Genomic DNA, 43,893 nt, shown 5'->3' with positions numbered 1-43,893 from the left:
ACCATGGGCGAAGGCGTCGCCATCATGACCGGCGCCGTCACCGTCCCCACCGAGGACCAGGCGGTCACCCGGTGACCCCCGAGCTCGCCGGGGCGGCCACCGCGCAACCGGTCTCCACCGATGTCGAGGAACTGGTCGACCTGGCCCGCTCCTTGATCGTGCCCGGGGAACGTCGGATCCTCGGGATCACCGGGGCCCCCGGATCCGGCAAGTCGCGGTTCGCCGAACTGCTCGCCACCGTCCTCGGTCGCGACGCCGTATTCGTCCCCCTGGACGGGTTCCACCTCGCCGACCCGGAACTGCACCGGTTGGGACGGCACCCCCGCAAGGGGGCGCCGGACACGTTCGACGCCGCCGGGTACGTCGCCCTGCTGCAACGGCTGCGGGACCGGACCGACGAGGTCGTCTACGCCCCGCTGTTCGACCGCGGTCTGGAGGCGGCGATCGCCGGCAGCATCGCGGTCCCGGCCGAGGTCCCCCTCGTGGTGACCGAGGGGAACTACCTTCTCGTCGAGGCACCGGTCTGGGAGCGGGTGCCCGCCCTCCTCGACACCTGCTGGTTCGTCGACCCCGGCGAGGCGACCCGCATGGAACGGCTGATCGCCCGCCACGTCCGGTTCGGTCGTTCCCCCGAGGAGGCCCACGAGCGGTCCTGGGGTTCCGACCAGTCCAACGCCGAGGTCATCAACGCGACCCGACCGCGCGCCGACCGCATCGTCCAGCTCGGCCCCGACGACCGCCTCCGCTGAGCCCCGACCGCGGCTCGCCCCACCCCTTCCGTCCTTCCTGGAGCACCCATGACCAGCACCACGCTGAGCCCTGCCCGCGACCGTTCCTCCGACGACTCCCCCTGGGCCCCCCGCGACTGGACCGAGACCGACGACCGGGCGGTGACGACCGCCCGACTGCTCGCGATGGACGCCGTCGAGGCCGCGGGCCACGGACACCCCGGCACGGCGGTCGCCCTGGCCCCCGTGGGCCACGTCGTGTTCCAGCACCACCTGCGCCACGACCCCGCCGACCCGGAGTGGCGCGGACGCGACCGGTTCGTCCTGTCCTGCGGCCACACCAGCCTGACGCTCTACGTGCAGCTGTACCTGGCCGGGTACCCGATGAGCCTGGACGACATCAAGGCCTACCGGACGTTCGGCAGCCAGACCCCCGCCCACCCGGAGTGGCGGCACACCCCCGGCGTGGAGACCTCCACCGGCCCGCTCGGTCAGGGCCTGGCCATGGCCGTCGGGATGGCCATGGGGGCCCGGAAGGAACGCGGACTCCTCGACCCCGACGCTCCCGCCGGGACCAGCCCGTTCGACCACCGGATCATCGTCCTCGCCTCCGACGGCGACATGCAGGAGGGCGTCACCTCCGAGGCCAGCGCCTTCGCCGGTCACCAGAAGCTGGGCAGCCTGACCGTCGTGTTCGACGACAACCGGATCTCCATCGAGGGCAGCACCGCGCTGGCGACCAGCGAGGACACCGGGGCCCGCTACGCCGCCTACGGCTGGCACGTGCAGACCGTGGAACTCGCCCCCGACGGCGACGTCGACACCGCCGCCCTCTCCCGCGCCCTGGACGCGGCGGCCGCCGAGACCGAGCGGCCGTCGATCATCCTGCTGCGCAGCATCATCGCCTGGCCGGTGCCCGGTCGGCAGAACACCCCGGGTTCGCACGGTTCGCCGCTCGGGGCGGAGGCGGTCGCGCAGACCAAGACCCTCCTGGGAGCCGACCCCGCGGCCACGTTCGCGGTCGACACCGATCTCGTGGACGGGCTGCGCCAGGGAGCGCGCGAGCGCGGCGCGGCGGCCCACGCGCAGTGGCAGGAGCGGTTCGACGCCTGGGCCGAGCAGAACCCCGAACGGCTCGCCCTGCTGCGCCGGCTCGAGAGCGGGCTCGCCCCGGACTCCTTCGCGGCGGCCCGGCCCCGCTTCGAGACCGGCACCTCGCTCGCCACCCGCAAGGCGTTCGGTCGGGGCCTGCTCGCCGCCGCCGAGCACCTGCCCGAACTCTGGGGTGGTTCCGCCGACCTCGGGGACAGCAACAACACCGACATCGCGCCGACGTCGTTCCTGCCGGCCGGCAGCACCGAACCGACCGCCGACCCGGCCGGGCAGACCATCCACTGGGGCATCCGCGAGCACTTCGCCGGGGCGGCGCTCAACGGCATCGCCCTGTCGGGGTTGTCGCGCCCCTACGCCGGCACGTTCCTGGTGTTCTCCGACTACCTCCGACCCGCCATCCGGCTGGCGGCCCTCATGGAACTCCCGGCGATCTACGTGCTGACCCACGACTCGATCGGCCTGGGCGAGGACGGTCCCACCCACCAGCCCGTCGAGCACCTGGCGTCGCTGCGGGCGATGCCCGGTCTGGACGTCATCCGGCCCGGCGACGCCAACGAGACCGCGGTGGCGATGTGGAAGGTGCTGGCCGACCGGGGGCGTCCGGCCGCGTTCTCCCTCAGCCGGCAGGGCATGCCCGTGCTGCCGGAGGACGAGGACGGGTTCACGAGCAGCGCCGGCACCGAGCGCGGCGGCTACGTGCGCTGGGAGGGCGGCCCGGGCACCGAGCTGCAGCTGGTGCTCATCGCGACGGGCTCCGAGCTCCACATCGCGGTCGAGGCCGCCCGCAGCCTGGCCGAGGACGGCGTCCGGGTGCGCGTGGTGTCCATGCCGTGCCGGGAGTGGTTCGCCGAGCAGGACGCGGCCTACCGCGAATCGGTCCTGCCGGCGGCGGTGCGCGCCCGCGTCTCGGTCGAGGCGGCCAGCGCGCAGAGCTGGTACGACCTCATCGGCCTCGACGGTCGGGCCATCAGCGTGGAGGCGTTCGGCGCCTCGGCGTCGGCCGAGGAACTGTTCGAGCACTTCGGCGTCACCACCGCCAGGACGCTGGAGGCGGCCCGGGCCCTGCTCGCCTGACACCGGCCGGTTCCAGCCCGGCCCCACGGTCCGAGCGGCTGCCGACGACTCCAAGAAGCGGGTCGACGGCAGCCGTTCGCCGTTGCGTGGCAACGGCAACGGCGACGGCGACGGCGACGGCGACGGCGACGGTGACCGGCCGGGGGTGTCCGCTCAGAGCCGGGGGGTCAACCGACCCGCGACGAGGGTGAGCTGGTCGAGCGAGTCGACCACCAGGTCGGCGCCGACCAGGTCGGCGTCGTCGACGGTCCCCCGGACCGCGAGCACCCGGCAGCCCGCCGCGCGGGCCGAACGGATCCCGGCGGGGGCGTCCTCCACCGCGAGGCAGTCCGCGGCGTCGAGGCCGAGGGCCGCGGCCCCCGCGAGGTAGGGCTCGGGGTGGGGTTTGGGTTCGGTGACGTCGTCGCGGGTGACGGTGACCGCGGGCGCCGCCATCCCGGCGGCGGCGAGGCGGGCCCGCACCACCGAACGCCGCCCCGAGGTGACGAGAGCCACCCGCTCCGGGGGCAGGGCCGCGAGCAGGTCGACAGCACCAGGGGTGGGGACCACGTCGTCGACGTCGGTGTTCTCGAACTCCAGCACGCGGGCCAGCGCCACGTCGACCCGATCGGGTGGCAGCAGTTCCGCGAGCAGCGGTCGGGCCGGTCGACCGTGGTTGTCCTGCACCACGTCGAGGGGGAACCCGAACTCCATCGCCAGGCGGGCCCAGGCGCGCAGCACCGCCGGGGTCGAGTCGACGAGGGTGCCGTCGAGGTCGAACAGGAACCCGGAGAACTCCAACTGGAACAGCTCCGAGGCCGGGACCGGAGCCCGCAACCCCAGCGCCTGCCGGGCCCGGAACAGTTGTTGCGCCGGGGACAGCAGGACGTCGACCCGGACGTGCGGGACGAGGGGTCGTGCGGTCGAGGAAACGTTGCTGCGGAACGCGTCTCGCGAGGCACCACGCACCGCCCGGCGGGCGGCCAGGACGTCGTCGGGACCGTCGAGGTGCAGGACCGTCGGCTGGTGCGGGGCCAGCGCCGCGAGCAGCTCACGCCACTCGACCCCGCCGCGCAGCTCGGCGGTGAACGGGGCCACGAGCACCACGGGAACCCCGCCGGCCAGCACGTCAGCCGCGGTCGCCCGCAGGGCCGCGTAGCGGCCGCGACGGATCTCGGCCGCGACCGGCGAGGACAACCAGTGGTCCCCCGGCAGCACCGGGGCCAGCTCGTCCAGCAACGGGTTCGTGACGGTGTCGAGGTCGAGCAGAGCCGCCCCCACGCTGCGGGCCACGGCCCGGCCCAGCGTGGTCTTGCCGCTGCCGGCGGTCCCGGCCACGACCACCACTCGGGGCGGCGGAGTCGCGGGATCCGGAGGACGGGGCGGCGGGACGGCTTGACTTCCCTGCGGCATGACCCTGACTATAGCCGAGACAACGTTGTCCCGGCATCGTCCGGGACGAGGACCGGTCCCGGGACGAGGTGGAGCGATGGCCGGACGAGCCAGCATCAAGGACGTCGCCGCCGCGGCGGGCGTCAGCATCAAGACGGTCTCCCGGGTGGTCAACGGCGTCTCGACCGTCGACGCCGGGATGCGCGAGCGGGTCGAGCAGGCGGTCCGCGACCTGCACTACGTCCCCAACAGCACCGCCCGCTCCCTGAAGTCCGGGGCCGGCAACACCATCGGCGTGATCGTCGACTCGATCGACGACGTGTTCTTCTCCTCGCTCATCAGCGCGATCGAGGAGAGCGCCCTGTCCGCCGGGCTCGGCGTCGTCATCGGCAGCACCGGGCACGACCCGGACCGGGAACGCGACCAGGTGCTGCGGATGACCGCGCAGAACGTGCGCGGCATCATCCTCGCGCCGGTGAGCGACCGGCTCGACGCGCTGGAGCCCTACCGACCGGTCCTGCCCGTGGTGGCGGTCGACCGGAAACTGGCCGACCGCGACTCCGTCACCATCGACGACCACGGCGCGGCCCGCTCCGCCGTCGCCGAACTGCTGGCCGCCGGGCACCGCCGGATCGCGCTGCTCGGCTGGGACCCGGACTTCTCCACCTCCCAGGATCGTCGCCGCGGGTACGAGGACGCGCTGCGGGAGAAGGGGATCGAGGTCGACCCCGACCTTGTCCCCCTCGTCCCCTACCGGGACCCGCGACCGACGCAGGCGCTGCGTTCCGTCCTCGACCTCACCGCCCCCCCGACGGCGCTGTTCCTCGGCAACGCCCGCCTCGCCGCGGGAGCCATCGCGGCCACGCACACCCTCGGCCGGACGGACCTGGCCCTCATCTCCTTCGGCGACTTCCTGCTCGCCGACTCGGTCGACCCGTCGGTCAGCTGCATCGACCAGGACCCCTACGAGATCGGTGAGCTGGCCCTCCGGCGACTGCTGGAACTCCTCGAGGACCCGCAGTCCCCGGCGCGGCAGCACATCGTGCCCACCGCCTTCATCCCCCGCACCTCCCACACCCTCACCCCCCGCACCCTCACCCCCGAAGGACGAACGCGATGACGCGCATCGTGGCCGGGATCGACCTCGGTTCGACCGGGGTCAAGATCCTGCTCGCCGACGCCGACGACGAGTGCCGCACCCTGCTGGTCCGGCAGCTCCCCACCCCGTGGCGGGCGGCCCCGCAGGGTCGTACCGAGCTCGACGCCGACACCCTGCTCGCGACCCTGACCGACCTGCTCACCGGCGCCGCGGCGGACCTCGCCCAGGACCCCGCCCTGGTCGGCCGACCCGTCCTGGCGGTGGCCATCTCGGGAATGGGTGAGACCGGGATCCTGCTCGACCGCGACGACCGGCCCGCCGCCCCCGGCATCGCCTGGTTCGACCCCCGCGGGGAGGACCGGTCGACCGAGCTGGCGGAACGGTTCGGCGAAGAGTTCCCGGCCCGCACGGGGTTGCCGCTCGGGGTGCAGCTGCCGGTCGTGAAACTTGCGACCCTGGCCGCGGAGGGGCTCGACCTCGCCGACCTGCGGTGGACCAACCTGCCCGACTGGGTCGCGTTCGCACTCGGGGCCCGCCTCGCCGTCGACTCCTCGCTCACGTCCCGCACCGGGATGCTGGACGCGGACACCGGTGCGGCCTGGGCCGCCATGGCCACCCACCTCGGGGTCGGCCCCGACTTCCTCCCCCCGGTCCTCGACGCCGGGACCGATCGCGGCGAGGCCACGGCGGAGTGGTTGCCGGCCCCGTTCCGCGGGGCCCGGGTGACCGTGGCGGGGCACGACCATCTCGTCTCGGCGGTGGCCGGCGGTGCGGTCGCCGACGACCGGTACCACGCCTCCCTCGGCACGGCCGAGGTGCTCCTGCGGGTCCTCGACGAGCCCCTGCCGCCCGCGGCCCGGGTCCGCCTGGCCGCGTTCCTCATCAACTGCGTCCGGCACGTCGTGCCCGGCACCCACGTGCTCGTCGCCGGGGTCAAGACCGGTCTGCTGCAACGCCGTGCGCTGCAGCTGGCCGGCATCTCCGACCGGGCCGGGCGCGACGCCCTCGACGCCGCGGTGATGGACCTCCCCGTGGACGGCGCCCTGGAGCCCGGGGCGGTCGAGGTCACCGGCGCCCGCAACGACGACGGCGTCCTCGCCGTCCGCCTGCCCGCCGACGGGGTCGGCCCCGCCGAACTGTTCGCGGCGGTCCTGCGCCACGGCAACGACGAACTGGCCCGCCTTGTCGAGGCGATGGACGCCGAACTCCCGCCGGCCCGGGCGACCGTCCTGACCGGCGGCTGGGCGCAGATGCGCAGCGTCCAGCGGGCCCGCGCCCGGGTGCTGCCCGCCCCCGAGGTCTCCGGCCGCGAGGAGGACACCGCCCACGGGGCGGCCCTGTTCGCCGCCCGCCTGCTGCCGGCCTGACCCGCCCCACCGGCGGGTACGACCCGTCCGATCCCACCGAACCCACCCACCGCACGCCCGTACGGCCCGCACACCCCACCGACCCATTCCGCACCACGATCGCGAAGGACGTCGAAGTGAACACCCTCACCACGCTCGAGAAGCGCGCCATGTCCCGGCTGACCACGCCGGCCGGAGCGATGTGCATCGTCGCCGCCGACCAGCGCAACAGCATGAAGGCGGTCATGAAGGACGCCCCCGCCGGTGCGTCGTCGGTGACCACCGAGCAGCTCGCCGCGGCGAAGGCCGACCTGGTGACCTACCTCGCCAACCACGGGCGGGCCATCCTGCTCGACCCCGAGGTGGCCCTGCCCGCGATCGTCGACGAAGGCGTCATCTCCGCCGACACCGCGCTGGTCGTCGCCCTCGACGCCTCCGGGTTCGAGACCGTGGACGGACTGCGGCACACCCGGTTCATCCCGGGGATGAACCCGCGCCGGGTGCGCGAGCTGGGCGGCGACGCCGCCAAGATGCTCTGGTACCTGCGCCCCGACCGTCAGGGGGCGGACGCGCCGGTGCTGCAGGAGATCGCCGACCTGGTCAAGGCCTGCACCGACGAGGGCGTCCTGCTCATCGTCGAGATCCTCACCTACCGCCTCGAGGACGAGACCGAGGAGGAGTACGCGCAGCGGTTCCCGCAGCTGATCATCGACTCGGCCCGGCTCTGCGTCGACGCCGGCGCCAAGGTCCTGAAGCTCCCCTACCCGGGTTCGGCCGAGGCCGCCGCGGCCGTGACCGAGGCCTCCCGCGGGGTTCCGTGGGCCGTGCTCTCGGCCGGCGTCGACCACGAGACGTTCATCGGTCAGGTCGCCATCGCCGTCGAGAACGGTTGCGCCGGAGCGATGGCCGGACGCTCGCTCTGGAAGGACAGTCTGGCGGTGTCCGCGGAGACCCGTCAGGAACTGCTGACCGAACGGGCGCTGCCGCGTCTGAAGGAACTGCTCACCGCGGTCGACGGGAAGACCGGCGCCTGAGCACCCGGTGAGTCGGGTGCGGTCGGCGGGGGTCAGTTCCCGCCGACCGCACCGACCACGCCGAGGTCGGGGACGGCGAGCCGGCAGGAGTCCCGCTCGACGAGCCGGACCGCGAGGACGTTCTTGCGCCGGCGCCGCCGTGCGGGTTCGGCGATGCGTTCCAGGACCCGACGCGCGGCCAACCGCCCGAGCATCTCCGGGTCCTGGTCCACCACCGTGAAGGAGGGCGTCAGCACGTCGGCCATCGGGAAGTCGCCGAAACCGACGTGGGGCAGTCCCGTGCGCTGGACCGCGGCCATCATCGCCATCGAGGTACGGGCGTTCGTCGAGAACACCGCGTCGGGCCCGGCGGGCAGGATCCGGGCCAGGGCCGCCTCGGCCCGGGTCCGATCGGTGACGTCGAGGGCCACGAGGGCCGGATCGTCGGCGATCCCCCGTTCGGCGAGCGCGGCCCGGTAGCCCGCGAGCCGGTCTGGCGTCGCCGGGAGCGTCTCGTGGTCGCCCAGCAGCGCGACGCGGCGGCACCCCCGGTCGAGCAGGTGCAGCGTGGCCGCCCGGGCGCCGCCGTGGTCGTCCTCGATGAAGTAGTCGGTGCCGACCCCGATGGGGGGCCGGTCCACGAAGACCGTCGGGACACGGGTGACCCACCGGTGCAGGTAGGCGTGGTCGGCCGAGATCGGGGCGACCACGAGCCCGCTCACCTGGGTCCGGAGCAACGCCTCGACGAGCTCGGCCTCCCGCCCGGCGTCGCTGCCGAGACTCGTGACCACGCTGGACAGGTCGTGCTGGCGGGCCTCGTCGTCCACGGCGGCCACGATCGTCGCGAAGAAGGGGTCGGCCAGGGACGGCACCGCCACGCCGACCGTCCGGGCCCGGCCCGAACGGAAGGTCCGGGCCAGGTCGTTGGGGACGTAGTTCAGCTCCTGCAGGGCCGCCTCGACGCGCGCGCGGGTCTCGGGCAGCACGTGCGGGTCGTCGTTGAAGACCCGGGAGACCGTCTTCGGGCTGACCTCGGCCCGGCGGGCGACGTCGCGCATCGTCACCATCCGCGCCGTCCTCGGGTCGAGCAGCCCCTCCCGGCGAGCGGCACCGACGGTCATGATGGCACCCCCACCCTCACCGGGCGATCACTGACAGGTGTAGCCACCGTCGATGGGGACGACGATCCCGCTGATCATCGAGGCGAGGTCGCTGAGCAGGAACGTGATCGGCCCGGCGATCTCGTCCTCGGTCGCCCAGCGGCCCAGCGGCATGGCCTTGAGGAAGGGGCCCTCGATCTCGGGCTGCCCCCAGTGCCCGGCCGACATCGGGGTCATCACGACGGTGGGGTTCACGCTGTTGACCCGGATGTCGTAGCGCCCGAGCTCCAGGGCCGAGACGCGGGTCATGTTGTCGAGCCCGGCCTTGGTCGCCCCGTAGGAGATGTGACCGGGCAGGGCCACCAGCGCGGCCTGGCTGGAGACGTTGACGATGGACCCCCCCTTGCCGAGGCGGACCATCGACTGCGAGGCGTACTTGGTCATCAGCAGCGCCGCGCGCAGGTTGATCCGGACGACCCGGTCGAACACGTCCATGTCGGTGTCCATGGGGGTGGCGATCTCGCCGCCGTCGCCGGCGCAGTTGACCAGGCCCCAGAGGTCGAAGCCCTCCATGGCCGCACGCACGGCCTCGTCGTCGGTGAGGTCGAAGGCGAGCGGGCGGGCGCCGGTCTCGGCGCAGAGCTCGGCCACGCCGGCCTCGGTGCGGGCCTGGGCCACGACGTCGGCCCCGGCGGCGGCCAGCCGGCGCACCGTGGCGCCCCCGATACCACCGGCCGCGCCGGTCACCAGGATGGTCCGGCCATTGAAGTCGATCACGGTTCTGTCCTCTTCTCGTTCGACGTCGAACGTTCTCGGGAGCCGCCACCGTAGCGCAGCGAACGCCCGGATGACACCGATGTCACGTCATCCGGGCGAATTGGTTGACACCGGTGTCATGCCAGTCCTAGATTCCTCGTGACGGAGCGACGAGGCCCGCAGCAGCACCCGATCCCAGGGCCGGGAGAACCGGGCGAGACCAAGGAAGTCGACGATGACGCGATCCCTGCTCGACGAGCGAGAGCGAACCCACCGAGGAGGCCGGGCATGATCCGCCGCACCCCCATCCTCGAGGCCCGTGGCCTGCGCCGGAGTTTCGGTGCGGTCAAGGCCCTCGACGAGGCCGACTTCGACATCTACCCCGGCGAGGTCGTCGCCCTCATCGGCGACAACGGGGCGGGCAAGTCCACCCTGGTCAAGGCCCTCTCGGGGAACCTGGCGCTGGACTCCGGCGAGATCCTCTTCGACGGTCAGCCGATCGACCTCGACTCCCCCAACGCCGCCAGCCAGCTCGGGATCGAGACCGTCTACCAGGACCTCGCGCTCGCCCCCCACCTGACCCCGCCCCAGAACATGTTCCTCGGCCGGGAGATCCCCGCCCCGGGGCTGCTCGGCAAACTGGGTTTCCTGGACAACAAGACGATGCGCCTGCAGTCCAAGGAGGCCTTCGACGAGCTCGGCGCGACCGTCCGCAGCTACAGCGACCCGGTCGGGTCGATGTCGGGCGGGCAGCGCCAGGCCATCGCCATCGCCCGGGCCGTCGCCTGGGCGAAGGGCCTCATCTTCCTGGACGAGCCCACCGCGGCGCTCGGGGTCGTCCAGACCGCCAACGTCCTCAAGACGATCCGCCGGGTCGCCGAGCGCGGGGTCGCCGTGGTCTTCATCTCCCACTCGATGCCGCACGTCATGGAGGTCGCCGACCGCGTCCAGGTGCTGCGCCTGGGCCGGCGGGTCGCGACCCTGAACGCCAAGGAGACCTCGATGGAAGAACTCGTCGGCGCCATGACCGGCGCCCTCAGCCGGGAGGCGAAGGACGCCGGCCCGATCGGCACCGGGAACGGCGGGGTGCGCTGATGTCGACCCCGACCTCGACCCCGACCAGCCCGCCCGCGGGCGGTCTGACGGCCGACGGCGAGATCGCCGCCCCCCGTCCGGGTCTGGGAGAGATCGCCTCCCGGATGATCCGGGTGCAGGCCTTCCAGATCCTCTTCGTGCTCGTCGCGATCTGCCTGGCCTTCAGCGCGCTGGCGCCCGACGCCTTCCCGGGCTGGACGAACTGGCGCCAGATCGTCCAGAACGTCTCGATCCTGGGCGTGCTCGGGATCGGCATGACCTTCGTCATCATCACCAGCGGCATCGACCTCTCCATCGGATCGGTACTGGTGTTCTCCGGCGTCGTCTCGGCGATGGTCATGCGGGCCATGGGGGCCGAGGGCTGGGGCACCGCCGTCGTCGGGATCGTCGTCTCGATCCTGGTCGGGATGGCCTGGGGCGTCCTCAACGGCGTCCTCATCGCCAAGGCCAAGGTCCCCCCGCTAATCGTCACCCTGGGAACCCTGGGTGCGGCGCTCGGCCTGGCCCAGGTGCTCACCGGCGGCATCGACATCACGTCCGTGCCGACCGTCCTGTCGAACTCCGTCGGGTACGGCAACCTCCCCGGCACGACCCTGCCGATCATCTCGGTGATCGCCCTGGTCTTCATCGTGGTGTTCGGCATCATCCTGCACCGCACCAAGTTCGGGCTCTACACCTACGCGGTGGGGTCCAACGAGGAGGCGGCGCGCCGCGTCGGGGTGAAGGTCGACCGCCAGCTCATCATGATCTACGGTCTGTCCGGGACCCTCGCCGGCGTCGCCGGCATCCTGTCCCTGGCCCAGTACTCCACCACCGCGATCGCCGGGCAGTCGGCGACCAACCTGAACGTCATCGCGGCGGTGGTCATCGGTGGGACCAGCCTCTTCGGCGGCTACGGCACCATCTTCGGCACGGTCGTGGGCCTGTTCATCCCGGCCGTCCTGCAGAACGGTTTCGTCATCGTCGGGGTCCAGGCGTTCTGGCAGCAGGTCGCCGTGGGCGTCGTCCTCATCGCCGCCGTCTACATCGACCAGCGCCGCCGGGCCGCGGCCGCCCGTGGCGGCGGATCGACCAAGCGCGCCTCGCTCACCGGGTTGCTCCGGAAGAAATGACGGGTCCCGCCCCGGACCCGCAGCACGACCCGGGCCCACCCGGCCCCGAAACCCTCACCCTGTCAGTCACCGAACACTGGAGTTCAGTCATGCGCAGCACGTCCCGTTCCGCCGCCGCCGTCCTCACCCTCGGCCTGGCCGCCACGCTCACCCTGACCGCCTGCGGCTCCGACTCGGGCTCGACCGGGTCGGGTGACTCGGGCGGCTCCAACAACGAGCTGGCCTTCATCCAGGGTGTGGCGGGCGACCAGTTCTACATCACCATGGAGTGCGGGGTGAAGGCCGAGGCCGAGAAGCTCGGCATGGAGGTCGACGTCCAGGGCCCGCAGAAGTTCGACCCCACCCTGCAGAAGCCGATCGTCGACTCCGTCGTGGCCAGCAAGCCCGCCGCGATGCTGATCGCCCCGACCGACACCTCGGCGATGGAGGCCCCGCTGAAGCAGGCCGCGAGCGCAGGGATCAAGGTCGGTCTCGTCGACACCACCGTGAACGACCCGTCGTTCGCGGTCACCCAGGTCTCCTCCGACAACGAGGGCGGCGGCGCCGAGGCGTTCAAGGCCATCAAGGAGCTGAACCCCAGCGGCGGCAAGGTCCTGGTCATCTCCACCGACCCGGGTGTCTCCACCACCGACGCCCGCACCAAGGGGTTCGAGGACGCGGCCAAGGCCGACTCCGCCTTCACCTACCTGGGTGTCCAGTACAGCCACAACGACCCCTCGACCGCCGCCAAGATCATCACCGCGGCGCTGTCCAAGGACCCCGACATCGTCGGCGTCTTCGCCACCAACCTGTTCTCCGCCGCGGGCACCAGCACCGGCGTGAAGCAGGCCGGCAAGGCCGAGCAGGTCAAGATCGTCGGCTTCGACGCCGGCCCCGACCAGATCTCGGCCCTCAAGGACGGCACCGTCCAGGCTCTCATCGCCCAGGACCCGTACCAGATCGGGGTCGACGGCGTGCAGCAGGTGTCCGCCGCGCTCAAGGGCGAGTCGACCACCAAGGAGATCCAGACCGGTTTCCACGTCATCACCGCCGACAACGTCGACGGCGAGGGCGCGCAGTACGCCTACAAGTCCAGCTGCTGATCCCCGGGTCCGCCCGGACCCGTGCAGCTCCACCGCAGAACCACCGCCGACCCCGGCGGCCGTCCCCCACGGCCGCCGGGGTCGTCGGCGTCCCGGGTCAGTCCGGGGTGGACCGGCCCACCGAACCAAGCTGCCCGGCGGCCAGGGAGTCGAGCGTGAGCGTCGCCGTCGCGTCGCGGAAGTCCTGCGCGATGGCCCGCGCGGCGGGGGACAACCGGCGGTCCGCGACGTGGGCGAGCAGGACCCGTCGGGCGGCGACGCGGTCGGACGGGGCCGGACGCAGGAGCCGGACGTCGTCGCGCAGGTTGGTCAGCCCCAGGCGCGGGGCCAGGGCGATCCCGAGACCGGCGGCCACCATCGCCTGCGTCTCCTGGTAGTCCTGCGCCTCGTAGGCGATGGTCGGTTCGAAACCCTGGGTCAGACAGCTGCGGAGCAGCACCTCCCCCACCGGGTGCCGGTGCGACCGGACGATCCAGGCCTGCTCGCGCAGGGACCGCAACGAGGGGTCGATCCGGTCGGCCAGGGGGCCGTCGCGGGGCACGACCAGCACCGAGGGGTCGGTCAGCAGGACCGTCGTGGCGATCTCCGGGTCGGCGAACCGGTTCCAGGGGTAGTCCCAGAGCAGCGCGAGCTCGACCTCCCGGGTGCGCAACGCCTCGACGAGGTCGTCCTGCAACGCGCTGCGCACGCGCAGGTCGATCCCGGGGTGCGCGATGAGGAACCGGCTCAGCACGAGCGGCAGCAGCGAGGAACTCACCGTGGGGAACGACCCCAGGCGCAGGCTGCCCCGCTCCAGGCCGGAGAGCTGGTCGAGCTCGGCGCGCGCCGCCCGCAGCTCCAGTTCGATGCGCCGGGCCCGGGCGGCGAGGGCCTCGCCGGCGTCGGTGAGACGGACCCCTCGGGGGAGTCGTTCGAGCAGCGGCTGGCCGGCCTCGTCCTCCAGCCGGCGGATCTGCTGCGAGACCGCGGAGACGGTGTAGCTCAACCGCTCCGCGGCTGCACTGAGGGAACCGGCCTCGGCGACGTCGGCGAGCATGAGCATCCGTCGGACGTCCAGCGCCATGGTTCGATCCTCCAGTTCTGCTTAAGGGGCCTCTATCAAGGCGACATTGTACTGAAGGGTTGATCTCCGGATAGTTGCTCTCAGCGACGGCGCCCACCGGGGTGCCGACCGAGCGAGAGGCGGGACCGTGGACGTGAAGGCGACCCTCGTCCGGGGTGGGACCAGCAAGTGCTGGTTGTTCTCCGCCGTGGACGTCCCCCGGGAGCGGGGGACCCTGGAGGCCCTGCTGCTGGCCGCCTACGGAGCGGCCGACAGCCGGCAGATCGACGGCGTGGGCGGAGCGACCTCGACCACGTCCAAGGCCGCGGTCGTCGGGCGCTCCCGTCGTGACGACGCCGACATCGACTACCTCTTCGCCCAGGTGGGCATCGGCGAGCGGTCGGTGGAGTGGGGCAGCAACTGCGGCAACTGCGCCACCGCGATCGCCCTGTACGCGGTCACCAAGGGTCTGGTCCCCGTCGCCGGGGACGTGACCCGGGTGCGGATGCACCACCTGGGCACCGGGGCCCGCCTCGACGGTCTCGTCGCCACCCCGGGGGGTGCGGTTCCCGTCGAGGGCCACGCCACCGTCCCGGGCACCGAGGCCGAAGGTGTCCCCGTCGGGCTGTCCTTCCTGGACGCCGACGGTCGCACCACGGGGTCGCTGTTCCCGACCGGGGTCCGCCGGGAGCTGCTGCGCGCCGGCTCGCGCGACGTCGAGGTCACGATGATCGACGCCGGGGCCCCGCTCGTCCTCGCCGCGGCCGGCCCCCTCGGGCTGACCGCGACGGAGACCGTCGAGGAACTGGCCCCGCACCTGGGCGACCTCATCGACGTGCGGGCCGCGGCCGCCGTGGCCATGGGCCTGCGCCGGCCCGACGAACCCGTCCGGCACGCGGTGCCCAAGGTCGGGATCGTCGGTCCGCCGGCCGACCACAAGACCGACGACGGCCGGGTCGTGCTCGAGGAGGACGTGGACCTGGTCGTCCGGATGCTCTCCATGTTCGACGTGCACCCCGTCATCGGCCTCACCTCGGCCGTCGGACTTGCCACCGCGGCCCTGGAAGGGGGCACCCTGGTCTCGGCCGTCGCGCGGCCGGGGCTGGACGGCGTCGTCCGGCTCGGGACGCCCGGCGGCGTGGTGACGGTGACGGTCTCCGAGGACGGGGACGGCCACCGCGAGGTCACCGTGCAACGGGCCGCCCGGGTCATCGCCGACGCCACCATCTACACCCCTGAACTCGTCTGACGCACCACCCCGTTCGAGCCGTTTCGTTGCGAAGGAGCAATCATGGAAGTCACGCTCGAGAACATCTCCATCGCCTACGGTGGAGCGGTCGCGGTCAAGGACCTGAGCATCCACATCAAGGACGCCGAGTCCCTCGTCCTGCTCGGCAAGTCCGGGTGCGGCAAGACCACCACCATGCGCAGCATCGCCGGTCTGGAGACCCCCGTCTCGGGGCGCATCGTCATCGGTGACCAGGTCGTCTTCGACAGCGAGAAGGGCATCGACGTGCCCTCCTACAAGCGTCAGGTCGGGATGGTCTTCCAGTCCTACGCCGTCTGGCCGCACCGCACGATCTTCCAGAACGTCGCGTTCCCGCTGAAGATGCAGAAGCTGGGACGCAGGGAGATCGCCGAGCGGGTCGCCGAGGTCCTCGAGGTCGTCGGCCTGACCGACTTCGCCGACCGGGGTGCGAGCCTGCTCTCCGGCGGACAGATGCAGCGCGTCGCCCTGGCCCGCAGCCTGGTCATGCGTCCCCGGGTGCTGCTGCTCGACGAACCGCTGTCCAACCTCGACGCCCGGTTGCGCGAACGGCTGCGGGTGGAACTGCGCTCCATCCAGCAGAAACTGGATCTCACCTGCGTCTACGTCACCCACGACCAGACCGAGGCGCTCGCCCTGGCCGACCGGGTCGCCCTCATGCAGTCCGGCCGGATCGTGCAGTGCGCGGGGCCCGAGGAGGTCTACGAGCGCCCGCTCAGCGCCTCGATCGCCGACTTCCTCGGCGTGGCGAACATCCTGCCCGTCGACCGCCCCCTCGACGCCGGCGCCGACGCCCGTCGCTTCCGCCTCGCCAGCACCGACCTCCCGGTCGAGTGCGGCGACGTCGACGGCGGGCCGCGTTCCGCGGACGCCGACCTGCGGGCCTGCATCCGACCCGAGGACCTGCACATCGAGGCCGACGTCGACGGCACGGTCCGCGCGAACTCCTGGCCCGGCGTGGTCGACGTCGTCAGCTACCAGGGCGCGACGACCGTCTACCAGGTGGCCCTCGACCGCGGCCCGAGCCTGCAGATCTCCGCACCGCGGCGCCTGCAGGCCCCGCTGGTCAAGGGCGACCGGGTGCGCACGAGCATCGCCGCCCGCGACGTCCAGGTGCTCCCGGCGGAGGTGGCGGCATGACCCCCACCGCCGCTCCCCCGGCGACGGCCGGCGAGACCCTCGCCGGCAGCCCGCCGCCCGTCGTCTCCCGCGGGCGGGGCGCCCGGGCCAACCGCACCGCTCGGACGCTGCGCCGCAGCTCCTTCACCGGTGTGCAGGTCCTGCTCCTCTCCATCCTCGTCGTCGTCCCGATGGCGTTCATCGTGCTGGCCGCCTTCTCCACCGACGTGCCGCGCCCCGGTGCGGCCACGCTGGGCGGGTTGACCCTCGGCAACTTCTCGATCGTCGTCTCGCACGCCTCGCTGGTCGCGCTCGGCAACTCCGTCCTCATCGCCGGCTGCGCCTCCGTCGGCGCGATGGTCATCGGCTGCGGACTGGCGTTCCTCGCCGCCCGCACCGACGTGCGGTGGAAACCGCTGGTCTACTTCGCGGGCATCGCCCCGATGTTCCTGCCCTCGCTGGTGGGGGCGCTGGCCTGGTCGTTGCTGGCCGGTCCGGCCACGGGGTACCTGAACGTGGTCCTGCGGGCGGTGGGACTGGGGAGCTTCTTCGACGTCTACTCCCACCTCGGCATGATCTTCGTGCTGACCCTCTACTACGCGCCCTACGCCTTCCTGCTGGTGTTCGGGTCGTTGTCGCTCATGAACCCCGACCTGGAGGACGCCTCCAACGTCCACGGCGGCAGCATGCGCAGCACCCTGCGGGAGGTCACCTTCCCCCTGGCCCTGCCGGCCGCCCTCGGTTCCGGCGTCCTGATCTTCGCGCTGACCATGGAGAACTTCCCGGTGGCGCAGATGATCGGCACCCCCGGCCAGGTGGAGACCCTCCCGACCTTCATCTACCGCCTCATGAACGCCGCTCCCGCCCGCGGCACGGAGGCCGCCGCGGTCGCGGTGATCCTGACCCTGGTCCTCATGGTCATCACGTTCCTGCAGCAGCGGGTCGTGCTGAAGCGGAAGTTCACGACGGTCTCGGGCAAGGGCATGAAACCCCGGGTCCTGGCCATCGGGCGGTGGCGCACCATCGGCCTCGTCCTGGCCCTGGGCTACCTGTTCCTGGCGCTGGTCCTGCCCGTCCTCGCGCTGCTGCTGGCCTCGCTGCAGTCCTCGCCCTACCTCTCCAGCCTGGACCAGCTCACGACGGCGGGCGGGTTGTCGTTCTGGTCCCTCGGCCAGACCGCGCTCGACCACGACTTCCTGCTGGCCCTGCGCAACAGCCTGTTCGTCGCGGTCGTCGCCGCCACCCTCGGCACCGCGCTGAGCTTCGTCGTCGGCTACACCGTCTACCGGACGAACGCCCCTGGCCGGAAGGTCCTGGAGTACCTGGCCATGGCCCCCCTGGCCGTCCCCGCGATCGTGATGGGTCTGGGTCTGCTCTGGACCTGGGTCGCCGCACCGATCCCGCTGTACGGCACGGTCGCCGTCCTGGTGATCGCCTTCATGGGGATCTACCTGCCGCAGGGCTACCGCGGGACCACCGCAAGCATCCTGCAGGTGGACGACGACCTCGAGGACTCCGCCGTCCTGCTGGGCGCCCGTCGGGTGCGGGCGGTCCGCACGGTCACCGTCCCGCTGATGAAGACCGGGCTCCTCTCCACCCTGCTCCTGCTGCTCATGCTCTCGATGCGCGAACTCTCGGCCGCGTTGTTCCTGTTCACGTCCGACACCCGGCTGCTCTCGATCGTGGTGTTCGACGAGTACGACAACGGGGCGCTACGGGAAGCGGCGTCCACCTCCCTGCTCTACTGCCTCGCCATCATGGTCGTCGTGCTGCTGGCCCGTGCGGTCGGGGCGCGTCCCGCGAACGGAGCCCGCTGATGTCCACCCTCCCGACCCGTTCCGCCCGCCCCTCGCGGCGGACGGTCCTGACCGCCGGTTCCCTCTCCCTGGCCGGCGGGGCCCTCGGGCTCTCGGCCTGCGCGCCGCCCCCGTCCTACGAACTGGTCTCCCCCGCGGGAGCCGTCGACACCACCGACGGTCTGCTCATCGACGGCGAACTGGTGGCCGACGCGGCGCTGTTCGCCGCCGCCCGCGAGGAGGGTCGGGTGAGCCTCTACACCGGTTACGTCGAGAACAGCGAGAAGGAGGTCGTCAAGGCCTTCACCGCCGACACCGGCATCGCCGTCGAGATGATCCGGCTCGTGCCGAACCGGTTGCTCGAGCGCGTGCTGAGCGAGCAGGGGGCCGGTCGGCTCGGCGCGGACGTGGTCCGCTCCTCCGACCCCGCCAACGTGGAACGGATGTTCGCGGCCGGCGTCTTCACCCCGCACGTCGTCCCCGGTTTCGACGAGCTCGACGACACGGTCCGCTACGAGGGCGGCAGCTACTACCGCTGCTTCGACCCGGCGTTCACCTTCGGCTACAACACCGCCCTGGTCGACGAGGCCGACCGCCCCACCAGCTGGCACGACCTGGTGGATCCGCGGTGGAAGGGCCGCCTGGGCATCACCCAGGCCGGGGCCGGGGGCAGCTCGCTGTCGCTGACCCGGTTCCAGCTGGAGGTGCTCGGCCCGGAGTGGCTGGAGGCCCTGGCCGCCAACGAACCGCGCATCTTCGACAGCTCCGGCGCCATGCAGGAGAGCCTGGCCCGCGGCGAGATCGACGTCTCGACCGCGGTCGTCTCCAGCCTCAACATCTCGATGGCCAAGAACGCCCCGGTGCAGTTCGTGGTCCCCGAGGAGGGGTTCGCCCTCTACGACTACTTCGTCGGGGTCGCCGGGTCGGCGTCGCACCCGAACGCGGCCCAGGTCTTCCTGAACTGGAACATGAGCCGCCGCGGGGGCTCGGTGTTCGCCGACATCGGCGAGTACTCGACCAACCCCGAGGCCGACCCGCCCACCGTGCACGGGACGGTGCTCCCGGCGGTGTCCACCGGTCTGCCGCACCGCCCCGCGCCCGAGGACCTGGCCGCGCACCAGAAGTCCGACCAGGAGTTCTGGAACTCGGCCTTCGGCTACATCGGCTGACCCCCCGACGGGGGGCCGGTCAGAAACCCTCGGCGAGCAGTTCCACGTCGAGGGACAGCGACTCCCCCGGGGCCAGGTCGGCCGGCCGGGGGATCGCCGCGTGCGGGTACATCGGGGCGCTCGCCGGTTCGATCCCCAGGGCCCACCGACCGCGCGCGGGCAGGATCCACTGGTAGCACCCGGGGAAGGCGTCGTTCCAGGAGAAGGTCACCCGGCGCCCGTCGGGAGCGGTCACCACCGCACGGGCCCGCCCGCGGTCGTCCCGGACGAGGTCGGTGTGCTCGAAGACCGCCTCCTCCAGACCGTCGCGCGGCGACCCCATCACCCCCGGGACGGCGACGGGCTCGGGGTCGCGCGGGGAACAGGTCCCGGCCGGGATCTCGACCGTCGTGCCGGGCAGCAGCAGCGGGGCGCCGAGGTTGAAGTGGTGCAGCAGGCGCGGGGCCACCGGGAGCGGGCCGCAGTTCTCCAGGACGTCGCGGACCGTCAGCCGCGGGGTCCCGGCGGGGTCGAAGTCGCCGACGATGCTGCGGCGCAGCCGGATCGAGGGCCCGAAGATCTGCTGGCGCTCCATCGTCCCGGTGACCTCGAAACGGGGGACGCCGGCGACGACCCCGCGGGTGACGGTGACGTCGGCGGCGGGCAGGTGCGAGGCCGACCCGTGCAGCCCGAACTCCCCGACGGGCGGGCCGAGGTGCTCCGGACCGCAGGTCGTGAGCAGGCCGCCCGTGAACCGGGACAACCAGGCCAGACCCGTGGGGACGTCGAGGGCGCGCGCGTCGGCCACCGGGGAGACCCAGGACAACGGGATCCCCGCCACGTGGACGACGCCCAGGTCGAGACCGCGCGAGGGCAGGATCTCCACGTCGAACCCCCCGGCCACCCGGGCGTGCACGACCCGGGCCGGGTCGGGGCCGCCGGGCATCCCCAGCCGGTCGCTGACCCGGACCAGGGCGTCCTCGCGCGCGAACAGTCCGGCGTCGGCGGCCGCGCCCAGGGGGCCCAGGGTCGGGCCGTGCTCCCGGCCGCTCACCGCGCGACCGGGGGACGGCAGGCCAGCAGTTCCCCGTTACCCCGGACCGTGAGGCCCCCGGCGGCCGCGGCCACCAGCAGCGTGCTCCCGGCCGGCGCCGGGACCCCGCCGATCTCCAGCGGGCCCTCGGTCACCACGAGGATCGCGAAACCGGCCTCGAGCTCGGCGCTCCCCCGGACGTCGTGGCGGTCCAGCCGGAAGTACTCCTCGGCGGCCACGGGCAGCCCCGGCCCGGGATCGTCCGCCCGGGTGAGCAGGGCCTCGACCTGCTCCCGGCTGCGGGCGGAGTGCTCGACGGCGCTCAACGCCAGGGGGAAACCCAGGTCGAGGTGGCCGTCCGTCGCGCCGTCGAGCTCGAAGTCGCGCCACTCCAGCAGGATCGAGAGGTCCTCAGGTTCCTGGACCTCGGCCAGCAGGATCCCCTGCCCGATCGCGTGCAGGACCCCCGGGGGGACGTAGACCCGGTCGCCGGCCGCGACCGGGATGCGGTGCATGGCTCCCAGCAGGGTGTCGATGTCCTGCTCGGTCACGAGTCGCCCGAGGGTCTCGGCGTCCAGGTCCCGGGCCAGACCGAGCCAGACCTCACCCGGGCTCAGGATGTACCAGGCCTCGGCCTTGCCGTGCGCCGTGCCGCAGTGGGTCTGCGCGAAGTCGTCGTGCGGGTGCGCGTGCACCGGCAGGCGCTGACCGGCGTCGAGGAGTTTGACCAGGAGTTTCGTGTCGGCCCCGAAGGCGGCGACGTGCGCCGCCCCGAGCCATCCCTCCGGGTCGGCGGCGACGGCGTCGCGCAACCGGACCCCGTCGGGCAACGAGGTCTCCCCGATCCCCGGTTCACCCCGGACGCAGGTCACCGATCCCACCCAGTCCTCGGGCGTGAACTCCTCGGCCGCACCCGTCCCCCGGAACGCGCCGATGGCCGCACCCCCGCGGTAGAACCGGCCCCGGGGCTGGTTGGCGGGCAGCAGCAGCGGCGCCGACGGTGCCGCACCGGCGGCCGGGTCGCCCGGTGCGCTCGGGGTGGTCGGGGCGGGGGTCACGAGGTCCTCCAGGAGGGTCGGGGTCACGCGGTCACCCGCGATGACGGTGGCGGCGACGGTGACGGCCACGAGGGCCGCGGTCTCGGGATCGGCACCCGCCGCGACGGCGGCGAGCAACCCGGCGGTGGCGGCGTCTCCGGCGCCGTTGGTGCTGACGATGCGGCGAGGGGCGATCACGGGGCGGCGGAACCGGCGCCCGGCCCAGGCCTCGGCCCGGGGCGCCAGGGCCGACCCCGCCCGTTCCAGGCGCTCGCGACCGGCGGTCCGCACGACCAGGCCCTCGGCCCCCGCCGACACCACCGCGACCGCCGCGCCCCACCCGAGCAGGCGACCGGCGAGCTCGTCGGCCAGGTCGAGGCGGGGGGTCGTGCCCGGGTCGATGCGCAGCGCGGACAGGAGGTCGTCCAGGCTGGGGCTGAGGACGTCGACGAGGGGCAGGACCCGGGCGAACAGGTCGGCCCAGTCCCGTTGCCCCGCAGCGGACTTCTCGTCCACGACGGCGAGGTCCAAGGAGGTCGTGCTGCCCCGCGCGGAGGCCCGCCGCAGGAGGTCCAGCAGGGGGGTGCCGTCCTTTGCCAGCAACCCCGGCAGCAGGGAGGGGTAGCCGACGTGGACGACGTCACCCGGCGGGAGGGTCCCACCGGTGAACGCGTCGTTGGCCCCGCTGTGGTGCCAGAACGTCCGGTCCTGCCCCGGGGGCTCCACCACCACGCTGTAGGAGGTGCCGGCCCCGGGCTCGACGTCGAGCGTGACGCGCTCACCGAAGGACCGCAGGGCGGCCGCCCGGACCACCTCGGCGAGGTCGTCGTCGCCCACCGTCGCGGCCAGGTGCGCGTCGACGCCGAGCTCGAGCAGCCGGGAGCCCGTGTTGGCGACGCACCCGCCCAGGGAGACGCCGAGGGGCCCCACGTCGAAGAGGCGACCCGGCTCCAGGACCGCGGCCTCCCGCAGACGCGGGGCGAGATCCACACAGAGGTGGCCGACGACCGCAACGGGTAGACAACGTTGTCCCATACCTCCTAGCGTGGCACACGCGAGCCCCGCGAAGAAGACGGCGGCCGCGATTTCCCTGGAGGAACGATGACGCCTCATCCCACGAGGTACCGCCTGAACCGCCTGTTCGACGCCCGCTCCGGACGCGCCCTCGACGTCGCCGTCGACCACGGCTTCTTCGGTGAACCGTCCTTCCTCGCCGGGATCGAGGACATGCCCGCGGTGGTGGCCACCCTCGTCGAGGCCGGCCCCGACGCCGTGCAGCTCACCCTGGGCCAGGCCCGCCACCTGCAGGCGGTGCCGGGCAAGGACAAGCCCGCCCTGGTGATGCGCACCGACGTGGCCAACGTCTACGGCAACCCGCTGGACGAGCACATCTTCAGCCACCACGTCCCCTTCGCCATCGAGGAGGCCGTCCGCCTCGACGCCGTCGCGGTGTGCGCGAACCTCATGCAGCTGCCCGGGCGCCCGCAGATCCGGGAGATGAACATCCGCTCGCTGATGGCCCTGCGCGAGCAGGCCACCCGCTACGGGATGCCGCTGATGATCGAACCCCTGGTCATGGCCGACAACGTCAAGGCCGGCGGCGGGTACATGGTCGACGGCGACACCGCCAAGGTGATGACGCTGGTGCGGCAGGCGGTGGAGCTCGGCGCCGACCTGGTCAAGGCCGACCCGACCGACGACATCGCCGACTACGCCAAGGTCATCCGCGTCGCCGGCGGGGTGCCCGTCCTGGTCCGCGGCGGCGGTCGCGTCGACGACGAGACCCTGCTGACCCGCACCGTCGCCGTACTGGACGCCGGGGCCTCCGGCATCGTCTACGGCCGCAACATCATCCAGCACGCCGACCCGGCCGGGATCACCCAGGCCCTGATGGCGGTCCTGCACCGCGGTGTCGGGGTCTCCGACGCGCTGGCGATCCTGCGGGAGCGGTCCGCATGAACGCCACCACCGCGGGCGGCGCGCAGACCGTGAACGTCGCCATCGTCGGCGGGGGGTTGATGGGTCGTGAGATCGCCGCGGCGATCCAGCGCTGGCCCGCGCTCGTCGACCACCCGGTGCGCCCGCGCCTGACCGCGGTGTGCGACATCAACCCCGCCGCGCTGGAGTGGTTCCGCCAGATCGACAGCGTCACCACGCTGGTGACGGACCACCACGAACTCCTGGCCGACCCCGCGGTCGACGTGGTCTACGTCGCGGTCCGGCACGACCTGCACGAGGCGATCTACACCGACGTCGTCCGGGCCGGGAAGTCCCTGCTGGCCGAGAAACCTTTCGGCATCGACGGCGCCGCGGCCGAGGGCATCATGGCCGCGATCGCGGAGCACCCGGAGAGTTTCGTGCGGTGCTCCTCGGAGATGCCGTTCTTCCCCGGTGCGCAGCGGGCCATCGACTACGTGCTTTCGGGTGCTCTGGGTCGGATCGTGGAGGCGCGCAACGCTTTCCTGCACTCCAGCGACCTCGACACGGCCAAGCCGCTGAACTGGAAGCGGCAGGCGAAGTTCTGCGGTGAGGCGGGGGTCATGAACGACCTCGGACTGCACGCCTGGCACGTGCCGCTGCGGTTGGGGTGGGCTCCGGAGTCCGTCTACGCCGTCCTGCAGGACATCGTGCCCGAACGTCCGGGACCCTCGGGCGAGCTCGAACCCTGCGACACGTGGGACAACGCGACCCTGCACGCCTGGTCCCGCCACGACGGGGTCGCGTTCCCGCTCACCACCGAGATGAAGCGGATCGACCCCGGGCAGAAGAACTCCTGGGAGTTCGAGGCGATCGGCCTGGAGGGTGGGGTGCGTTTCAGCACCAAGAACCCCAAGTCGGTCGAGGTCTTCCGGGTCGTCGACGTCCCGGGGGTCGGCAAGGAGCAGGTCTGGCAGCAGCTCGACGCCGGCAGCCAGTCGGTGTGGCCGACGGTCACCGGGCCGATCTTCGAGTCCGGGTTCTCCGACTCGATCCTGCAGATGTGGGCCGCGTTCCTGGCCGAGCGGGCCGAGGCCCTCGGTGACCGGTTCGGGACCGCCCGCCCCGAGGAGGCGGCCTTCACCCACCGGATCTACGCCGCTGCGATCGCGTCCCACCGGGAGGGGCGCAGAATCACGGTGTGACCCCGTCGTCCGCGGCCCCGATCGTCGAACCCGACGCGATCGAGCGCTCCGGCCCCCGCCGCTGGTGGGCCGGACCGCTCGACGTCGAGGGACTGGCGCTCGGGGCCGTCGCCGCCCTGGGCGCGGTCGTGGCCCGGCTCGGGCCGGCCGAGGTCGCCACGACCTCGGCCCACGTGGCCGCGGCCTTCGACTCCTTCGGGCACCTGCGCCGCGACGGCCGCCCGCTCACGGCCTTCGCCCCCGAGTCGCGCTTCTTCGCCGCCCGGGACGGCTGGGTGCGCACGCACGCGAACTACCCGCACCACGCCGCGGCGCTGCGGGCCGCGGTGGGGGCCGGCTCCGCCGCCGAGGTGGGCCGGGCCCTGGCCGCCCGCCCGGCCCGGGTCGCCGAGCGGGACGTGCTCGCCCGGGGCGGGGTCGCGGCCGCCGTGCGCAGCCGGGAGTCCTGGCTGGCCGAGGTCGGCCCGGTGACCGCGGCCCCCTGGTTCAGCACGGTCGCGGGAGCCGGGACGGTCCGCTGGAGCCCCCGCGGCGAGCGCGGCCGGCCCTTGGCGGGACTGCGGGTCCTCGACGTCACGCGGGTGCTCGCCGGACCCGTCGCGGCCCGGACCCTCGGCGCCCTGGGCGCCGACGTCCTGCGGCTCGACCCGCCCGGGCGCCCCGAGCTGCTCGACATCCACCTCGACACCGGCTTCGGCAAGCGGGTCGCGACGGCCGACCTGACCGACCCGGGCGTCCGCGCCCGCGTGCACGAGCTGCTGGGCTCGGCCGACGTCCTGCTCACCGGGTACCGCCCCGGCAGTCTCACGCGCTTCGGCCTGGACGCCGAGGAGCTGGCCGAGGAGCACCCGCACCTGGTGGTGGGCACGCTCGACGCGTGGGGTCCGACCCCCAGTTGGGCGGGGCGACGGGGTTTCGACAGCATCGTCCAGGCCGCCACCGGGATCGCCGACCGCTACGGGCACCCGGACGGTTCCCCCGGGGCCCTGCCGGTGCAGGCCCTGGACCACGCGACCGGCTACGGACTGGCCGCGGCCTGCCTCGGGCTGCTGCTCGCGGGCGGCGGGCACGCCCGCACCTCGCTGACCGCGACCGGCGAGGAGCTGTGGCGTCGCGCGGTCCCGGCCGACGAGGTCGAACCGGTCGGCGTCCCCGAGCTGCGCCGGGTCCACGGCGAGGACGGCGAACTCATCCACGTCCCCGTCCCGTTGCTGCTGGACGGGGCGGCCCCCGCCTACACCGGGCCCCCGCGCCGCGCCCGGGCCGAGGAGCTGCGCTGGCGCTGAGCGCACCCCCTCTGGCCCCTTCCCGGCTACTTCTTCTTGGCGTCCTTGCCCTCGGCCGCGTCGGAGGACAGCGCCGCGATGAAGGCCTCCTGGGGCACCTCGACCCGCCCGACCATCTTCATGCGCTTCTTCCCCTCCTTCTGCTTCTCGAGGAGTTTGCGCTTGCGGGAGATGTCGCCGCCGTAGCACTTGGCGAGGACGTCCTTGCGGATGGCGCGGACGTTCTCACGGGCGATGATGCGGGCGCCGACCGCGGCCTGGATCGGCACCTCGAACTGCTGGCGCGGGATCAGGTCCTTGAGCTTGCCGGCCATCATCACGCCGTAGGAGTACGCCTTGTCCTTGTGCACGATGGCGCTGAACGCGTCGACCTGCTCGCCCTGCAGCAGGACGTCGACCTTGACCAGGTCGGCCACCTGGTCGCCGTCCACGTCGTAGTCGAGGGAGGCGTAGCCCCGGGTCCGGGACTTCAACTGGTCGAAGAAGTCGAAGACGATCTCGGCCAGGGGCAACCGGTACCGCATCTCGACGCGTTCCTCGGAGAGGTAGTCCATGCCCTGCAGCTCACCGCGCCGCTGCTGGCAGAGTTCCATGATCGCGCCGATGAACTCCGCGGGGGCGAGGACCGTCGCGCGCACGACGGGTTCGCGCACCTCGGCCACCTTGCCCATCGGGTACTCCGAGGGGTTGGTGACGGTGACGACCTTGCGGTCCTCCATCGTCACCTCGTAGACCACGCTGGGCGCGGTCGAGATGAGGTCCAGGTTGAACTCGCGCTCCAGCCGCTCCCGCACGATCTCCAGGTGCAGCAGACCGAGGAACCCGATGCGGAAACCGAAACCGAGGGCGGCGGAGGTCTCCGGTTCGTAGACCAGGGCCGCGTCGTTCAGCTTCAGCTTGTCGAGGGCGTCGCGCAGCAGCGGGTAGTCCGACCCGTCGATCGGGTACAACCCCGAGAACACCATGGGTTTCGGGTCGCGGTAACCGCCCAGCGCGGTCGTGGCGGGCTTGTGCGCGTTGGTGACGGTGTCGCCGACCTTGGACTGGCGGACGTCCTTGACCCCGGTGATGAGGTAGCCGACCTCGCCGACGCCGAGCCCGCCCGAGGGGGTGGGCTCCGGGGACGACACCCCGATCTCGAGGAGTTCGTGCGTGGCCTTGGTCGACATCATCGCGATGCGTTCGCGCGGGGACAGCGAACCGTCGATGACCCGGACGTAGGTGACGACGCCGCGGTAGGTGTCGTAGACGGAGTCGAAGATCATCGCGCGGGCCGGGGCGTCGGCGTCCCCCGTCGGCGCCGGGAACTGCTGGACGATCTGGTCCAGCAGCGCGTCGACCCCTTCCCCGGTCTTGCCCGACACCTTGAGGCAGTCCTCGGGTTCGCAGCCGATGAGCCCGGCCAGCTCCTCGGCGAACTTCTCCGGCTGGGCCGCGGGCAGGTCGATCTTGTTCAGCACCGGGATGATGTGGAGCTCGTTCTCCATCGCCAGGTACAGGTTCGCCAGCGTCTGCGCCTCGATGCCCTGAGCCGCGTCCACCAGCAGGACCGCGCCCTCGCAGGCGGCCAGCGACCGCGACACCTCGTAGGTGAAGTCGACGTGCCCCGGGGTGTCGATCATGTTGAGGGCGTAGTCGGTCCCGCCCACCCGCCACGGCATCCGCACGGCCTGGCTCTTGATGGTGATCCCGCGCTCGCGCTCGATGTCCATCCGGTCCAGGTACTGCGCCCGCATGGCCCGCTCGTCGACGACGCCGGTGAGCTGCAGCATCCGGTCCGCCAGCGTCGACTTGCCGTGGTCGATGTGGGCGATGATGCAGAAGTTGCGGATCACCGAAGGGGCGGTCGAGGCGGGGACCGGGGAGTGCTCGGCCATCGGGGACACGGGCGGGGTGGGCCTTCCTGCACGTCGGACGGGGGTCTCCATGGTCGCACGCCGACCACCGGCCCCGGTCGCGCGGAACCCCGCGGGTGCCGGCGGCGTCCGACCCCCGTCCGGCTGCAGCCCGCGGCCCGTCCCGCCCCCGGAGGCCGTCATGGCGCGTCGCTCCCACCCCCCGGTCCCCGTCGCTCCTCCCCGTGGTCACCGGTGGCGCGTCCTGCCGGTCCTCCTGCTCGCGGTCGTCCTCGCCGGGTGCACCGGCTCGGGGGCCACCGGGGGCAGCAGTTCGGGGACGGGGGCCGGGCAGGGCTCCGCGGCCGACCTGGGTCCGGCGTCGGGGGCCGCCCAGGACGCCGCCGCTGACGTCGCCGAGGACCCGGCCGCGCTGCCCGCGGCGGCCACCGGCCGGGCGGTCGTCAGCACGGCCCGTCTCGGGGTGGGCGTGGACGACGTCACCGCGGCGGCCTCCGCGGCCGCGCGCATCGCCGTCGCCGCGGGCGGCTCGGTCCAGCAGAGCCAGGTGAGCGGGGCGGACGGCACCGAGGTCGTCGCGGGCGAGGCCCGCCCGGACGACGCGGTCGCCCCCGGGGCCACCGCCTCCCTGACGCTGCGGGTCCCGGCCGAACGCTTCGAGGGCGTCCTGGACGAGCTCGCGGCCCTCGGGACCCAGCTCGACCGGCAGACCACGTCGAGCGACGTGAGCGCCGAGGTCGCCGACGTGGACAGCCGGGTCGCCTCGGCCCAGGCCGTGCTGGGCACCCTGCGCGAGCGGCTGCCCGAGGCCCGGACGATCGCCGACGTGCTCACGGTCGAGAACGAGCTGGCCCGGCGGCAGGCGGACCTGGAGGCCCTGCAGGCCCGGCAACGGGTGCTCGCCGACCAGGTGGCGCTGTCGACCGTGGACGTGGGGTTCAGCCCGCGTGCGGCGGTCGCGGCGGCGGCGGCGACCGACGGCGGGTTCCTCGACGGGCTGCGTGCCGGGTGGTCGGCCCTGGGACGCACGGTCCACGTCGGCGGGACCGTGCTCGGCGCGGTGCTGCCGTTCGCCGTCCCGGTGGCCGCGGTCGGCGGGCTGCTCTGGTGGCTCCGGCGCCGGCGCACCGAGGGTCGGGTGGGGTCGACCGCCAGACCGTCGGCGTTGCGCCTCCCGGAGCAGCCCGCAGACTCGGGAGCGTGGTCGATCTCCGCGCCCGTGTCCGTTCCGCCTTCCGTGCCCGGGTCTCCGGCGATCCCACCGGGGCCCCGGACTGGGTGCGCGAGGTCGCGACGGTCGGCGAGGGGCCGGGCTGGTTCGAGCCCGACGGTGTGGTGTGGTCGGTGCACGGGGACCTGTCGACGCTGGTCGGCGGAGTGGCCGCCCTGCTCGGGCAGGCCGCCCACCCGCTGGCGATGGCCGGGGTGGCCCGGCACTCGACCTACCGCAGCGACCCGTGGGGCCGACTGTCCGGGACCGCCCGCTGGATCGTGGTGACGACGTTCGGCTCGGCCGAGCTGGCCGAACGGGAGGCGGGCCGCGTGCGGGGGATGCACGACCGGGTCCGCGGGCGCGACGAGCAGGGTCGGCCCTACTCCGCGGGCGACCCCGACCTCCTGCGGTGGGTGCACCTGGCCTTCACCGACGCGTTCCTGCACGCGCACCTGGCCGTGGGCACCGACCTCCGGCCCCGCTTCGGTTCGCGCTGGCCCGACCGGTACGTGGACGACTGGGCCCGCAGTGCCCGCGCGCTCGGGGCCACGGACCTCCCCGACTCGGCCGCCGAGCTGGCGGAGGCCCTGCACTCGGTCGCCCCGCGGCTCGAACCCGCGCCCGCCGACGTCCGACGGTTCCTCGCCGCACCCGGGGGGCTGGGGCGGGCGGAGGGGCTGTTCTACCGGGGGGTGGTCGCGGCCGGGGAACGCATCGTCGCCCCCGTCGTGGCCGGTCCGGCGGGGGTCCCCGGACGGGGTCGCCGCTCCCCCGTCGACCGGGCCGTGCTGGGGCTGACCCGGACCCAGTTGCGGGTGCTGCGCGCCGCCCTGGGCGTGTCCGGGCCCACGGTCGAGGCCGCCCGCTACCGCATCGGGTGGGACCCGTGCCCGGACTGGCTCGTCCAGGACGGGACCCACCCGTCGACCGCGGGGTCGGTCAGCCGACGCTGACGGTCTCCCGCTCGTGCTTCAGACCGAGTTCGGCGGTGGGGACGTCCCGGGTCTCGCGGGCGGTCAGGGCCGAGACCGAGGCGATCACGGCGATGACGGCGGTGAAGAGGCTGATGACCACCCAGCCGCCCTCCCGCACCCCGCCGAGGGCGGCCACGATGGAGGGCGCGAAACCGGCCATGAGGAACCCGAACTGCGTCCCGATCGCCATGCCCGAGAACCGGACCTGCTGGCTGAACATCTCCCCGTAGAACGAGGGCCAGACGGCGTTGGCCGCGGCGTACCCGCAGGAGAACGTGGCCAGCGCGAGGGCGAACGTGAGCAGTTCGTTCGGCTGGCTCATGGACAGCATGTAGAAGGGCATGAGCGCCGCCGCGGACAACGCCCCGTAGACGAAGACCGGTCTGCGGCCGATGCGGTCGGCGAGCCGGCCGAACAGGGGCTGGGTGACCAGGGCGCCGACGTTGCCGGCCACGACGAGCCAGAGCGTGATGGCCTCGTTGACCCCGACCTCCTTGCCGTAGGCGATGGCCAGGTTCGCGAACACCGTCGAGACGGCTGCGACGAACGCGCACAGCACGACCCGCAGCACCGCGCGCCAGTGGTCGCGCATCAGTGGGACGAGCGGGATCTTGGCGACCTCACCCTTGGCCCGGGCCTCGGCGAACCCGGGCGGCTCCTCCAGCGAACGCCGGATGAAGAACGCGACGACGACGACGATCGCGCTGCACCAGAACGGGACGCGCCAACCCCAACTGTACTTGATCTCGTCCGGCAGCGCGACGACGGGGATGAAGATGAGGGCCGCGAGGATCTGCCCGCCCTGGGTCCCGGTCAGGGTCCAGGAGGTGAAGAACGACCGCCGGTCGTCGGGGGCGTGCTCCAAGGTCATGGACGAGGCGCCCGCCTGCTCCCCGGCCGCCGACAACCCCTGGGCCAGTCGGCAGAGGACCAGCAGCGCCGGCGCCCACCACCCGATCGTCTGGAAGTCGGGCAGGCAGCCGATGACGAACGTCGAACCCCCCATGAGCACCAACGTGAACATGAGGACCTTCTGCCGCCCGATCCGGTCACCGAAGTGCCCCAGGATGATCGCGCCGAAGGGCCGGGCCACGTAGGCGAAGCCGAAGGTGGCCAAGGACATCACGGTGGCCGCGTCGTCCCCGCTGGGGAAGAACACGACCGGGAAGATCAGGGCGGCGGCCGAGCCGAAGATGAAGAAGTCGTAGTACTCGACGGCGCTGCCGAGGAAACTGGCGAGCGCCGCCTTGCGCGGGGTCTTGCCGGCGTGGTGCGCCGGTCCGGCGGTGGTGTGCACGTGGCCCTCCGTTGGGACGTGACGGATCGGGATGGGTGGGCGGTTCGGGACGGGCGGTTCCGGGACGGGCGGGATCAGGCGGGCAGGGCGAGGTCGGCGCGTTCGGCGCCGACGAGGTCGCGGAAGTGCCGGCCCATGCGGGCCGCGTCGGGGGTGCGGCCGGTGATGAGCGCGAACGCGTCGACGGCCTGGTGGACGGCCATGTGGCCCCCGTCGAGGGTCCGGCACCCGGCGGCCCGGGCGGCGCGCAGCAGCTCGGTCTCCAGCGGCCGGTAGACGATGTCGGCGACCCAGAGGCCGGGGTGCAGCAGCTGGGGGTCGAACGGGGTGCCGGGGTGGGCGGCCATCCCGGTGGGGGTGCAGTGGACGACCCCGTCGGCGCGGCGCAGCAACCCGGGCAGTTCGGCGGACCCGGCCACGGCGACCGCGGCGGTGTGCCGCTGCCGCAACGACTCCGCCAGGGCGCCGGCCCGCGCCGGGTCGACGTCGACGACGGTCAGGTGGGCGACCCCGAGGCGCAGCAGCGCGTCGGCGACGGCCGAACCGGCCCCGCCCGCCCCCAGCAGCACGACGTCGTCGAGGGTGACGCCGGGCAGGCCCGTGCTCAGCGCGGTCGCGAACCCGGAGGTGTCGGTGTTGAACCCGACGTCGCCGTCGGGCCCGAGGAGCACGGTGTTGACCGCGCCGAGCGCGGCGGCCACCGGGTCGACCGCGTCGAGGTGCTCCAGCACGAGCTGCTTGGCGGGGTGGGTGACGTTCAGCGCGTCGAAGCCGAGCGCACGGGCCCAGCGGAGGATCTCCCCGATCTGTTCCGCACGCAGCCCCAGGCGGTCGATGTCGACCGGTCGGTAGACGTAGGGGATCCCCAGCGCCGCGGCCTCGGCCATGTGCAGCGGGGGCGTGAGCGAGGGGGTCACCCCGGAGCCCACGAGTCCGACGAGGAACGGCCGCACCGCCGTCACCACCTTCCGTTCGCCAATGAACTATCTGGTACGTACGGAAGTGAAGCATGCCGGTCCCGCCCTGACAAGGGCGCTCGGGAAGACTCCGGGCGTGATCGGACGACCGCCGCTGCCCCTGCTGGACTTCGACCCCGGTCTGCCCGCCCTCATCGAGCCCGGCGAGCAGATCAGCCGGCGCGAGGTGCCGGAGGCCTGCGTGGTGACCTTCTTCGGCGACGCCGTCGACCGGATGCGTTCCGCCGGTCGGGCCGCCGTCGTCGCGGAGAACCGCTGGGAGGACGGCCCGCACCCGTTGCTGCGCACCGAGCTCGGCGGCGGCGAGGTCTCACTGCTGCGCTGCGGGGTCGGCGCCCCGATGGCGGCCGGGCTGCTCGAGGAGACCATCGCGCTCGGCTGCCGGGCCTTCGTCGTCTGCGGCGGGGCCGGGGCCCTCACCGCCGACCTGCCCGCCGACCACCTGCTCGTCGTCGGGTCGGCCGTGCGCGACGAGGGCACGTCGCACCACTACGTGCGGCCCGGGCGCGTCCTGGACACCGACGAGGGGGCTCGCGCGGTCCTCGAGGGGGTCCTGCGCGAACGGGGTCTCGCCTTCCGCACCGGGCGGGTGTGGACGACCGACGCGCCCTACCGCGAGACCCCGGCCAAGATCGCGCTGCGGCGCGAGGAGGGCTGCCTGGCGGTCGAGATGGAGGCCGCCGCGCTCGCCGCTGTCGCCGCCTTCCGCGGCGTGCCCCTGGCCCAGGTCGTCTACGCGGGCGACGACCTCTCCGGGCCGACGTGGGACGCGCGGGGCTGGCGAACCCGCACCGACCTGCGGGAGGGCCTGCTCGACGTCGCCGCCGCCGCCGCGCTGCGACTCGCGGCCGACCGCTAGGGAGCGGCCCTGAGGTCGGTGCAGGACCGCAGCTCGTCGCGGGCCGCGAGCGCCGCGTCGGCCTCCGCCCCCGCCAGGGGGACCGGGACCCCCGCCTCGATCGTCGCCGGGGTCCAGCGGGCGGCGGGCGCGCGCCCGGGTTGCAGGGTCAGGGTCAGCACCCCGGTGGCGGTGGTGGCGGCGCTGCGGGCGGCGAACACGAAGTTGCCCAGGCCGTAGTCCACGAACCCGGTGCGCCCACCGGCGGAGCGGTACCCGTTGCCCAGCAACCGGTGCGCGTGCGAACCGACGACGGCGTCGGCGCCCGCGGCGACCAGCGCGTCGGCCAGCTCCTCCTGCCTCGGCAGGGGGCAGGCATCGAGCTCCTTCCCCCAGTGCAGGACGACGACCACGGAGTCGGCCCGGGCGCGTTCGGCCCGGACCGCGGCGACCAACCGCTCCTGCCCGTCCGCGGAGTTCACCGCGGCCAGCCCGGGCTTGTCCTCCCCCGCGGTCCAGCTCGCGGCCAGGTTCCCGTCGAGGACCTGGGTCGCCGCGAAGACGCTGAGCCGGTGGCCCCGCACCGTGGTGCGCCAGGGGGCGGACGCGGCCCCGACGTCCTCGCCCAGCCCGATGACGGGCATCGACGTCGACCGGGCGGCCGCGAGGGTGTCGCGCAGGCCGGTGACGCCGTAGTCGAGGCTGTGGTTGTTGGCCATGGCGGCCACGTCGACCCCCGCCGCCCGCAACCGTTCCAGCAGCGTCGGTGGGGCCCGGAACGTGAACTGCTTGGCCGCGGGCGTCCCCCGCTCGGTGATCGCCGTCTCGACGTTCACCAGCGTCACGTCGGCCGCCGACAGGGCCGGGGTGATGGCGGCCAGCCCGTCGGGATCGAGGGCGGCGGCGGCCGCCCCCGCGGCGTTCACGTCCCCGGCCACGGCGACGGTCACCGGCGGTGGCGCGGCCGGGGCCGGGTCACCGCCGCCGCAGGCGGTCAGGACCAGCGGGAGGGCCAGCGCGAACGCCCCGCCGAACGCCCCGGCGAGCGCCCCCGCGGGCCGGCTCATGCGACGCGGGTGATCCGCACCTGCGCCGAGACGCTGGACCTGGGGCCGGAGTACACCCCGCGCAGCGGGGAGATGTCGGAGTAGTCCCGCGCCCGGGCCACGATCACGTGGCGGTCGCCGACGGCGATGTCGTTGGTCGGGTCCCACCCCGTCCATTGGCCGTCGAAGAACTCGACCCACGCGTGGCTCTCCCCCGCCACCTCGGCGCCCAGCGGCGCGTCGCGACGGGGGTGCAGGTATCCCGAGACGTAGCGGCAGGGCATCTTGAGCTCCCGCAGGCCGGCGAGGACGAGGTGGGCCAGGTCCTGGCAGACGCCGCTGCGCTGCTCCCAGCTCTCGGCGGCGGTGGCGTGCACCCCCGTCGCGCCGGGCACGTACTTGACCTCGTCGTGCACCCAGGAGCAGACCCGGTGCGCGGCCTCCCGCGGGTCGGCCCCCGCGGTGAGCTCGCGCACGGCGTCGCCGAAGCCGTCCGGCGCGGTGGTGCGCGTCGTGGGGACCAGGTACTCCCCCAGCGCGTCGGTGAGGTCGGGCCGGGCGAGGTCGGCCCAGGAGGCGCTGCGCCGGTCGACGGCGGTGCTCCGTTCCGTCTCGACCAGGCTCGTGGCCGTGGTGACCAGGCGCTCGTGCGGGGTGTGGATGTCGAAGGCCGTGACGTGGGAGCCCCAGTAGTCCCAGTACCGGCTCAGCGAGGCCCCCGGGTCGACCTCGAGCCGGGTGTCGAGGGCGGTCTGGTCCGGCAACGTCAGCGGGGTCATCCGGACCTCGTTGAACGAGGCCAGCACCTTGCCCGCGTAGGTGTGCGTCGTCGTGTGCACGATGCGCAGCCGCATCAGGACCTCCCCGCCGTCCAGGACACCGCTCCACCCATCGGGAAGAAGCGTTGGGCCACCGCCGTCGACGCCTCCGAGCACGCCTCCTGGACCAGCCGCATCTGGCGGAACAGGTCGTCGAGGAGCTCCTCGGGTCGCTGGTACTCCAGCCGCGCCCGGGCCTGACCGATGATCCGGGACGCGTCCTGGCTGTAGCCGACCCGCCGGACCGCGGGGTCGATCTCCTCCAGGCGCACCGCGGCCGTCTCGAGGGCGGCGACGACCGAGCGGGGGAACAGCCGGTCCAGCACGAGGAACTCGGCGGCGTGCTGCTCCCCGGCGTCGCCCGAGCTGGACCCGTGGTAGGTCCGCAGGAACGCCTCGTAGGCCCCGGTGGAGCGCAGCAGCATCGGCCACTGGGCCGCGGTCCCCGACACCGCCCGCGTCGCGACCAGGCGGGCGGTCATGTCGGCCCGCTCCAACGACCGGCCGAGGACGAAGAACTGCCAGCCGTCGTCGCGACTCATGGTCGCGTCGACCAGACCGTTGACGACCGCGGTCCGCTCGCGGACCCAGGCGAAGAACCGGTGGGCCGACGCCGAGCGCCACCGCCCGGACGCGAGCGCGTTCCAGGTCGTGTTCAGGCTCTCCCACATGTCCGAGGACACCGTCTCCCGCGCCCGGCGCGCGTTCTCCCGGGCCGCGCCCAGCGCCCCGGTGATGGCCGAGGCGCTCACCGGGTCGTAGGCCAGGGCCTCCAGCAGCTCCCGGCGCCCGACCCGCCAGCTCGGGTCCAGCTGGGAACCCATGACCGACATGAGGGCGCGCGAGACCTCGTCCTCGTCGATCCACGGGTCGGCCAGGGTCCGCTCGACGTGGACGTCGAGGATGCGGGCGGTGGAGTCGGCGCGCTCGACGTAGCGACCGATCCAGAACAGGGACTCGGCGATGCGGCTCAGCACGGGGTCACCTCCTGCTCCGGACGCGGCTGCTGCCGGGCGTGCCGGGCCTGCTGCTGCTGCTGGGCCTGCTCCTCGTGGCCGGCGCCGGGCCCGACGTCGGAGAAGTGGTGCTCCAACGGGACCGGGACCCGGCTCATCGAGGTCTCGCTGTGCGGGACGGGCGCGGAGGGGTCGAGCTCGTCGTCGGCCAGCACCCAGGTGTCCTTGGAGCCACCGCCCTGGCTGGAGTTGACCACCAGCGATCCCTCGCGCAGGGCGACGCGGGTCAGCCCGCCGGACAGGACCCGCACGGTGGAACCGTCGTTCACGGCGAAGGGGCGCAGGTCGACGTGGCGCGGACGCAGCCGCGAACCGGCCAGCGTCGGGACGGTCGAGAGCGCGACGACGGGCTGGGCGATCCAGCCGCGCGGGTCGGCCAGCACCCGGCGGCGCAGGTCCTCCACCTCGCGCTCGCTGGCGTCCGGGCAGACCACGAGGCCCTTGCCGCCCGACCCGTCGACGGGTTTCACGACCAGCTCGTGCAACCGGTCGAGGGCCTCCTCGCGCTCGTCGGGCACCTCCATGCGGTAGGTGGGGACGTTGCGCAGCAGCAGCTCCTCACCCAGGTAGTACTTGGTGAGCTCGGGGACGTAGGTGTAGACGAGCTTGTCGTCGGCGACCCCGTTGCCGACCGCGTTGGCCAGGCTGACACCGCCGTTGCGCACCGCGTTGAGGATGCCGGCGCAGCCGAGGACGGAGTCGCGGCGGAAGTGCAGCGGGTCGAGGAACTCGTCGTCGACCCGGCGGTAGACGACGTCGACGCGTCGGTCGCCGAACGTGGTCCGCATGAAGACACGGTTGTTGCGGCACACCAGGTCCCGGCCCTCGACGAGTTCGACGCCCATGGCCCGGGCCAGCAGGGAGTGCTCGAAGTAGGCACTGTTGTAGACGCCCGGGGTCAGCACGACCACGTTCGGGTCGTCGACCCCGTCGGGGGCAGCGGCGCGCAGGGCCGCCAGCAGGTCCTGGGGGTAGTCCGAGACCGGCTGGACCCGGTACTCCTCGAACGCCTCGGGCAGCGACTGGGTCATCGCCTGGCGGTTCTCCAGGACGTAGCTGACCCCGCTGGGGACCCGGACGTTGTCCTCCAGGACCCGGAAGTCCCCCGCCTCGTCGCGGACCAGGTCGATCCCCGCCACGTGGATGCGGACCCCGCCCGCCGGTTCGATGCCGACGGCGGCGCGGTGGAAGTGGGTCGAGGAGGTGATGACCCGGCGCGGGACCACCCCGTCGCGCACGACCGCCATCGGCCCGTACACGTCGGCCAGGAAGGCCTCCAGGACCCGCACCCGTTGCGCGACCCCCCGCTTGACCTGCTCCCACTGGACGGCGTCGATGATCCGGGGGACCACGTCGAGGGGGAAGGGGCGCTCCTCGCCGGCGAAGTCGAAGGTGACTCCCCGGTCGAGGAACGTGCTGGCGAGCTGGTCGGCCCGGGACCGCAGCTCGGTCGCCGGCATCTCCTGCAGCATCCGGTGCAGGTCGGCCCACTCGGCCCGCGGGCGACCGTCGGCGCCGAAGAGCTCGTCCGCGGCCCGGGCACCCGCGGTGCCGCTGGGCGCGTCGCGGTACCCCTCGAAGACGGGGCTGGCGGCGGGTGGCGCGGGCGCCGCGGTGGTGGTCGCGCCGTCGTGGACCTCGGACATGACGCGCACGCTAGAGCAGGGATCGTGTCGGCGGGGTTACGGGGTTGTGTCCGGAGCCACCCGGGTGACCTCCATGATCGACCGGGGCGCCCGTCGGCGGGCCCGGGAGCACCGAGCGTCCCCCACCGTCACCGCGCGTCGACCCCGCGTCGTCGCGGTTCGCTGGCGGGGCGCGGACGCTGGTAACCTGAACGACGCCTTCGCCGGTCGTGCGGAGGTCACGATCGCCGCCGTCATCGTCACGCTCTGGTGTCCCCACGCCGGAGTCCCGGGTGGTGGTGGTCGCCCTCTTGCCAGAAGACCAGTCCGAGGACAGGAAGTACAGCACGTGGCGAACATCAAGTCGCAGAAGAAGCGCATCATCACGAACGAGAAGGCGCGCCTGCGCAACAAGGCCGTCAAGAGCGAGCTGAAGTCCGCGGTTCGCGCCCTGCGCGAGGCCGTCGCCGCCGGTGACGCCGAGAAGTCGGCCGCGGCGCTGAAGGTCGCCAGCCGCAAGCTGGACAAGGCCGTCAGCAAGGGCGTCATCCACAAGAACCAGGCCGCCAACCGCAAGTCGGCGATCGCCAAGTCGGCCGCCAAGGTCTGAGCGCCCAGCCCGCACGACGAGGCCGGTACCCCTCTGGGGGTACCGGCCTCGTCGCGTCGTGGGCTCGCCGACGCCGGCGGCTCAACGCCGGCGGGCCGCCGCGGTCACCCGGACCGCCCGCTCCAGGGCGTGCAGGGCGTCCTCGCCGCCACCCTTGACCGCGTGGTCGGCGGCCGCCACCGCAAGGATCGCCTGGGCGATGCCCTCGGCCTCCAGGTGCTGCAGCTCCCTGCGGGCCTTGTCGATGAGCCACGGGGCCATGCCCAGGTCGCGGGCGAGGTCGGCGGAACGCCCCCGTCCGGCGGCCCCCACCTTGGCCAGCTGCCGGAGCCGGGCGGCGAGGGCGGCCACCACCAGGACCGGCGGGACCCCGGTCGCCGCGGCGTGCCGGGTCAGGGCCAGGGCCCGTCCGGCGTGCCCCTCGACGGCCGCGTCGGCGACCTCGAACCCCGACGCCTCCCGACGACCCCCGTGGTAGCGGTGGACGGCGTCGAGCGTGATCGTGCCCTCGGTGTCCGAGGCCAGCTGCGCCAACGCCCCCGCGGTCTCCCCCAGGTCGCTGCCGAGCGCCGCGACCAGGGCCCGGGCGGCGTCCACGTCGATCCGGCGGCGCAGCCGACGCACCTCGGCCAGCACGAAGTCCACCTTGTCCTGGTCGCGCTTGAGGGGCTGGCAGGCGACCTCGAGGCTGCCCGGGCAGGCCCGGGCCGCGTCCAGCACCTTCTTGGCCCGGTTGCCCCCCCGGTGGCGCAGCACGAGGACCACGTCGGGGGCGGGTTCCTGCAGGTAGCCCAGGACGTCCTCGACGAACGCCTCCGTCGCGGCGTCCACCCCGTCCACGACCACCAGGGAGCGCTCCCCGAACAGCGACGGGCTCGTCCAGGTCGCGAGCTGCCCGGCCTGGTAGTCGGCCGCGGCGACGTCGGTCCGTTCGGCGGCCGGGTCGAGCGCGTGCAGGGCGGCGGTCAGCGACTGCAGCCCCAGGACGGCCAGGTGCTCCTCGGACCCGGTCAGGGCCACGACCGGGGCGACCCCCACGTCGTGCGGACTGACCGCGGTGACGACGGAGCGCGGGGGCTTCGCGGGGGTCTTGCTCGCAGGGGCGCGGCGGGCGGGTGGCACCCGCACAGGGTGCCACCCGCCACCGACGTCCCTCGCCCCGGTGAACCGGTTCGACCCGGCCGTCGAGGGGCCGGCCCCCGCGTCAGTCGCCCTTGACGTTGACGATCTGACGCAGGGTGTGCCGGATCTCGACCAGGCCGGCGGCGTCGGCCATGACCTGGTCGATGTCCTTGTACGCGGCCGGGATCTCGTCGAGGAAGGCGTCGGTGTCGCGGTACTCGATCCCGCGCATCGCCTCCTGCAGCTCCGCCCGGGTGAACCGGCGACGCGCGGCCCGACGGCTGAACGCGCGGCCGGCCCCGTGCGGGGCCGAGTTCAGGCTCGCCGGGTCGCCCCGGCCGGTGACGACGTAGCTCGCCGTCCCCATCGATCCGGGGATCAGACCCGGGCGACCCCGGTCGGCCTGGATGGCCCCCTTGCGCGACAACCAGACCTGCTCCCCGAAGTGCTCCTCGCGGTTGGTCCAGTTGTGGTGGCACTGGACGCGCTCGAGCTCCTGCACCGCGACCCCGGACCACTCCTGCAGCTGGGCGACGACCCGGTCCATCATCTCCTCCCGGTTCAGCAGGGCGTAGTGCTGGGCCCAGCGCAGATCGGCGATGTACTCGTCGAACTCCTGCGTCCCCTCGGTCAGGTGGGCCAGGTCCTTGTCGGGCAGCGAGATCCCGGCGGCCTCCACCTCACGACGGGCCACCGTGATGTGGTGCTGGGCCAACCGGTTCCCCGCCCCGCGCGAACCGGAGTGCAGGAACAGCCACACCGCTCCCGTCTCGTCCTGGGTGACCTCGATGAAGTGGTTCCCCGAACCCAGGGTTCCCAGCTGCACCCGCCAGCGGGGGGCCTGCGCCTCACGGAAGTCCGCGCGCTCCGGGGTGAGTTCCTGCAGTTCGGCGACGCGGGGCGCCGCGGTCGCGGAGATCTCCTGGTTGGCGGCTCCGGCCGACAGCGGGACGGCGTCCTCGATCCGGATCCGCAGCTCCGCCAACGACTTCCCGACCGCGTCGAGGTCGTCCCGGTGGAACTGCGTCCGCACCGCGATCATCCCGCAGCCGATGTCGACGCCCACGGCGGCGGGGATGATGGCCCCCACCGTGGGGATGACGGAACCGACCGTCGCTCCCTTGCCCAGGTGCGCGTCGGGCATGAGGGCGACGTAGGGACGGACGAAGTCGAGGGAGGCGGTGGCCCGGGCCTGGGCCAGGGTCTGGTCGTCCAGGACCGAGGCCCAGTTCAGCAGGGTGTCGGTGATGTGGTGCACGGAGGAGATTCTCCGGAACCGCCCCGCCGGTTCCCACCGGTTTTCCGAGCCGTCCCCCGTCGAGCGGGTCGGCCGGGAACCAGGACGCGGCCGCCGGCACCCCGCGAGGGGTGACGACGGCCGCGTCCGCTCATCAAGGGTTCAAGGGTTGACGCTCGGTACGGATCCTCAGGACTTCTTCGCGCGCATGTTCTCTCCCCTCACGGAGCTGCCTCCTCGGCCGCGTCACGACCAATGCCCAGAGTAGTCGCCCGACTCCGCAGTGCACCCACGATGCATGTCGTGGCGTCACCCCCCTTTGGAGGCACACCGCTGGAGAGGCATCGCGGCGCGACACACCCCCGATCGTCCGCCGAAATGACAGTGAGTAAGTGATCCATTGCTGTAAGTAATAGGTGTCACGGTCACGCCGGAGGGAACGAGGTCCAGGTGGGAAGCAGGATCGCGTCGCGATCGGCGGGAGGCCTCGCTCCGTCCGGCCGTCGAAGGTCCCCGGACCGGGGTCGTCCGCGAGGACCCGTGCGGCGGCTGCGTCCCGACGTCTGGCAGCTGCTGATGGCCGCGGTCGCCGTCCTGACCATCGGGATCGTGACCATCGTCCTCACCGGTCCGCGCGCCCCCGCGGAGCCACCGGCCTCGGCCGTCGCCGACGTCTTCGCCACCGACATCGCCAACGCCCCGCGCGACCGCGAGCTCGCGACCGACCCCGACCGGATGACCCTCGCCCAGCAGCTGGACGCCGACACGGCGACGCTGCTCGCCAGCCGGGTCGTCACCGCGGTCACGATCACCCGGGACGGGATCGTCCTCGTCGACGCCGAGCGAGCGGTCGCCCGGGGCGCCCGCAGCGAGGCGCTCGACGCCGTCGTCGTGAGCCGCCGCGTCGGGGACAGCCAGGACGGGGTCTACCGGATCGAGGTCCACGTCGCCGAGCCCGTCGAGGTCTCCGCCCTGCGCTGGCGCAGCACCGTCCTGCAGCTGCTCGTCGTGGCCCTCGGGGTGCTGGCGGCCGGCGGGTTGTGGGTCAGCCGGCGCCGGCACCAGGAGACGGAGCAGATGACCCTGGTCGACCCGCTCACCGGGGTCGGGAACCGTCGCCTGCTGGAACGACTCACCCACCGCGTCCTGCGGCACCCGGAGGACCTGCGGCTGCACGCGCTCCTGCTGCTCGACATCGACCACTTCAAGACGCTCAACGACACCCTCGGGCACGCCCACGGCGACCTCGCCCTGCGTCGGCTGGCCGAGGCGCTGCTGGACGCCGTCCGTCCGGGCGACCACGTGATCCGGCTCGGCGGCGACGAGTTCGCCGTACTGCTGGAGGACGTACCACCGCCGCCCGGGTCCGACGCGTTGGCCGCGCAGGTGCTGCAACGGGTCCGGGACTCCGTGCCCGACCTCGGCATCAGCGGCGGCAGCGCCGTCTGGCCGGTCGACGCGCCGGACCTCGCGGGACTCACCGAGCTGGCGGACCGGGCGATGTACGCCGACAAGCAGGCCCGCCGACGGGTCGATGCGATCACCGCCGCCCCTTCGGGCGCACCCCGGGTCCCGCTCGTCCGGCTCGCTCAACCCTGCGAGTAGCGCTCCCGTCGGGCCGCGTCCCGCGGGTCGGGACCGCGCCGGAGCAGCCGCAACCGTTCGGACGTGCCCGCGACCGCCACGTCACCGTCGCGGTCGGTGCGCAGGACGCGCACGCCGAGGCGCTCCAGCAGGGCCGTGGTCTCCGGGGCGGGGTGCCCGTAGTCGTTCACCGCGCCCACCTCGACGACCGCCACCCGGGCCGCCGCGGCGGCGTAGAGCGCCGGGAGCTGACGGGCCGACCCGTGGTGGGCGACCTTGACCACGTCCACCGGGCCGTCCACCGGGCCGTCCACCGCCGGCCCGCCGGAGGAGCCCCGCAGTCCCGCCAGCACGCGCCGCTGGCCCCCCGGCTCGAGGTCGCCGAGCAGCAGGACGCGCACCCCGGAGACCTCGGCCAGCAACGTCACGCTGGAGTCGTTGACCTCCGAGGAGTCCAGGTCCCGCGCCCGGGACACCGACGCGGGCGGGGCCAGCACGCGCCAGGAGACCGACCCGGCCGAACCCGTCAACCCCTCCCGGGCCACCGACAAGGGCAGCCCGAGGTCGCGGGCCTCCTCGTCCACCTGCCGCAGCGCGGGCCCCGCCGGCCGCAGGGGCGAGGTCCACACCGCCCCGACCGTCCGGCCCCGGACGGCACCGGCCAGGCCGTCGACGTGGTCGGCGTGCAGGTGCGTGAGGACCACGGCGTCCAGCCGGTCCACCCCCAGGCGGTCCAGGCAGCCGTCGACGAGCACGTCGTCCGGCCCCGCGTCGACCAGCACCGCCGAGGTCGGCCCCGAGCGCAGGACGACCGCGTCGCCCTGCCCGACGTCGCACCCGACCAGGACCCAGTCGGCCACCGGCCAGGGACCGCTCGGACCGGGCGGGGAGCACCGCACCAGCGACGCGGCCACGAGCAGCGTCACGAGCCCGGCCCCGACCCATCGACGGCATCCGCGGGCGCGCACCAGCAGCACGAGCGCGGCCAGGGTCAGGACGGTCAGCACCGCCACCACGACCACGCCCCACCACCCCGCCGGGACCGCCACGCTCGTGGGCGCGTCCGCCCCCGTCCGCGCCACGAACGCGATCCACTGCGCGCAGACGCCGGGCACCCGGACGAGGACGGCCGCGGCCCCCGGCGCGACCAGGGCCAGCACGGTGACCGCGAGCCCCAGGACCGTGGCCGGGGCCACCGCCACGGTGACGGCGACGTTCGCCGGGACCGCGAGCAGGTTCACCATCGGGGACAGCAGCACGACGACCGGTCCGCAGGCGGCCTGGGCGGCGACCGGGACCGCCACCACGAAGGCCGCCCAGCGCGGCCAGCCGTGGCGGACCAGCAGCTCGGCGCCCGGCCGGGCCAGGAGCAGCAGGGAGGCGGTGGCCAGCACCGACAGGACGAAGCCGAACTCCCGGGCCAACCCCGGCTGGACGACGAGCAGGACCAGCACCGCGGCGGCGAGCACGGGCACCCCTCGCGTGGGTCGCCCCGCGAACACGCCGATCAGCCCGATGCTGCCCATCACGGCGGCCCGCAGCACGCTCGGTTCGGGACGGACCAGCACGACGAAACCCGCCAGGCCCACCCCGGCCAGGACCAACCGCGCCCGGCGTCCCAGACCGAGGAACCCACCCACCAGCACGAGGGCCCCGACGACGAGGGACGTGTTGGAGCCCGAGACCGCCGTGAGGTGCGACAACCCCACGGCGGTCATCGCCTCGTCCAGGTCCGGCGGCAGGCCCGACGTGTCCCCCACCACCAACCCCGGGAGCAGTCCGCGGGCGTCGGCGGGCAGTCCCGCGCACGCCGTCCGCAGCGCGGCCCGCCACGTCTGCGCCTGCCGCCCCACCCACCCGGTCGGTTCGAGGACCACGGGCGCACCCCGGGCCAGCAGCAGGGGCTCGTCCCCGTCGTCACCGGCCAGCAGCCGTCCCGGG

Annotated in this window: 36 protein-coding genes (1 of these 36 cut by a window edge); 20 read left to right on the top strand and 16 right to left on the bottom strand. The window is 73.5% G+C overall.

Translation table 11 applies throughout. From position 1 onward, the window contains the following. The first annotated feature begins 71 nt into the window (after nucleotides 1–71). Together ACFFKU_RS05980 and ACFFKU_RS05975 are read left to right on the top strand one after the other, a co-directional pair. Complete coding sequence (locus ACFFKU_RS05980) at nucleotides 72–749, top strand: nucleoside/nucleotide kinase family protein (protein WP_380136461.1); 678 nt, start codon at nucleotides 72–74, stop codon at nucleotides 747–749. 48 nt (nucleotides 750–797) lie between these two features. After that, nucleotides 798–2,915 carry a transketolase family protein gene (locus ACFFKU_RS05975; protein WP_380136460.1) on the top strand — a complete coding sequence of 706 codons (2,118 nt, stop codon included), beginning with the start codon at nucleotides 798–800 and terminating at the stop codon, nucleotides 2,913–2,915. 153 nt (nucleotides 2,916–3,068) lie between these two features. Here the strand turns inward: ACFFKU_RS05975 and ACFFKU_RS05970 are convergent, their stop codons facing one another. Then, nucleotides 3,069–4,232 (bottom strand): HAD-IA family hydrolase, encoded by a 1,164-nt coding sequence (locus tag ACFFKU_RS05970; RefSeq protein ID WP_380136459.1) that lies wholly within the window; start codon nucleotides 4,230–4,232, stop codon nucleotides 3,069–3,071. 151 nt (nucleotides 4,233–4,383) lie between these two features. Between ACFFKU_RS05970 and ACFFKU_RS05965 the strand changes: the two genes are divergently transcribed. From ACFFKU_RS05965 to ACFFKU_RS05955, 3 genes are all read left to right on the top strand, one after another. After that, on the top strand, nucleotides 4,384–5,406 hold the full coding sequence (locus tag ACFFKU_RS05965; RefSeq protein WP_380136458.1) for a LacI family DNA-binding transcriptional regulator: 1,023 nt from the start codon (nucleotides 4,384–4,386) through the stop codon (nucleotides 5,404–5,406). Then, nucleotides 5,403–6,752 (top strand): FGGY family carbohydrate kinase, encoded by a 1,350-nt coding sequence (locus tag ACFFKU_RS05960; RefSeq protein WP_380136456.1) that lies wholly within the window; start codon nucleotides 5,403–5,405, stop codon nucleotides 6,750–6,752. The genes ACFFKU_RS05965 and ACFFKU_RS05960 overlap by 4 nt, the downstream gene beginning before the upstream one ends. Nucleotides 6,753–6,868: 116 nt before the next feature. Beyond that, nucleotides 6,869–7,765: a tagatose-bisphosphate aldolase gene (locus ACFFKU_RS05955; protein WP_380136454.1), complete on the top strand. Its 897-nt coding sequence runs from the start codon at nucleotides 6,869–6,871 to the stop codon at nucleotides 7,763–7,765. A gap of 32 nt (nucleotides 7,766–7,797) precedes the next feature. Here the strand turns inward: ACFFKU_RS05955 and ACFFKU_RS05950 are convergent, their stop codons facing one another. Together ACFFKU_RS05950 and ACFFKU_RS05945 are read right to left on the bottom strand one after the other, a co-directional pair. After that, nucleotides 7,798–8,865 carry a LacI family DNA-binding transcriptional regulator gene (locus ACFFKU_RS05950; protein ID WP_380136453.1) on the bottom strand — a complete coding sequence of 356 codons (1,068 nt, stop codon included), beginning with the start codon at nucleotides 8,863–8,865 and terminating at the stop codon, nucleotides 7,798–7,800. Nucleotides 8,866–8,892: 27 nt separating this feature from the next. After that, nucleotides 8,893–9,621 (bottom strand): SDR family oxidoreductase, encoded by a 729-nt coding sequence (locus ACFFKU_RS05945; RefSeq protein ID WP_380136452.1) that lies wholly within the window; start codon nucleotides 9,619–9,621, stop codon nucleotides 8,893–8,895. Nucleotides 9,622–9,888: 267 nt separating this feature from the next. Here ACFFKU_RS05945 and ACFFKU_RS05940 point away from each other — a divergent pair, with 267 nt between their 5' ends. The 3 genes from ACFFKU_RS05940 (at nucleotide 9,889) to ACFFKU_RS05930 (ending at nucleotide 12,889) form a co-directional block, all read left to right on the top strand. Beyond that, nucleotides 9,889–10,695, top strand: coding sequence for an ATP-binding cassette domain-containing protein (locus tag ACFFKU_RS05940; protein ID WP_380136451.1), 807 nt, complete (start codon nucleotides 9,889–9,891; stop codon nucleotides 10,693–10,695). After that, a complete protein-coding gene (locus ACFFKU_RS05935; protein ID WP_380136449.1) occupies nucleotides 10,695–11,807 on the top strand; it encodes an ABC transporter permease in 1,113 nt (370 codons plus the stop codon). Before ACFFKU_RS05940 ends, ACFFKU_RS05935 begins: the two co-directional genes overlap by 1 nt. Before the next feature lie 89 nt (nucleotides 11,808–11,896). After that, on the top strand, nucleotides 11,897–12,889 hold the full coding sequence (locus ACFFKU_RS05930) for an ABC transporter substrate-binding protein (RefSeq protein WP_380136448.1): 993 nt from the start codon (nucleotides 11,897–11,899) through the stop codon (nucleotides 12,887–12,889). A 97-nt stretch (nucleotides 12,890–12,986) separates the two neighbouring features. Here ACFFKU_RS05930 and ACFFKU_RS05925 read toward each other — a convergent pair whose 3' ends face one another. Further along, nucleotides 12,987–13,952, bottom strand: coding sequence for a LysR family transcriptional regulator (locus ACFFKU_RS05925; RefSeq protein ID WP_380136447.1), 966 nt, complete (start codon nucleotides 13,950–13,952; stop codon nucleotides 12,987–12,989). A 127-nt stretch (nucleotides 13,953–14,079) separates the two neighbouring features. Here ACFFKU_RS05925 and ACFFKU_RS05920 point away from each other — a divergent pair, with 127 nt between their 5' ends. From ACFFKU_RS05920 to ACFFKU_RS05905, 4 genes are read left to right on the top strand one after another with little or no spacing between them, the layout of a single operon-like run. Further along, nucleotides 14,080–15,180 (top strand): PrpF domain-containing protein, encoded by a 1,101-nt coding sequence (locus tag ACFFKU_RS05920; protein ID WP_380136446.1) that lies wholly within the window; start codon nucleotides 14,080–14,082, stop codon nucleotides 15,178–15,180. Between the two features lie 42 nt (nucleotides 15,181–15,222). Continuing rightward, complete coding sequence (locus ACFFKU_RS05915; RefSeq protein ID WP_380136444.1) at nucleotides 15,223–16,338, top strand: ABC transporter ATP-binding protein; 1,116 nt, start codon at nucleotides 15,223–15,225, stop codon at nucleotides 16,336–16,338. After that, nucleotides 16,335–18,134: an ABC transporter permease gene (locus tag ACFFKU_RS05910; RefSeq protein WP_380136443.1), complete on the top strand. Its 1,800-nt coding sequence runs from the start codon at nucleotides 16,335–16,337 to the stop codon at nucleotides 18,132–18,134. Before ACFFKU_RS05915 ends, ACFFKU_RS05910 begins: the two co-directional genes overlap by 4 nt. Next, on the top strand, nucleotides 18,134–19,282 hold the full coding sequence (locus tag ACFFKU_RS05905) for an ABC transporter substrate-binding protein (RefSeq protein ID WP_380136441.1): 1,149 nt from the start codon (nucleotides 18,134–18,136) through the stop codon (nucleotides 19,280–19,282). The genes ACFFKU_RS05910 and ACFFKU_RS05905 overlap by 1 nt, the downstream gene beginning before the upstream one ends. A 19-nt stretch (nucleotides 19,283–19,301) precedes the next feature. On the opposite strand, the gene ACFFKU_RS05900 is transcribed toward ACFFKU_RS05905, so the two are convergent. Next, on the bottom strand, nucleotides 19,302–20,315 hold the full coding sequence (locus ACFFKU_RS05900) for a DUF4432 family protein (RefSeq protein ID WP_380136439.1): 1,014 nt from the start codon (nucleotides 20,313–20,315) through the stop codon (nucleotides 19,302–19,304). Then, a complete protein-coding gene (locus tag ACFFKU_RS05895; protein ID WP_380136438.1) occupies nucleotides 20,312–22,366 on the bottom strand; it encodes a PfkB family carbohydrate kinase in 2,055 nt (684 codons plus the stop codon). Before ACFFKU_RS05895 ends, ACFFKU_RS05900 begins: the two co-directional genes overlap by 4 nt. Nucleotides 22,367–22,432: 66 nt before the next feature. Here ACFFKU_RS05895 and ACFFKU_RS05890 point away from each other — a divergent pair, with 66 nt between their 5' ends. Genes ACFFKU_RS05890 through ACFFKU_RS05880 form a run of 3 tightly spaced genes read left to right on the top strand, consistent with a single transcriptional unit; the run spans nucleotide 22,433 to nucleotide 25,739 of the window. Continuing rightward, entirely contained in the window at nucleotides 22,433–23,290 is an 858-nt protein-coding gene (locus ACFFKU_RS05890) for a class I fructose-bisphosphate aldolase (RefSeq protein ID WP_380136436.1), read from the top strand. Then, on the top strand, nucleotides 23,287–24,453 hold the full coding sequence (locus tag ACFFKU_RS05885) for a Gfo/Idh/MocA family protein (RefSeq protein WP_380136434.1): 1,167 nt from the start codon (nucleotides 23,287–23,289) through the stop codon (nucleotides 24,451–24,453). Before ACFFKU_RS05890 ends, ACFFKU_RS05885 begins: the two co-directional genes overlap by 4 nt. Beyond that, a complete protein-coding gene (locus ACFFKU_RS05880) occupies nucleotides 24,450–25,739 on the top strand; it encodes a CoA transferase (protein ID WP_380136433.1) in 1,290 nt (429 codons plus the stop codon). Before ACFFKU_RS05885 ends, ACFFKU_RS05880 begins: the two co-directional genes overlap by 4 nt. 26 nt (nucleotides 25,740–25,765) lie before the next feature. On the opposite strand, the gene lepA is transcribed toward ACFFKU_RS05880, so the two are convergent. Continuing rightward, nucleotides 25,766–27,616: a translation elongation factor 4 gene (gene lepA / locus ACFFKU_RS05875; RefSeq protein ID WP_380136431.1), complete on the bottom strand. Its 1,851-nt coding sequence runs from the start codon at nucleotides 27,614–27,616 to the stop codon at nucleotides 25,766–25,768. Nucleotides 27,617–27,776: 160 nt separating this feature from the next. On the opposite strand from lepA, the gene ACFFKU_RS05870 reads away from it, so the two are divergent. After that, the gene (locus tag ACFFKU_RS05870; RefSeq protein ID WP_380136429.1) at nucleotides 27,777–29,093 is read left to right on the top strand and encodes a DUF4349 domain-containing protein; all 1,317 of its coding nucleotides are present in this window, start codon (nucleotides 27,777–27,779) and stop codon (nucleotides 29,091–29,093) included. Continuing rightward, nucleotides 28,982–29,761 carry an oxygenase MpaB family protein gene (locus tag ACFFKU_RS05865; RefSeq protein ID WP_380136475.1) on the top strand — a complete coding sequence of 260 codons (780 nt, stop codon included), beginning with the start codon at nucleotides 28,982–28,984 and terminating at the stop codon, nucleotides 29,759–29,761. Before ACFFKU_RS05870 ends, ACFFKU_RS05865 begins: the two co-directional genes overlap by 112 nt. Here ACFFKU_RS05865 and ACFFKU_RS05860 read toward each other — a convergent pair. Together ACFFKU_RS05860 and ACFFKU_RS05855 are read right to left on the bottom strand one after the other, a co-directional pair. Beyond that, entirely contained in the window at nucleotides 29,748–31,079 is a 1,332-nt protein-coding gene (locus ACFFKU_RS05860) for an MFS transporter (protein WP_380136428.1), read from the bottom strand. The two genes, ACFFKU_RS05865 and ACFFKU_RS05860, sit on opposite strands and share 14 nt — an antisense overlap. A gap of 74 nt (nucleotides 31,080–31,153) precedes the next feature. After that, nucleotides 31,154–32,041 carry a shikimate dehydrogenase gene (locus ACFFKU_RS05855; RefSeq protein ID WP_380136473.1) on the bottom strand — a complete coding sequence of 296 codons (888 nt, stop codon included), beginning with the start codon at nucleotides 32,039–32,041 and terminating at the stop codon, nucleotides 31,154–31,156. 91 nt (nucleotides 32,042–32,132) lie between these two features. On the opposite strand from ACFFKU_RS05855, the gene ACFFKU_RS05850 reads away from it, so the two are divergent. Further along, the gene (locus tag ACFFKU_RS05850) at nucleotides 32,133–32,915 is read left to right on the top strand and encodes a nucleoside phosphorylase (RefSeq protein WP_380136426.1); all 783 of its coding nucleotides are present in this window, start codon (nucleotides 32,133–32,135) and stop codon (nucleotides 32,913–32,915) included. On the opposite strand, the gene ACFFKU_RS05845 is transcribed toward ACFFKU_RS05850, so the two are convergent. Genes ACFFKU_RS05845 through ACFFKU_RS05830 form a run of 4 tightly spaced genes read right to left on the bottom strand, consistent with a single transcriptional unit; the run spans nucleotide 32,912 to nucleotide 37,420 of the window. Next, nucleotides 32,912–33,961, bottom strand: a complete 1,050-nt coding sequence (locus ACFFKU_RS05845; RefSeq protein WP_380136424.1) for a CapA family protein — start codon at nucleotides 33,959–33,961, stop codon at nucleotides 32,912–32,914. The two genes, ACFFKU_RS05850 and ACFFKU_RS05845, sit on opposite strands and share 4 nt — an antisense overlap. Then, nucleotides 33,958–34,794, bottom strand: coding sequence for a transglutaminase family protein (locus ACFFKU_RS05840; protein ID WP_380136423.1), 837 nt, complete (start codon nucleotides 34,792–34,794; stop codon nucleotides 33,958–33,960). The genes ACFFKU_RS05845 and ACFFKU_RS05840 overlap by 4 nt, the downstream gene beginning before the upstream one ends. Further along, nucleotides 34,794–35,735, bottom strand: a complete 942-nt coding sequence (locus ACFFKU_RS05835) for an alpha-E domain-containing protein (protein ID WP_380136422.1) — start codon at nucleotides 35,733–35,735, stop codon at nucleotides 34,794–34,796. The genes ACFFKU_RS05840 and ACFFKU_RS05835 overlap by 1 nt, the downstream gene beginning before the upstream one ends. After that, on the bottom strand, nucleotides 35,729–37,420 hold the full coding sequence (locus ACFFKU_RS05830) for a circularly permuted type 2 ATP-grasp protein (protein WP_380136420.1): 1,692 nt from the start codon (nucleotides 37,418–37,420) through the stop codon (nucleotides 35,729–35,731). Before ACFFKU_RS05830 ends, ACFFKU_RS05835 begins: the two co-directional genes overlap by 7 nt. A gap of 328 nt (nucleotides 37,421–37,748) precedes the next feature. Between ACFFKU_RS05830 and rpsT the strand changes: the two genes are divergently transcribed. Beyond that, nucleotides 37,749–38,009 carry a 30S ribosomal protein S20 gene (rpsT, locus tag ACFFKU_RS05825; protein ID WP_380136418.1) on the top strand — a complete coding sequence of 87 codons (261 nt, stop codon included), beginning with the start codon at nucleotides 37,749–37,751 and terminating at the stop codon, nucleotides 38,007–38,009. Nucleotides 38,010–38,090: 81 nt separating this feature from the next. Here rpsT and holA read toward each other — a convergent pair whose 3' ends face one another. Both holA and ACFFKU_RS05815 read right to left on the bottom strand, forming a co-directional pair. Further along, complete coding sequence (gene holA, locus ACFFKU_RS05820; protein ID WP_380136417.1) at nucleotides 38,091–39,131, bottom strand: DNA polymerase III subunit delta; 1,041 nt, start codon at nucleotides 39,129–39,131, stop codon at nucleotides 38,091–38,093. Between the two features lie 82 nt (nucleotides 39,132–39,213). Then, the gene (locus ACFFKU_RS05815) at nucleotides 39,214–40,389 is read right to left on the bottom strand and encodes an RtcB family protein (protein WP_380136415.1); all 1,176 of its coding nucleotides are present in this window, start codon (nucleotides 40,387–40,389) and stop codon (nucleotides 39,214–39,216) included. A gap of 519 nt (nucleotides 40,390–40,908) precedes the next feature. Between ACFFKU_RS05815 and ACFFKU_RS05810 the strand changes: the two genes are divergently transcribed. Continuing rightward, a complete protein-coding gene (locus ACFFKU_RS05810; protein WP_380136413.1) occupies nucleotides 40,909–41,973 on the top strand; it encodes a GGDEF domain-containing protein in 1,065 nt (354 codons plus the stop codon). On the opposite strand, the gene ACFFKU_RS05805 is transcribed toward ACFFKU_RS05810, so the two are convergent. Continuing rightward, nucleotides 41,958–43,893, bottom strand: the 3' portion of a protein-coding gene (locus ACFFKU_RS05805; RefSeq protein ID WP_380136412.1) for a ComEC/Rec2 family competence protein. 515 nt of this gene lie beyond the right edge of the window; the window shows 1,936 of its 2,451 coding nt (coding positions 516–2,451); its start codon lies off the right edge, out of view — the gene reads right to left on this strand; its stop codon occupies nucleotides 41,958–41,960. The genes ACFFKU_RS05810 and ACFFKU_RS05805 overlap by 16 nt on opposite strands.

Origin of the sequence: Kineococcus gynurae (assembly GCF_042433995.1) — a bacterium.
Classification (GTDB): Bacteria; Actinomycetota; Actinomycetes; order Actinomycetales; family Kineococcaceae; genus Kineococcus; species Kineococcus gynurae.
Note: the sequence above shows the minus strand (reverse complement) of the source record. Positions and strands in the feature narration are given on the sequence as shown.

Excerpts from the sequence above, each read along its gene's own strand:
- ACFFKU_RS05975 (WP_380136460.1), top strand. The coding sequence starts at position 798 with ATGACCAGCACCACGCTGAGCCCTGCCCGCGACCGTTCCTCCGACGAC.
- ACFFKU_RS05965 (WP_380136458.1), top strand. The coding sequence starts at position 4,384 with ATGGCCGGACGAGCCAGCATCAAGGACGTCGCCGCCGCGGCGGGCGTC.
- ACFFKU_RS05960 (WP_380136456.1), top strand. The coding sequence starts at position 5,403 with ATGACGCGCATCGTGGCCGGGATCGACCTCGGTTCGACCGGGGTCAAG.
- ACFFKU_RS05950 (WP_380136453.1), bottom strand. The coding sequence starts at position 8,865 with ATGACCGTCGGTGCCGCTCGCCGGGAGGGGCTGCTCGACCCGAGGACG.
- ACFFKU_RS05940 (WP_380136451.1), top strand. The coding sequence starts at position 9,889 with ATGATCCGCCGCACCCCCATCCTCGAGGCCCGTGGCCTGCGCCGGAGT.
- ACFFKU_RS05935 (WP_380136449.1), top strand. The coding sequence starts at position 10,695 with ATGTCGACCCCGACCTCGACCCCGACCAGCCCGCCCGCGGGCGGTCTG.
- ACFFKU_RS05930 (WP_380136448.1), top strand. The coding sequence starts at position 11,897 with ATGCGCAGCACGTCCCGTTCCGCCGCCGCCGTCCTCACCCTCGGCCTG.
- ACFFKU_RS05925 (WP_380136447.1), bottom strand. The coding sequence starts at position 13,952 with ATGGCGCTGGACGTCCGACGGATGCTCATGCTCGCCGACGTCGCCGAG.
- ACFFKU_RS05915 (WP_380136444.1), top strand. The coding sequence starts at position 15,223 with ATGGAAGTCACGCTCGAGAACATCTCCATCGCCTACGGTGGAGCGGTC.
- ACFFKU_RS05910 (WP_380136443.1), top strand. The coding sequence starts at position 16,335 with ATGACCCCCACCGCCGCTCCCCCGGCGACGGCCGGCGAGACCCTCGCC.
- ACFFKU_RS05905 (WP_380136441.1), top strand. The coding sequence starts at position 18,134 with ATGTCCACCCTCCCGACCCGTTCCGCCCGCCCCTCGCGGCGGACGGTC.
- ACFFKU_RS05895 (WP_380136438.1), bottom strand. The coding sequence starts at position 22,366 with ATGGGACAACGTTGTCTACCCGTTGCGGTCGTCGGCCACCTCTGTGTG.
- ACFFKU_RS05890 (WP_380136436.1), top strand. The coding sequence starts at position 22,433 with ATGACGCCTCATCCCACGAGGTACCGCCTGAACCGCCTGTTCGACGCC.
- ACFFKU_RS05885 (WP_380136434.1), top strand. The coding sequence starts at position 23,287 with ATGAACGCCACCACCGCGGGCGGCGCGCAGACCGTGAACGTCGCCATC.
- lepA (WP_380136431.1), bottom strand. The coding sequence starts at position 27,616 with ATGGCCGAGCACTCCCCGGTCCCCGCCTCGACCGCCCCTTCGGTGATC.
- ACFFKU_RS05870 (WP_380136429.1), top strand. The coding sequence starts at position 27,777 with ATGGCGCGTCGCTCCCACCCCCCGGTCCCCGTCGCTCCTCCCCGTGGT.
- ACFFKU_RS05845 (WP_380136424.1), bottom strand. The coding sequence starts at position 33,961 with ATGAGCCGGCCCGCGGGGGCGCTCGCCGGGGCGTTCGGCGGGGCGTTC.
- ACFFKU_RS05840 (WP_380136423.1), bottom strand. The coding sequence starts at position 34,794 with ATGCGGCTGCGCATCGTGCACACGACGACGCACACCTACGCGGGCAAG.
- ACFFKU_RS05830 (WP_380136420.1), bottom strand. The coding sequence starts at position 37,420 with ATGTCCGAGGTCCACGACGGCGCGACCACCACCGCGGCGCCCGCGCCA.